We start from the raw sequence: 57,671 nt of genomic DNA, 5'->3' as shown, positions 1-57,671 counted from the left end.
CGACCGGTGGGGTCTGGGCCGGTGCCTCACGCAGGGCCCGCTCGACGCCGGCCAGGTCCATCGCCTCCACGTCACGAAGTCTCAGCAGCGCGCTGTGGTCGCGGATGACGGGGTCCTCGGTGCGTGCCTGCCGGGTCGTGCCGACGGCGATCGCCACGTGGCGAGCCGTCCGGCCCCGTGCGGCCTGGTGGGCCACCACCGCCCGTGCGGCGGCGTGGACGAGCGTCGCGGTCCGCAGGGAACCGGTCACCTCGCGCTCGACCATCACGTCGCCCGCGTCGGTCACCGGGTGATCCGGGGGAGTGATCGTGGCGGGCGGCCGGAGTCCGGCTTCACCGAGGCGGCGTACGACGGTCGCGGCGAGCCCGGCGCCTGCGGGGCGCGTGCCGATGCCCCGGGCCCCCGAGGTCACCGGAGCCGGGCCCGTGGCCTCCAGGACGCGCAGCAGGCCGAGGCCGTCGACCGCGGCGTGGTGGGCCGACAGCACCAGGTCGCGGCCCGCGACACCCGCGAGGAGGGGTGCCGGGTCGGCGGCGACGAGCGCAGCCCGCAGCAGGGCGGTCGATCCTGCGGCGCGGACCGCACCGGGGTCGGGCCATGACTGACGACCGGCCAGCGCAGTGAGGTGGTCGGCGACGGACCCCGCGTCGGGAGCCTCGGGAAGGGTGGCGGTGAGCAGGACCCGCCAGCCGATCCGGGGATCGGCGACCCAGCGCCCGCCGGACTCCTCGCTCACGGCTTGCGCGCGACGACCACGAGGCTGACGCCGGGCAGGCGGCGAACGGGAAGCACCCGCTCGAGCCCGACAGCAGCGCGCAGGCCGGCGTTGAGGATCGGGTTCACCGCTTCCATCTCGCTCTCGGGCGCGTTCTTGTTGCGGCGACGGGCCCGGACGACCGGTCGCAGCAGGACGTTCCAGGACCAGAGGTCCTCGATCACGAGTCCGGCGCCGCTCACGCGCTCGGCCAGCTCGTCGCGTTCGTAGCGGCGGACGTGGCCCAGGGCGACGTCGTGTCCACTCCACAACGCCATGCCGGCGGGAACGGCGACGAGCGCTCGGCCGCCGGGGCGCAGCACGCGTGCGGTCTCCCTGGCCACGGCCACGTCGTCGTCGATGTGCTCCCACGCGTCGGTCGACATCACCAGGTCGACGGACGCGTCGGCGACGGGCAGGTTGCGTCCGTCACCGCGGACGACGGGGATCCCGCGGGAGGCGGCGATCGCGACGCCGGTGGGGGAGAACTCCACTCCGACGGCCTGCCAGCCCATCTCGCGCAGCACGGCCGTGTTGCCACCCATCCCGCAGCCGACGTCGATGGCACGTCCGGCCGGCCAGTCGGCGACGGTACGACGGACCAGGGCCCGCCGGGCGGCGTACCACCAGTGTCGTCGTTCGAGTGCTGCCGACCGCTCGATCTCCTCCCCGTCCACGCGCCGAGCCTAGACGCTGCACGCCGGTGCGGGTGGGATCAGCGCAGGTCGGCGCCGAAGATCGCGGTCCCCGGGGTCAACGTCCCGCGGACCCGGGACCAGCCACCCCACAGCCGGTCGTTGTCGGCGGGCCACTCGGGCTCCAGGAGGGTGGTCAGGTGGAAGCCGTGGCCGGAGAGCAGGGCGACCCAGTCGCCGAGGGTGCGGTGGTGCTCGACGTACGACGTCGAGCCGGTCTCGTCGTCGACCTCGACGTAGGGCGTGCGGTCCCAGTAGGACTGGCTGGCCGTCAGCCCCGCCTCGGTCGGGTCGTCGGGGAACATCCACCGGGTCGGGTGGGTGATGGAGAACGCGAAGCGGCCGCCGGGGCGCAGCACGCGTGCTGTCTCGGCGACGGCCCGGTCGATCTCGGCAACGAACTGCAGCGCGCCGAAGGAGGAGAACACGACGTCGAAGGAGTTCTCGCCGAACGGCAGGTGCGTGGCCGTGCCCCGCACGCTCGGAACGGCGACGCCCGACATCTCGTCGATCCGCCGCGAGTGCTGCAGCTGGCGGTGGGAGAGGTCGAGCCCGAAGGCCCGGCCACCCTGGTGGCGGATCCAGCGTGAGCACTGCCCGGCGCCGGAGCCCACCTCGAGGACGTCCCGGTCGCGGAGATCACCGAGGATGCCGGCCTCGGCCTCGGTGAAACCCTCCGGTCCCCACAGGAATCCGACGTCGCCGAGGAACTCGCCGTGGGTCGCCTGGTACTCGTCGGCGTAGCGGTCCCAGTCGGCGCCGTTGGCGCTGCGCGACTCCAGCTCGGTGGCGTCGCGGCGGTGAGCCGTCACCGGGGGTTGTGGCCATTGCTGCCCGACGTCTGCTGAGCGGTCCTGCACGGGTGGAACGATAGCCCCGCCGGTTGGACTCACGTGCACCGCGGCGCGTACCCTTGAACGTCCGCGTCCCGCCGGGATGCTGGCGCGTGTCTGCAACGACTGACACCGACCCGACTACATCTGCCCACCCAAGGACTGTCCCTACACATGACGAGCACCCTCTCGACTCCCGTCTCGAGCCACTACGACGACAACGCGCCCGTGGTCGCGATCAACGACATCGGCTCCGAGGCGGACTTCCTGGCCGCCATCGACCTGACCATCAAGTACTTCAACGACGGCGACATCGTTGAAGGCACCATCGTGAAGGTCGACCGTGACGAGGTTCTCCTCGACATCGGCTACAAGACCGAGGGCGTCATCCCCTCGCGTGAGCTGTCGATCAAGCACGACGTCGACCCGTCCGAGGTCGTCTCGGTCGGCGACAAGGTCGAGGCCCTGGTCCTCCAGAAGGAGGACAAGGAAGGTCGCCTGATCCTGTCCAAGAAGCGCGCACAGTACGAGCGCGCCTGGGGCACGATCGAGGAGATCAAGGAAGCCGACGGCGTCGTTGAGGGCACCGTCATCGAGGTCGTCAAGGGCGGCCTCATCATCGACATCGGCCTGCGCGGCTTCCTGCCCGCCTCGCTGGTGGAGATGCGTCGCGTCCGCGACCTGCAGCCCTACGTGGGCCAGGTCCTCGAGGCGAAGATCATCGAGCTCGACAAGAACCGCAACAACGTGGTCCTGTCGCGCCGCGCCTGGCTCGAGCAGACCCAGTCCGAGGTTCGCCACGGCTTCCTCACCCAGCTCCAGAAGGGCCAGATCCGCAAGGGTGTCGTGTCCTCCATCGTCAACTTCGGTGCGTTCGTGGACCTCGGCGGCGTCGACGGTCTCGTCCACGTCTCGGAGCTGTCCTGGAAGCACATCGACCACCCGTCCGAGGTCGTCACGGTCGGCGACGAGGTCACCGTCGAGGTGCTCGACGTGGACATGGACCGCGAGCGTGTCTCCCTGTCGCTGAAGGCGACGCAGGAGGACCCGTGGCAGCACTTCGCCCGGACCCACCAGATCGGCCAGATCGTGCCCGGAAAGGTCACCAAGCTGGTGCCCTTCGGTTCGTTCGTCCGTGTCGAAGAGGGCATCGAGGGCCTGGTCCACATCTCCGAGCTGGCCGAGCGCCACGTGGAGATCCCGGAGCAGGTCGTCCAGGTCAACGACGACGTCATGGTCAAGATCATCGACATCGACCTCGAGCGTCGCCGGATCTCGCTCTCGCTCAAGCAGGCGAACGAGACGGCCACCGCGGCCGACGTCGAGGAGTTCGACCCGACCCTCTACGGCATGCCCGCCACCTACGACGAGGCCGGCAACTACATCTACCCCGAGGGCTTCGACCCGGAGACGGGCGAGTGGCTCGAGGGCTTCGACGACCAGCGCGCGACGTGGGAGGAGCAGTACGCCAAGGCGCACGCTCGCTGGGAGGCCCACACCAAGCAGCAGGCCGACGCCAAGCAGGCCGAGATCGAGGCCAGCGAGTCCAACTCGTACTCCTCCGCTCCGGCCGAGGACACTGACGGCGGCGGCTCGCTCGCTTCCGACGAGGCCCTGCAGGCGCTTCGCGAGAAGCTCACGGGCGGCGGCGCCTGAGGCGCAGCACCACCGAAGGCAACAACCGAAGGCCCCGACCAGCAGGTCGGGGCCTTCGGGCTTTTTCGCAGCGGCGGTGCGGGTCGTGGGGGAGCCGAGGCGGGCGGAGTCGTGGTGGAGGAATCGAGGCGGGGACCTCAGTCGAACCAGGCGGCGCGGCGTCGCGGCGCCAGTCCGTCGTGGCGGGCCCAGGAGACGAGGCCTGCGAGCAGTGCGATCAGGAGCAGGAGGACGAGTGCGGTGGTCATGGCAGAAATCATGCTCTCGTCGCGTTCCTGCCACCAGTGGCAGAAAAGCCGGTCTACGTTGATTTACTGCCATCGCGGTGGGACAGTGGCTGGGTGAGTCTCACCAACGTCGCCGTCATCGTCTTCGACGGCGTGGCACCCTTCGAGCTCGGCATCCTCTGCGAGGCCTTCGGCATCGACCGCACCGCTGATGGCGTGCCCGCGATCGACTTCGCCGTGTGCGCCGAGACCGACCGTCCGATCCAGACCTCGATGGGCTTCACCATGCAGGTCTCCCACGGCCTGGACCGGGTGGCCCAGGCCGACCTGGTCGGCATCCCGGCCATCAAGGAGGCCCAGGCGTCCGAGGCCGTCCTGCAGGCGATCCGCGAAGCCCACGACCGCGGAGCGCGGCTCATGTCGGTCTGCAGCGGCTCGTTCATCCTCGGTCAGGCAGGCCTGCTCGACGGGCGGGAGTGCACCACCCACTGGATGCACTCCGAGCGGCTCCAGCAGGAGTTCCCGAAGGCGAAGGTCATCCCCGAGGTGCTGTACGTCGACGCCGGCCAGGTGGTCACGGGCGCCGGCAGCGCGGCGGGGCTCGACGCCGCCCTCCACATCTGGCGGCAGGAGTACGGCGCCGCCGTGGCCAACACGGTCGCGCGTCGGGCCGTGGTGCCGCCGTACCGGGACGGGGGTCAGGCGCAGTACATCGCCCGGGCCGTGCCCGACTGCGACGCCGACACCCTCGGGCCGTTGCTCACGTGGATCTCCCACAACCTCGGCGAGGACCACGGTGTCGACGCGCTCGCCAAGCGGGCCCTGATGTCCCCGCGCACCTTCGCCCGCCGCTTTCGCGACGAGACCGGCACGACGCCGCACACCTGGATCACCCGGCAGCGGGTCTCGGCGGCCGAGGAGCTGCTCGAGCGCACCGACCAGCCCGTCGAGTGGATCGCCGGCGAGGTCGGCTTCGGCAATGCCGCGACCCTGCGCCACCACTTCGTGCGGGTGCGCGGGGTGAGCCCGCAGAACTACCGGCGTCAGTTCGCCTGCTGAGGCGCCGGTCGGCTCAGCGGACCCTCGCGGACGCGCGGCTGGTCTGGATCGTCGCGGTGTAGCCGGATCGACGGGCCGTGACGCGGACGCTGTAGACGTGTCCCTTGGCTGATCCGGGCAGGAGGTAGGTGCGTCCGGTGGCACCCTTGACGGCGCGACCGTCGCGCATCCACTGGTAGCCGAACGCCAGCCCCGAAGGCGTCCAGGTTCCTGCGGTGGCCGTCAACTTCTTCTTGGTCCGTGCGGTTCCGGAGACAGTCGGACGCGTGAGTCCGGTGATCGTTCCCGCGCGGACCACCGGTGTCGAGCCGGACACGGCGCTCGTCCTGGTGTATCCCGCCCGGACGGCGGTGACCCGAACAGTGATCCGTCGCCCGAGCTGGGCCGCGCCCGGCGTGAAGGTCGTCGCGGTTGCTCCGGAGATCGCCTTGGAGTCGGCGAGCCACTGGTAGGTGTACTGCCCGTCCGCGGGTGCCCAGGTTCCTCGCGACGCCTGGAGGCGGACGCCGACGCGTGCCGTCCCAGCGATCGTGGGTCGCGTCAGGGAGGTGAGGGACAACGGTGGGTTGACCGCCCATTCGAGGTCGACCCTGCGGACCTGGGAGGTGTTGTCGATGTAGACCATGCGCGCCGTCGAGTCGTCGTCGACGGCCACACCGACGCCTGGAGGGTGGATCTTGCCCCGGACCGGACCATAGGTCCGAGTGGTGCCGTTGTGGAGCGATGTCACGACGGCGTAGATCGGCCCGCCCTGGACCAGTGACCTGACGTGGACCATGAATCCGTTGCCGAGCAGCACCTCCAACGCGCTCTCAGGCGTCGCAAAAGGCGTCGGGTTGTCGAGATTGACGACGCGGGAACCACCGACGCACTCGATCCAGGCCCATCGGCCACGGACGTCGCCGATTCCTGCGTTCTCGCACCCTGCGGGCAGGCGAATGTTCTCGACGGCTCCCGTCACGAGGTCGGTTCCGGTGAGGACGCCGTTGCTGGCCGGGCGCCAGCTGATGTCCCCGTCGATGGCGCCGTACTCGCCCGTCAAGTGACTCACGGCGACCTGGCCGGTCTTCGACTCGACGATCTCAGCGGTGCCCGGTGCTCCACCGGTGAAGCGCTGGATGTACTTACCGCCGTGGCTCAGGATGGCGTATCTCGCGGCGAACTGCCGACTGCCGCCCGGCCACGTCACCTGGTGCTGCTTGAGCATGCCGGTGCCTAGGCCCGTGTCCACCAGGCTCACCTCGCCCCCGAAGCTGAACTCACGGTCTAGATCGTGCAGCTCCGACCCCGCGTCTGGATGGGTCTCGGACCACTCTCCGGAGCCGTCTGCGGGGGTCGTCCAGATCGTCGTCCCGTCCTGCCAGGAGACGGCCACGTTCCCCTTGGAGTAGCCGATGTCAAGTGCGCGAGCATGGACGTCGGGGAGGTCTTTGAACGGTACGACGGTGTCACCGTCGGCGATCGAGAGCCTGCCTCCGGGCGTGTCGTCGAACCGGAGCGCGATCTCCTGGGCGGCGAGCTGGGTGAAGCTGGCGACACCACGGGCAAGGGGAGCCAGCAGCTCACCAGTTGCGAGATCGACCGGACGGAGGTCGAGGTTCGAGAGTGCCGGAGCCGGTGCATCGTCGGGCAGGTACATCTGGGCGAGCCCGTCGCCGTGGGTCAGGAAACCCCTGTTCCGGTGGGTGGTCGGAACGTCGACCGACCAGGTCGGCTCGAGAGTTGTCCGATCCAGTGCACGGAAGAGCGTCGCGGCAATCCCGTTGGGGTAGGACGCCAGCGAGCCGATCAGTGCGGTCGGAGTCACCGCCCACAGCTTCGTGTGGTCGGGAAGCGGGATCTGCTCGCGAACCCCCGTGGTGATGTCGATCGCGTACGCGCCCTCGCTGTCGGTGACGTAGGCGGTCGTGGAGTCGCCGCCGACCCACGTGGCCGGAGAGGCGAAGTTCCCCGGCACCACCGTGGTGGTGCCATCGGCACGCAGGATGCTGACAGCGTTGTGGGCAGTGGTCGGGCCGGTGACGGACGTGACCAGGACCCAGTCGCCAGCGCTGTGGACCAAGCCCTTCCCGGTGATGTCGACCGTACGGAGGCTCGCACCCGTCAGGGCGGCGGTGACTTCCACCTGGCGTCGTGAGCCCTCGAGGCGTCGCATCCGGAAGAGTTGCGTCCCCTCCAGCTTGAAGAGCTGGGCGTCGTCGGTCTCCGGTGACCGGAAGCTGCGGATCACCGAGCCGTCGCTGCGCCGCACGACGAGGTATTGAGGATCGGGATCGTTCTCGTCGTAGTCCATTCCTCCCCGCAGGAGGAGCAGCGCCGGGGACGAGGCCACGATGTGCGCGTCCGCCCGGTCCTGCAACCGTTGGGGCAGCAGGACCCCTGCAGTGTCGGCATCGGTGGCGCTGCTGGCGTGTACCGGGGGCAGCGGGCTCGCTGGAGCGAGGGACAGAGCGCCGGCCAGGAGGGCCAGGATCGCAAGCGAGACGCTCGGACGACGAACGGGAAACACCGGGAGCTCCGAATCATGGGGGATCGAAGGGCCAAGGCTAGGCCGCCCTTCGTCGGTCCGCGCCATTTCGAGGAGGTGGTGAACCGAACGTCCAGGACTTCCGGGACCAAGGTCCCGGGTGGCGCCAACTCGCTGCGTGGGCTGACGATCGCTGACACCGTGAGCAGGTGCTCTCGCGTGTGAGGGGCGCGCTCGTCGCGCTCGTGCTCGGTCTGCCGCTCCTGGCGACCGTCGTCGTCGGCGCGCCTGTGCCTGCGCACGCTGCGGCTCCGAGCCTGGGCATCACCCCACGCACACCGGTCGTCGGCGACACAGTCCAGGTGACGACCGTGCTGCCCACCAGGGTGCGTCGTCCCGCCCAGCTCCAGCGGGCGACGGCCGGACGTTGGGTCACCGTCGCCCGGGGCACCAGCACCGCGTCGGGGCGGGTCTCGGTGCGGGTTCGTCTCACTGCGACCCGGACGTCGTTGCGGGTGCTCGTGCCGGCGTATCGCACGAGCGGCCGGCGGCTGCCCGCCCTGGTGTCGCGCACGTCCGCGGTCAGCGCCGCACGGGAGACCGTGACGCTCACGACGCGCATCGTCGGCGGCCGCGCCGAGGCGCGCATCCTCACCTCACACCTGCTCACCGGCCGGCCGGTCCAGCTCCAGCAGCGGACCGACGGAGCGTGGACCAGTCTCGCCACCGCGCGGATTGGCAGCTCTCGTCTCGTCGTGATCACCACGGCTCTCGCGGCGGCCCGTGGACGATCGCTGAGGGTCCTGCTCCCTGCGTACGCCGGGCGGTCGGCCGTCGTGTCCGCAGTGCAGGCGCCGCCGACGGTCGCGGTGGTTGCCGTCACCGAGGGCGAGCAGGTCCGGGTCGACGCGGTGACGACCGGCGTGGTGCAGCGGGTCCGCTTCCATGCCGACGGTGTCCTGATCGCCGAGGACACGACGGCACCGTGGAGCGCGAGCTGGACGCCGCGGGTGGGCCGGCACGACGTCGTCGCCCGAGCGATCGGACCGCTCGACAGCGTCCTCAGCGACGCGGCGGACGTCCGCACCACCGCCGCGCCCGTCACCGCGGACAGCGGTGTGGCCGAGGGCTATGCGATCGAGGTCGTGCAGAACGGGCTCGAGCTGCCGACGAGTGCGACCACGTTGTCCTCGGGCGCGGTCCTGGTCACCGAGAAGTCCGGCCTCGTGAAGGTGGTCGAGCCGGGGGAGTCGGGCTGGGCACTGCCCCGCGAGGTCCTCGACCTGCGTGCCGACGTCTTCGACGGCGGTGACGCCGGCCTGATCGGCATCGTGGCCGATCCCGACGTCGCGACCAACGGCCACGTCTACCTCAGCCTCGTCCGCGACGACGGCGAGGCAGGCGCCGAGGGGGCGGGAGTCCGCCGCACCCAGCAGGTCGTCCGCTACACGTGGGACGGCACCGCGCTCGACCCGACCAGCCGGCATGTGGTCCTGGGCGCGGTCACGGGCCCCGCCTGCTCGGCGGAGGAGAACATCCGCACCCCCGACTGCCTGCCGCTCGTCGGCGAGGCCCACACGATCGGTGACCTCGTGTTCGACGACGAGGGCAACCTGCTGATCGGCGTCGGTGACGGTGCGCTCCACTACACCTCCAACGGCCTGCCCGGCCGACTCGAGACCCTGCGTGCGCAGGACCCCGACGTGCTCGCCGGGAAGGTGCTCCGGGTCGACCCCGCGACGGGCCAGGGCGTTCCCGGCAACCCGGGGTACGACGGCGACGGCGCCAGCAATGCCTCGCGGGTCCTCGCGCTGGGCCTGCGCAACCCGTTCCGGTTCACGCTCCACGACGGCCACCTCGTCATCGGCGAGGTCGGTGAGGGGACTGTCGAAGAGGTCGACGTCGTCGAGCTGCACGACCTCGAGGAGCCTGCGAACTTCGGCTGGCCCTGTCGGGAGGGCGAGGAACCGACAGCGCTGGGCGACGTGGCGGACGAGGAGAGCCCGTGGCACGCGTGTGCTGCGGTCCGCTCGGACGGCGCGACCCTGGCGTCGTCGTACTCCTATGACCACACGGGGGCAGGTGGCTCGATCTCCGGAGGTGTCTTCCTGGACTCCGAGGCCTACCCGGCCGCGATGCGCGGACGCTACGTCTTCGGGGACTACGCGCAGGGCTTCATCAGGACCGCAGAGATCAGTCACGGCGGCGGGGTCTCCGACGTCGCGGTGCTCGCCGATGCCAGCGCCGCGGAGGGGCCGGTGAAGTTCTTCACCGGTCCGGACGGACTCGTCTGGACCGTCTCGATCACCACGGGCGCGCTGCGCCGGATCAGGTGGAGTGGTGCGGGACTCGCCGACCAGTGCCCGGTCGGCACCTTCCGTCGGACGTTCCACGACCTGGGGGGACCCGACTCGCCGTTCGACGAGGAGGTGCCGCCGGGGGAGTACAGCTGGTTGCTGCCGCACTCCGCCATCCAGCTGCCCGCGGCCACACCGGCGCCGCCCACGTGCGAGTCCGGCATCCAGCTGGTCAGCGAGGACCGCCGGTTCGGCGCAGCGTGGCGCGGACGCGTCGAGCTCGAGGCCGGCACCCACCGCTTCACCGTCGCCGGTAGCGAGTGGGTGCGCCTGTGGGTGGATGACGAGGTCGTCCACGACTTCTGGTCGAACGGTTTCTGGCAGCTGCCGCTGCGTCAACACGACGTCGTGCTCGGGGCCGGCCAGCACGTCGTACGAGCCGAGCTGATCCACGGCGACGGGTCGCTGGCGTCCGCCGACGTGTCCTGGACCCGGGTCGGCGGTCCGCCGTCGGTCGCGCTGACGGCACCCGCCAACGGGGCGGTGGCCGCGAACGGCGAGGTGCCGTGGCAGATCGAGGTCAGCGACCCCGACGGCGACAGTGCTGCAGCGCTGGCCGCCGCGACGCAGCTCGAGGTCGACTTCCTCCACTACACCGGCGCGACCTTCCATGCGCACCCGTCCACCAGGATCCCGGGACAGCTCGCCGGAACCCTGCCCGTGAGCGACGTGCACGCGCCGGGGTCAGGCGTGGTGCGACTGCGGGCCAGCGTGGTGGACGCCAGCGGCGCACGGTCGCTCAGCGCACCTGTCTACGTCTGCTTCGCCGGGGGATCCGTCGGTCCCTGTCAGACGTAGCTGGTGGTGCGGGCGAGGTCCGTGACGTACGACGGGTTGCCGTCCGCGGCCATCCGCCCGAGCAGCTCCTGGACCCGCTCGGTGGCGTGCATGGCGTCCTCGGCGACCCAGTCCAGCTCGGCCTGGGTGACACCGACCAGCTGGAGGAAATCCAGTCGGCCGTGCGCGGTCTCGACGCCCGCCACGTCGGTGTCGGGCACCACGAGGTAGCTCGTCAGCAGCGTGTCGCTCCCGACCCGCAGTGGCTGGTTGCTGCCGCTGACGAACTGGAGGGGTTCGAACCAGCGCTTGGTCGTGTAGGTGTAGCGCGCGAGGTTGCTGAGTGAGCTGACCGCCCAGCCGCAGTCGTCGGGGCCGTGGTCACGCAGCTTGATGGTCATCTCGTAGCCCCAGCCGCTGAACTCTCCGCCGAACGACTCCTCGTCGACGTACAGCCCCGACATCCCGTAGGTCACCACGTGCTGGTGGCCGCGGGGGTTCGGGAAGAGGCTGATGCCGTCGAGATGGTTCTGGCCGCCGAACATCGCCCGTGAGGGCAGGTCGGTGGCGTAGTGCCGCGGCGTGACGCCGGGGTAGGTCCGGTCGAAGGCGGCGTCGATCGCCTCCCAACCCGGAGCCCAGTCGTCCTGGGCGGCAGCCCGTGCGAGGTACTCCTCCTTGGTCATCACGCGCGGATCATTGCACGTCGGCGGCCCCCGAGTAGGTTGGGCCGGTGCCTCGGTCCTTCACCGCTGACCCCCACTCCCACGCCCGTCCGAACGAGGTCGTGGTCCGCCACGTCGCCCTCGACCTCAGCGTCGACTTCGCAGCCCGCCGGCTCGCTGGCAGCGCGAGCTTCGACCTCGAGCACCGCACGCCCGACGCGACCGAGCTGGTGCTGGACACCTGGCAGCTCGCCGTCAGCGCGGTCACCGACGCCGATGGTGCCGACCTGCCCTACACGCTCGGTGAGCACGATCCCGTGTTCGGCAGCGCGCTCACCGTCGAGGTGGGCGCGGCGTCCCGGGTCGTGGTGCACTACGCGACCAGCCCGGAGGCCCGCGCGGTCCAGTGGCTCGAGCCCGAGCAGACGGCGTCCGGCAAGCCCTTCCTGTTCACCCAGTCCCAGCCGATCCTCGCCCGCAGCTGGATCCCGTGCCAGGACAGTCCGGCCGTCCGCGTCACCTACGACGCGTTCCTCACCGTGCCGGTCGACCTGCTGGCGCTGATGAGCGCCGAGAACCCGACCGTGCGCAGCGCCGACGGGACCTACCGGTGCTCCATGCCGCAGCCCGTGCCGTCGTACCTCATCGCGCTCGCGGTCGGCGACCTGGAGTTCCGCGAGATCGGCAGCCGCAGCGGCGTCTATGCCGAACCGACGGTCGTCGAGGGAGCCGCCTGGGAGTTCGCGGACACCGAGCAGATGATCGAGGCGGCCGAGCGGCTCTACGGTCCCTATCGCTGGGGCCGCTACGACATCCTCGTGCTGCCGCCGAGCTTCCCGTACGGCGGCATGGAGAACCCCCGCCTGACCTTCGCGACGCCCACCGTCCTTGCCGGTGACCGCTCGCTGGTGACGCTGATCGCGCACGAGCTCGCGCACTCGTGGTCCGGGAACCTGGTGACGAACTCGACCTGGAACGACATCTGGCTCAACGAGGGATTCACGGTCTACTTCGAGACCCGCATCGACGAGGAGCTGTACGGCGCCGACTACACGAGCATGCTCCTCCGGCTCGGTCGGCAGGACCTGGCCCGAGCCGTCGTCGACGAGTCGCCGCGTGACACCTGGCTGGAGCTCGACCTCGGCGGGCGCGACCCCGACGAGGGGCCCTCGAAGATCCCGTACGAGAAGGGTTCGCTGTTCCTGCGCCTGATCGAGTCGAAGGTCGGCCGGGAGCGGATGGACGACTTCCTGCGCGACTACTTCGACCGCTTCGCCTTCGAGTCGATGGACACCGCCACCTTCCTCGATCACCTCACGAGCGTGCTGCTCGAGCCCGCGGGGGTCTCGGCCGACGAGCTGCAACTGGAGGCGTGGGTCCACGGTCCGGGCGTCCCCGACAACGCTCCGGAGTTCGACTCCGATGCCTTCGACCGGGTCGATGAGCAGGTCGCCTCGCTGGCGGCGGGCGGTGACCTCGCTGCACTGGAGACAGGGGAGTGGGTCAGTCAGCAGTGGGTGCACTTCGTCCGTGCGCTGCCGCTCGACGTCGGGCACGACCGCCTGGCTGCGGTGGACGCCCGGTTCGGCTTCAGCGCCAGCGGCAACATCGAGATCGCGACCGCCTGGCTCGAGCTGGCGGTGGCCTCCGGGCACGCCTTCGAGGACGCCGAGGTCGACGCCGCGCTGGCCGGCTTCCTCACCCGCCACGGCCGCGCGTTGTACGTGCGCCGGGTCTACGAGAAGCTGGCGGCGAGCGAACGCGGGCTGGTCCGTGCTCGTGAGATCTACACAACAGCGCGTTCGTCGTACCATTCGGTGACGCAATCAGTGGTGGACCGGATCGTAGGTGGAGCATGAACGAGGAAACCGAAGAGCTTCCTACCGTCGTCGTCACCTCGACCAGGACCCGATTGGTGCGCAGCGGCGCCGCTGTCGCGCTGCTGGTCCTGATCGGCGCCTGGGTGGGCGGCGTCCTCGCCCAGGGTGAGGACACCTCGGCCAGCCAGAAGGCCGACGACCCTGCCTCCGACACCTCCTCGCCCGCCGACGACGACCCGACTCCGGTCGAGGCGTCCGATCCGGAGTCCGACGAGGAGTCCGACGAGGAGTCCAGCGACACCCCGACCGACGGTGAGTCCGAGGTCCCGCTGCCCGGCACCATCGAGAACGTCGCCGACGTGACCCCGGAGCAGCCCGAGTCCACGCGCCAGCCCGACAGCACGCCGAAGCCGCCGGCCTCGACCCCGAAGCCGACGAAGACCCCGAAGCCGTCGCCCACGCCCAGCCAGCCGTCGCCCTCGCCGACGCAGCCCGGCTCGCAGTGCACGGACCTGATCTCCGGTATCAACTGCATCCTCGCGCCGATCACCACCCGTCCCTGACGTCGGCGTACGACGAGCTGGCGCTGGTCACGACCAGCGACGGCAAGGGTCATGGGACGCGTCAGGCGATGAGGCCGTAGCGGCCGGGCGCGAGCTCCACGAAGCGGGGCTCGCGCCATCCGGCTGGTGCCGGCGCGGTGGCGAGGTAGTGGTGCCCGGTGGGGGTGACGGTCTCGACCCGATGGCGCTCGTCGGCGTGGGACACCACGGACTGCTCCCATCCGGGCGCCTGCTTGGCATGGTTGCAGGCTTCGCAGAGGCCCTGACCGTTGTCGGCGCTGGTCGGTCCGTCCCTGTCGGCGGGAGTGATGTGGTCGCGATGTCGGACCGGCGCGTCGCAGTAGGCGCTGGCGCAGATGCCGTTGCCGCGCAGGGCGAGGAACTCGCCCAGGCTCTCGGGGAAGACGCGCTGTCGGCTGGTCATGGCAACCAGTCGGCCGAGTCGGTTGCGGTGGAGCTGGCGGAACCAGAGTGCAGCGCCGGTGTCGAGGGCTCGGGCAGCCAGCAGCCGAGCGGTCTCCGCTGGAAGGACGTCGCTGGGCGTGCCGGGGGCGGTGAGGTCGGCGGGGGCGTGCCCGCCCGCCAGGGTCTCCTCCGACATGGTGACGTTGACAGTCACCGGGACAGCCGGGGCGTCCTCTGGGGTGCCGGTGTCGGGGTTGCCGGTCGCGCGGGACAGGAGCAGGTCGGCCATGAGCTGGCCCAGTGAGCGTGGATCTCCGGCCGCACGGGCGGCGAGGGCCGCCTGGCGCAGGGAGGCATAGATCGACACCGCCTGGGCGACGGGCATCAGCCCGGTGAGGTAGGCCATCGTGTCCGGTGCGGGGCGGACGGTGACGTTGCGGTCGGCCTCGGCCTGCCGGGCACGTCGCGCGACAGCCGCAGGGTCGAGCTCGGCCACGAGTCGGCGGGTGCGGCCCACGATCTCGCGCGTGCCGGCGCCCATGAGGGCAGCGGGGTCGGCCGCGACCTCCTGGTCCACGAAGGCGCGAAGGGCGGCGCTCACGCAGCCGGTCTCGCGGGCGAGGAGGATCGTGCGGTGCTCGTTCAGCGATCCGTCCCGCAGGCGGTCAAGGCTGTGAGGCATCTCGGAGACCAGCACCTTGGCGAAGCCCAGCAGGATCTGCCCACGGTGCGGGGACTCCCGCCGGGCGAGGGCGATCTCCGCGGCGACACCGCGCCCCTGGCGGCGGGCCGGGACACCCTGCGCTGCCTGCTCGGCGCGCCGGGCCGCGTCGAAGGTCACGGAGGACTCGGCCTGGACCGCGCACGCCGCCGACTTCAGGTCCTCCAGCGCGGCGATGAGATCAACCAGCTCCGCCGCGTCGCTGCCGACGCACCGTGACGTGAGCTGGTCGCGCCAGCGGCGGACCTGCTCGGCGGTGACGGGGGAGGGCGACGGCATGGATTGATTCTAATAGCACATGTGTTCGACTGCAATGGAGGATGGGTGACGCTGTGGATGAAGGAGTCCTCGCGCCCTCGTCCTGCTCATCGTCCGCTGCCCCAGTTCCCGAGCGCGCGGATCGGCGCACTGCTCGGCTTCAGACGATCGTCGGTCCGGCCGTCAATCCGGTCGACGTACGTCGGAGGCATCACTACCGTTGGGGCTCTCGCCCCACCCCTGGGGCGGACGGGCCATCTGGCGCAGTCCCGATGGCGACCGTGATCCGTAAACAGTGGTACGACCACGTCGGCAGGGGTTGACCGGTGGTCGACCGGGCTCGGTCGACCACCGGAACCTGCGTAGGCAGCCGCGGCGCAAAGAGATACGCCGTTTCGACAGCGGCTGGTCACCTCTCGTCATCTGCGATCCTCGTTCGGAGGTGAGAATCGTTGCCGGTACGACGTCGGGGTGGTCGCGTAGGACGCGGAGAAGTTCTGCCGGAAGGTCACGACGCTCCGGAAACCGCAGGTCTCGGCGACACGGGCGATCGGCCAGGTGGTGGTCTCCAGCAGTCGACGCGCTTCGTCGAGGCGGCGAGCCAGGACCCAGCGGGCCGGCGTGGACCCGGTCACCTCCAGGAAGCGGCGGTTGAAGTTGCGTCGGCTCATGCGCGCGTGAGCGGCGAGGTCGTCGACCGACAGCGGCTCCTGAAGCTGGGACAGCGCCCAGTCGATGGTCGGACCGAGGTGGCCCACCCCGTCAGGCTCAGGCATCGGCCGGGCGACGTACTGGGCCTGGTCGCCCTCGCGGTGCGGCGCCACGACCAGTTGGCGAGCCACCGTGGCCGCCGCGTCCGAACCAAGGTGCGAGCGCACGATGTGCAAGCAGGCGTCGATGGCGGAGGCGGTGCCGGCGGAGGTCACGACGTCGCCGTGGTCGAGGTAGAGCGCGGCCGCGTTGACGTTCAAGCCGGGCTGCCGTAGCCGCAACTGGTCGACCATGGCCCAGTGGGTGACGACGTCCCGTCCGTCGGCAAGTCCGCTGTCAACGAGTGGAAACGCGCCCAGGCAGAGCCCCGCGACGACGCTGCCGCGGTCGCGTGCCGCACGAAGCCGGTCGATCAACGACCGGTCAGCAAGGGGGAGATCGGTCGGCCACGAAGGGATGACGATGAGATCGGCTTCCTCAATGACCTCGGGTCCGGCCACGTGCTCGATCCGCGGCCCCTCAGCTGTGTGGATGCCGCGCCCGTCCGCGGTCCACACCAGCGGGTCCCAGCCGGGGGCGAGACCCTGCCGGCCCACCTCGCCGAAGACGAGCAGTGGAGCGGCGAGGTGAAACATGGTGATGCCGTCGAAGGCATGAACGACGATGCGCACTTCTGGCCCGATCTCATCGAGAGATGTCTTTCACGCCACTCACGATAGCCCGCCGGCCGAGCCACGATTGATCTCGAGCACCCGATCGCATCCACCAGGAGAGACCATGACCACCCCGCGCCGCGCCCTGATCGTCATCGACGTCCAGCAGGAGTACTTCGACGGAATTCTGCAGATCCAGGCCCCTTCACGCGAACAGAGCCTGGCCAACATCGCGAAGGCCATCGAGGTCGCCACGTCTCAGGCTCTGCCCGTCGTCGTGGTGCAGCACCAGACCCCGAAGGGCGCTCCAGTCTTCGCCGAAGGAAGCCACAGCTGGTCGCTACGGCCTGAGGTCGAGGAACTGGCTCAGCCGACCTGGAAGCGGGTGGTGAAGCACAAAGCCAGCGTGTTCGCCGACACTGACGTGGCCTCCTGGCTCGCAGAGCAGCAGGTCGACACCATCACCATCGTGGGCTACATGACCAACAACTGCGACCTGGGGACCGTCTTCGGCGCCGAGGAACTCGGTCTGAGCGCCGAGATCCTCTCCGACGCCACCGGCGCAATCGACCTCGCCAACGAGGCCGGGAAAGTGTCAGCCGAAGAGCTCCACGCAACGCTGATGGTGCTCTTGCAGTCCAACCTCGCTGGTGTGGCGAGCACCGAGGACTGGATCGCTGCCGTTCACTCCGGCACTGCGTTGACGAAGAGCGACCTTGGCACCTCGGCCATGCAAGGCCGGGCAGCGTTCGCAGACTGAAGCACGAGACACGGATCGAGGCCACCCCGAAACCAAGCGACGGCCAGGGCTCAGGTCGGGGGCGGGTGCTCAGCGAGGCAGAAGAGATTGCCCTCGGGGTCGGCCATGGTCGTCCACTGCACGTGTGGGTGCTCGTCCAACACATGCCAGCGCGTGGTCGCGCCGAGCTTCTCGAGGCGAGCAACCTCGGTTCGTCGGTGCCCCCAGGGGACTGTCAGGTCGAGGTGCATCGTCTGATGGTCAGGCCGGGGACCGTTGAGTGGCTGGAAGAACATCGCCAGGCCACCCGGCTGGGCCGGCGGAAGGTAGAAGGAGTCGCCAGTCGACTGTTGGGTGGCCCCGGTGACAGCTGCCCAGAACCTCGCGAGAGCCTCGGGATCGGCAGCCTCACTGTTGACTGCTCCGAGTGTGATCTGGGGAGATGTCATGCCGTGAACCCTAGGCGTTGGTCCCAGCCGAGGGCGCCAGCCGGGGGGCGCCAGCCGGGGGCGCCAGCCGGTGGTAGCGGTCGACGAGTCCTGCGTCGGCGAGGCTCTTGGCGAGCCCTCAGCCTCCCAGCTCGCCTCGCAACACCTTTCCGGTGAGTGTCCGCGGCAGCTCTGCCAGGTGTGCGTACTCCTTCGGCCGCTTGGGTGGCGCGAGGTGCTCGCGCGCGAACGCGTCGAGGTCGGCACTGGAGGCGCTGCCGACCACCGCGGCGCAGACCCGCTGTCCCCAGTCGGGGTCGGGGACGGCGTACACGGCGACGTCCTCGACGCCGGGGCACTCGCCGAGGACCTGCTCGACCTCGGTGGGATAGACGTTGACGCCACCGGTGATGATCAGGTCGATGCGGCGGCCGTCGAGGAAGAGGTAGCCGTCCTCATCGATGCGCCCGGCGTCGCCGACGGAGAACGCCGCCCCCTCAGGGGTACGACGCCAGGCGGCTGCCGTCTTGTCGGGGTCGCCGTAGTAGGTGAACCGGGCGAAGTCCGGGACGGTGCACCACAGCGTGCCGTCGGCGTCAGTGCTCAGCGACCGGCCGAGACGGGCGCGGCCCACGGTGCCGGGGCGCTCGAGCCACTCCTCGGACCGGCACGCGGTGAACTGGCCCTCGGTCGCGCCGTAGAACTCCCAGGTGGATCCGGCGGGGAACAGCGAGATCAGGCGCCGCTTCACCTCGACAGGGCAGGGCGCGCCCGCGTGGGCGACCAGCCGGAAGCTGGAGAGGTCGGGGACGCCGACCTCGTCCCAGTGCGCGATGAGCCGCTGCAGGTGCGTCGGCACGCAGAACATCGTCGTCGGTCGCTCACGCTCGATCGCCTCGGTGACGGCGGCGGGATCGAACGGGCCGGGGATCACGAGCCGGCCACCGGCGAGCAAGGTCCCGAGCCCGAAACGCAGGGGAGCGGAGTGGTAGAGCGGGCTGAGCACGAGGTTCACGTCATCGGCGGTGAAGCCCCAGAGATCCCGCTCCTCGCCCCACAGGGCCTCGGCGTCGGCCGGTGCCAGGAGGCCCGACCACACGCCCTTGGGCACGCCCGTCGTCCCGCTCGTGCAGTGCATCGGTCGGCCGAGTGGCAGGCCGGGCTCGGGGAGACCGGCGCGCAGGGCGTCCAGCTCGGCCTCCGAGGTGATCTGCCGTGCGGGATCGAGGCCGGCGAGGATCCGGTCCCGCTCGGACTGCGTGAGCCGCGGGTCCAGGGGAATCGGGAACACGCCCGCCGTGAGGAGCCGCCACACCGCATCGACGTAGGCATGGGAACCCGGGACCAGCAGCGCGACCCGGTCGCCAGCAGTCAGTGCCCGGTGGTCCACGGGGGCCACAGTAGGGTCACCGCATGCGCGTCGGACTGACCGGGGGGATCGCCTCCGGCAAGAGCACCGTGTCCACTCTTCTCCGTGAGCTCGGGGCGGTCGTCATCGACGCCGACCAGCTCGCCCGGGAGGTCGTGGCGAAGGGAACCCCTGGCCTGGCAGCCGTCGTCGAGGCCTTCGGTCCCGAGCTGCTCACGCCCGAGGGGGACCTGGACCGGCCGAAGATGGGCGCGATCGTCTTCAACGACGAGGCGAAGCGACGCACCCTGGAGGGCATCGTGCACCCGCTCGTCTTCGAGAGGTACGCCGCCCTGGAGGCCTCCGCGCCCGCCGACGCGATCGTCGTCCACGACATCCCGTTGCTGGTCGAGTCGGGTCAGGCGGCCGGGTTCGACGCCGTCATCGTCGTGGACGCCCCCGAGGAGCTCCAGATCGAGCGGATGGTCCGTGACCGCGGCTGGACCGAGGAGGACGCCCGCTCCCGGATCGCCGCGCAGGCCACCCGCGAGCAGCGACGCGCCGTCGCCACCCACCTGGTCGAGAACACCGGAACGCGCGAAGACCTCCGCCAGCGGGTGACGGAGGTCTTCGAGGCGTTGAGCGCCGGCTGAGTCAGGCGGCCGAGCCGGACGCCAGGTCCGGGTCGCCCAGGCGGCGCAGCTTCTGCAGCGCCTCCCGCTCGAGCTGGCGCACCCGCTCGGCGGAGATGCCGTGCTTGACGCCGATGTCGGCGAGCTTGTGCTGACGACCGTCGGTCAGGCCGTAGCGCGACCGGATGATGTCGGCGGCACGCTCGTCGAGCTGGTCGACCAGGTCGTTGAGCCGGTTGCGCGCCTCGACGTCCAGGACCGTGAGGTCCGGTCCGGGCGAGGTCTCCTGGGCCATCAGGTCACCGAGGGAGGTGTCGCCGTCCTCGTCGATCGGGGTGTCCAGGCTGACGTGCTCGCGGCCCCACGCCATCAGGTCCAGCACCCGCTCGACGGCGAGGCCGAGCTCGTTGGCGATCTCCTCCGGGTCGGGGTCGCGGCCGAGCTGGCGCTCGAGGGTACGACGGGCGCCGCCGACCTGGTTGAGCTCCTCGACCACGTGCACGGGGAGGCGCACGACGCGGGCCTGCTGCGCGATGCCGCGGGTGATGGCCTGGCGGACCCACCAGGTGGCGTAGGTGGAGAACTTGTAGCCCTTCGCGTAGTCGAACTTCTCGACGGCGCGGATCAGGCCGGTGTTGCCCTCCTGGATCAGGTCCAGCATCGGCATCTGCGCGCGGCCGTACTTGCGCGCGATGGACACCACGAGACGGAGGTTGGCGTTGATGAACTCCGTGACGGCCTTGCGGCCCTCCTCGGCGATCCATTCGAGCTCGGCCTCGGTGGCGAACTTGGGGGCACCGCCCTTGCGGCGGCCCACGCGACCCTCGGCGAGGAGGCTCTCGGCGTACAGACCCGCTTCGATCGCCTTGGCGAGCTCGACCTCGCGGGCGGCGTCCAGCAGCGGGGTGCGGGCGATCTCGTCGAGGTAGAGCCCGACGCTGTCGCGTCCTTCGATCTCACGTCCCGTGTTGCGTCGGTTCGCAGTTGCCGTGGCCATCGCAATCCCCTCCTTCGCGTGCGGGGGCTCATCCGCACCTGTGGTCCCAACACGTCCCGGGTGTCCGGGATTCCCCCGGACGTGTGCTGGTCTTACCCGCAATGACGTTCGGCAGCCCCGGGAAGTTGCGAAGGAGAAGGAATCTCAGGTTCTTCTCAAGAACCGTTCACCAGTGGTTCTTGTTCGGCCAGCCCGAGCCGGTCCAGGATCCACGCGATCGTGAAGGCCCGGTCCTCCCAGGCGCGGTAGCGACCGGAGACGCCCCCGTGGCCCGCCGCCATCTCCGTGCGCAGCAGCACGTCCGCGTGCGGGGCGCGCTCACGCAGGCGCGCGACCCACTTGGCGGGCTCCACGTAGAGCACCCGGGTGTCGTTGAGGGACGTCTCGGCGAGGATCGGCGGGTAGGGGAGGTCGGCGACGTTCTCGTACGGCGCGTAGCCAGCGATCCGGGCATAGGCCACCGGGTCGTCGGTCGGGTTGCCCCACTCGTCGTACTCCGGGACGGTCAGCGGCAGGGTCGCGTCGAGCATCGTGGTGAGCGTGTCGACGAAGGGTACGCCGGCCACGAACCCGCCGAAGGACTCCGGAGCCTGGTTGGCGACGGCCCCGATGAGCAGGCCACCGGCGCTGGCGCCCTCGCCCACGATCCGCTCGGCCGTCGTCCAGCCGGTCGCAACGAGGTGCTGCGCGGCGGCGATGAAGTCGTCGAACGTGTGCTGCTTGTGCTCGAGCTTGCCGTCGTCGTACCAGTGGCGCCCCATCTCGCCGCCGCCCCGGATGTGGGCGATGGCGAAGGCGGCGCCGCGGTCGAGGACCGAGAGTCGGCTGACCGCGAAGTAGGGGTCGATCGAGGCCTCGTAGGCGCCGTAGCCGTAGAGGTGCACGGGCACCGGGTCGGTGCCGGCGGCGCCCCGGACGCCCTTGCGCACGACCAGCGAGATCGGGACCTGGACGCCGTCGACCGAGGTGGCCCACAGGCGGTGCTCCTCGTACTCGTCGGCGTCGTAGCCGCCGAGCACGGGGGCCTGCTTGCGCAGCACCAGCTCACCGGTGCGCAGGTCGTGGTCGTAGACGGCGGAGGGTCGGCTCAGGCTGGTCATTCCCACCCGGATCGTCGGCTGCTCCCACGCGGGGTTGCCGCCGGCACCGACGGTCGCGAGCTCGCCGGGGAACTCGACGAAACGGTCCCCGACCACCGGGGAGGCGGGGTCCTGCCCCAGGTCGAGGACCCGGACCTGGGTGCTGCCGTTGCTCCGCTGCGAGACCACGAGGTGATCGGCGAACGCGTCGACGTCCTCCAGGCGCACCGCGATGTCGTGGGGGAGCAGCGGGGTCCACCCGGCCACCGGCGTGGGCTCGGCCGGGGCCAGGCCCAGCTCGAACTCCGGCCCGTTGGCGTTGTGGAGGACGAGGAAGTGGTCCCGACCGCCGATCACCGCGTGCTCGAGGGAGTACTCGACGCCATCGGTCCGCTCGGCGAACCGGACCGGTGCAGCACCGGGGTCGGTCGCGTCGAGGACGTGGAACTCCGAGGTGGTCTTGGAGCTCGCGGCGATCATCACGAACCTGCGGCTGCGGGTGCGGCCGACGCCGACGAAGTAGCGCTCGTCGGGCTCGTGGAAGACCAGCTCGTCGTCGGCCTGGGCGGTGCCGAGGCGGTGGCGCCAGACCTTGTCGGGACGCCAGGCCTCGTCGACGGTCGTGTAGTAGAAGTGGTCGGACGCTCCGGCCCACGTCACGCCACCCAGCACGTCGGTGAGCACGTCGTCGAGCAGCTCGCGGGTGGCCAGGTCGAGGACCCGGACCGTGTAGCGCTCGTCGCCGACCACGTCGGTGGCGTAGGCGAGGAGAAGGTCGTCGGGGCTGATCGAGGAGCCACCGAGGGAGAAGAAGTCGTGACCCTCGGCGAGTGCGTCGAGATCGAGCAGCGTCTCCTCACCGGGCAGCGCCGGCTGGTCGGGGTCGGCGTCCGCGGCGGGCTGCGGGGGAGTCCAGTCGGCCGGGTCGCTCACCGGCACGCGGCAGCTGGCGCCGTACTGGCGTCCCTCGAAGGAGCGGCCGTAGTACCAGAAGCCGCGCACCCGGGTCGGCACCGACAGGTCCGTCTCGAGGGTGCGGGCCTTGATCTCGTCGAAGACGCGTCCGCGCAGTCCGGCGAGGTGCGCCGTGCGGGCCTGGGTCCAGTCGTTCTCGGCCTCGAGGTGGGCGATCACCTCGGGATCCTCCTTGGCCCGCAGCCACTCGTACTCGTCGGTGCGCTCCTGGCCGTGCAGCGTGGTGGTGACCGGGCGCGCCTCGGCGCGGGGCGGGACAGGTCGTTCGTCGGACATGCGGCGAACGCTACTGCTCCGCTGGTTGGTCCTCCTCAGCCGGGCGCCAGCGGTGGAGAGCGGGGTCCTCGGCGGGGAAGGAACGGACGGGACCCGGCGGCGTGTCGGCCGTCTCGAACCGGACCGTCACCACCCCACGACCCGACCCCCACACCCACCCACGGCCGTGCTCGTCGTGGACGACGTCCATGCCGGGAGCCCAGGACTCGCCGCGGGGGCGTGCTCCGGCTTCCACCGGCGGAGCCTCTGACTCCTCCTCGGCCGTCTCGCCCTCACCCGCCTCCTGGGCGAACAGGTCCTCCTGGACCCAGTCCGCGAGCCCGGAGACCCCCACGCCGAGCAGTCGAACCCCTCCGGAGGTGTCGAGGTCGGCGAGCAGCGTCCGCGCGAGCCGGGCGATGGTGGCGGCCTCCTCGGTCGGAGCGGGCAGCGTCGCGGATCGGCTCAGCGTGGTGAAGTCGTACATCCGGACCTTCAGCGACACCGTCCGACCCGACAGACCACTCGCCTTCATCCGCTTCGCGACCTCGCCGGCCTGTCGTACGACGATCGCCTCCATCTGGCGGCGGTCGTTCAGGTCGTGCTCGTAGGTCCCCTCGACGCTGACGGACTTGGTCTCCCGGTCGGGTACGACGGGCCGGTCGTCCTGGGCGCGGGCGAGGTGGAAGAGCGAGTGGCCCAAGGACTTGCCGACCTGGCTGACGAGCTCGTCCTCGCTGACCCGCTCCAGCTCCTCGATGGTGTGGATGCCGCCGCGTCGCAGCCGCTCGACCGTCGCGGGGCCGACCCCGGGGATCACCGAGACGTGCAGCGGCCGCAGCAGCGTCGACTCGGTCCCGGGTGGAATCACGACGAGGCCGTCGGGCTTGTCGAGGTCGCTGGCGATCTTGGCGAGGAACTTCGACGACGCCACGCCGACCGAGGCGGTCAGTCCGCCGGTGACCTCGTGCACGCGTCGGCGCAGGTCCTCGGCGAAGGCGGTCACGGTCTCGACCTCCAGATCGGGGAGACCGGCCTGCTCGAGGTCGACGAAGGCCTCGTCGAGGGAGAGCGGCTCGACCAGCGGCGAGCAGGAGCGCAGCAGCTCCATGACGGCGGTGCTGGCGCCCCGGTAGGCGTGGAAGCGTCCCGACAGGTAGGCCGCGTGCGGGCACCGGGCTCGGGCCTCGCGCGTCGACATGGCCGACCGGACGCCGAAGGCGCGCGCCTCGTACGACGCCGTGGAGACCACCCCCCGCCCGCCGGTCCCGCCGACGATCACGGGCTTGCCCCGCAGGGAGGGCTTGTCGCGTTGCTCGACGGCGGCGAAGAATGCGTCCAGGTCCAGATGGAGGATCGAGGACCGGTCGCGCACGGCGTCACGGTAGTCGCCCGGGGTGCGCTGATGGACACCCCCGCATCCACAGGCAGGCTCGCGCACGATCCGAGTGCACAGGCGAGCGGACCGTTGCTGGCGGGCCTCGACGGGATTCGCGAGCGTCGTCCCCATGACGACGCCCCCGTTCCCGACCCCCGCCCACACCGTCCGGAGCATCGAGGACTTCCTGGCCATCTCGCCCGTCCTGCTCGGGTTCTGGCCCGAGGAGTCGATCGTGATGATGACCTTCGGGGCCGATCGGCCCTTCCACGCCCGCATCGACCTCCCTCCGCTGGAGGTCCACGACGTCGAGCTGCTCGCCACGCTGGCGTCGGCACTGGCCGAGCCGGCCGGTCGGCACGGAGCTCGCGCCGTGGTCCTGCTCTACCACTCGGAGGACCGGGCCGCCGCGGAGTCGGCGCACGAGGCGCTCGCCCCGGCGCTGCGACGGGAGGGGGTCGCCGTGCTGCTCGCCCTCGTGGCCGACCGCGAGACCTATGCCGACCTGGAGGACCCCGACTCGGTCAGTCAGCCGTACGACGTCGAGGGCCACCCGTTCGTCCTCGACGCCATCGTCAGCGGGCGCCTCACTCACCGCTCCCGGTCCGAGCTGGTCGCCTCCCTGGACCCTGATCCGGTGCGGGTCGCCCGGATCGCCGGCGCCCTGGATGCGACCGGGTTGGCCGACGGCGGCGTACCCACCGGTGCCCGGGCGATCCGTGCCCACGGCGAGTGGGTCGAGGGCACCGTGCGGAAGGCGATCTTCAGTGGCGCCGCGCCCGACGACGCGACCCTGGCGCGGCTGCTGTGGGTGCTGCAGGCGCCACAGGTCCGCGACGCGGCGTGGTCGCTGATCAGTCGCGAGGCCGCTGGCGCGCACATCCGGCTCTGGAGAGCGGCGGTGCGCGGGGCTCCTGACGACCTGGTCGCGGAGGCCGCGGCGCTCCTGGGGTGGGCCGCCTGGCAGGAGGGTGACGGTGCCCTCGCCTGGGTGGCCGTCGAACGGTGCCTGGCAGCCGATCCGGAGCACGGGCTGGCGCACGATCTCGGACTCCTCCTCCAGCACGCAGTGCCGCCCGAGGAGTGGGAGGCGGGCTTCGACTGGACGTCGGGCCTGCCGCCGGAGGCGCGGGGTGCGTAGGGTCGGTGCATGGGTGATGACGTCGTCGCACAGGAGTTCACGCCTGCGGACCGGACCCGCTACCGCGAGAAGGTCCGCCGTTGTCTCGACGTGTTCGAGCGGATGCTGCGTGAGTCGGCCTTCGACACCGACGACCCGTGGACCGGCGTCGAGGTCGAGCTCAACCTGGTCGACGAGGCGGGCGACCCGGCACTGCGCAACGCCGAGGTCCTCGAGGCCATCGCCGACCCGGACTTCCAGACCGAGCTCGGTCAGTTCAACATCGAGCTCAACCTCCCGCCGGGCCCGCTCTCCGGTGGCGGGCTGAGCGTCTGCGAGGAACGCCTGCGCACCAGCCTCAACGCCGCCGAGGAGCGCGCGGCCGCGATCGGCGCGCACCAGGTGATGATCGGCATCCTGCCGACCCTGGCGCCCGAGCACCTCGAGTCGGACGCGATCAGTGGCAACCCGCGCTACCGGCTGCTCAGCGAGCAGATCCTCGGTGCCCGCGGCGAGGACATCATCATCGACATCCAGGGCGTCGAGCGGCTCCGGACCACGGTCGACACGATCATGCCGGAGGCTGCGTGCACGAGCACCCAGTTCCACGTCCAGGTGAGCCCGGAGAAGTTCGCGGCCTACTGGAACGCCTCCCAGGCGATCGCCGGGGTCCAGATCGCCGTCGGCGCGAATGCGCCGTACCTCCTGGGCAAGCAGCTCTGGGCCGAGACCCGGATCCCGTTGTTCGAGCAGGCCACCGACACCCGCAGCGAGGAGCTCAAGGTGCAGGGCGTGCGGCCGCGCGTCTGGTTCGGGGAGCGCTGGATCACCTCGGTGTTCGACCTCTTCGAGGAGAACGTCCGCTACTTCCCGGCACTCCTGCCCGTCATCGACGACGAGGATCCGCTGACCGTGCTCGAGGCGGGCGGGACGCCGAACCTCTCCGAGCTGCGGCTGCACAACGGCACGATCTACCGCTGGAACCGTCCGGTCTACGACGTCAGCGCGGGTCTTCCCCACCTGCGCGTCGAGAACCGGATCCTCGCGGCCGGACCGACCGCGATCGACACCGTGGCGAACGCCGCGTTCTACTTCGGGCTGGTCCGGGCCCTGGCGGAGAACGAGCGTCCGCTGTGGTCGCAGATGTCCTTCAGTGCTGCTGAGGAGAACTTCCACACCTGCGCGCGCAACGGCATCGACTCCGAGATCTACTGGCCCGGTGTCGGCCGGGTGAGTGCCACCGAGCTGGTCCTGCGGCGCCTGTTGCCGCTCGCCCACGAGGGCCTGGCCGCCTGGGGGGTCGGTGCGGACGAGGCACACCGCTACCTCGACGTCATCGAGCAGCGCTGCCTGCTCGGCACCAATGGCGCCGAGTGGTTCTCCCGGCAGATGCGCGAGCGTTCCGAGGAGGACCGGTACGACGCCCTCCGGGCCGTGCTCGGCGACTACCGCTCCCGCATGCACGAGAACCAGCCCGTCCACACCTGGTGAGCGGGGACCTCAGCTGGTCGCGGCACGGATCCGGGTCCAGCTGCGACCGACGCCCGAGCGGGGATCGCGCCACGACCGACGGGTGATCACCACCGCGTCGAGCCGCACGCCGAGCTCGCCTCCGGCGGACCCCGCGGCGGCCGCCCAGTCGAGGTCCTCGTCGTCGGGCGCGGTCGGGGGCCTGGTCAGCCACACCAGCGGGACGGTGTCGCGGGCGAGGTGCTCGCGGGCCATCGCCTCGATGATCTCGGTCCGCAACGCGTGGTCGAGTCGGTCGACAGGACTGAGCTCGAAGGACCGCACCCTCCCACCGGGCAGGCCGACGTGGAGGACCATCGGGTGCAGACGTCGCCGTTCGGCCCGGGCGTGGGCCACCACGGCGCCCCGCAGCACCCGCTCCAGCAGGTAGGGCACCGGCTCCTGGAGTCCCGGTCCGGTCGGCACGACCGTGAGCCTGCCCGATCTCGCCGTCGGGTGTGCCCGTCCTCCACAGGCAGCCGGTGGCGGACTACCAGTGGACCCCGCGGAAGAGCTGCGCGAGGAGCATCTGCTCGGTCTCGCGCCGGTTGGAGGCGGGCGCCTCCTCGGCGGCCGCAGCAGCCTGGGAGGTCGGGTTCTGACCCTTGGCGGCGGCCGAGTCGGGGAACACCTTGTAGGCGAGGTTGAGCACCCGGAAGGCGGTGCGCGGCGCGATCGTGTGCGCGAGCGCCCCGGCGGTGCCGAGGGTGGTGTTGATCTCGTGCGGCTTGTCGACCATCGCCCGCACCACGACGTCGGCGGCCTGGGCGGGGGAGATGGTGGGGAACTTGTCGTAGATCTTGGTCGGCGCGATCATCGGCGTCCGCACCAGCGGCATGTGCACGTTGGTGAAGGTGATGCCGTGGCCGACGACCTCGGAGGACACGACGTTGCTCCAGGCGTCGAGCGCGGCCTTCGAGGCGACGTAGGCGGAGAATCGCGGCGGGTTGGTCTGCACACCGATCGAGGAGATGTTCACGATGTGCCCCGAGCGCTGGCTGTGCAGCTGGGTCATCAGGCCCATCACCAGCCGGATCGCGCCGAAGTAATTGAGCTGCATGGTGCGCTCGAAGTCGTGGAAGCGGTCGTGCGACAGCTTCAGCGAACGCCGGATCGAGCGGCCGGCGTTGTTGACGACGTAGTCCACGCTCGGCAGCTCGGCGACCATCTGCTCGCAGAGGCGGTCGATGGCCTCCAGGTCGGAGAGGTCGCACGGGAAGACGTACGCCGTGCCCCCGCGCGACTCGATGACGGCCTTGGTCTCCTCGAGCTTCTCCTTGCCGCGGGCCACCAGCACCGGGATGCCGCCGGCCTGCGCGACCTTGAGCGCGACGACCTTGCCGATGCCGGAGGACGCACCGGTGATCACGACGGTCTTGCCGCTGAGCGCGGCGCGGGCCTTGCTGTCCCGGGCGAGGCTGTCGTCGAGGTTCTCCTCCCAGTACGACCACAGCGCCCGGGCGTAGGTCTCCAGTGGGGGCACGCTGAGGCCCGAGCCGGACAGCGCCTTCTCGGTGATCCGGGAGTCGAACACGGACGGGAAGGACGTGTGGGCGAGCACCTCGGCAGGGATGCCGAGTCGTCCGACGGTCTGGTCGAGCACCATCTGCGCAGGCGCGGACCGCACGACGGCGTTCATCAGGTTGATCGGGCGCAGGGCCCGGGGGATCAGGCCGAACGGACCGGCCGTCGTGATGGTGCGGTCCAGGGGCGTGGCGAACCGCGGGGCACCGGCGGCGGTGCAGAAGGCGTTGATCATCTCCACGACCGACTGCGGCTCGGGGTTGACCAGGTGGAACGCCTCGCCGTCGCGGTCGGGGAGGTGCGCGAGGTGGTCCATCGCCTTGGCGACGTAGTCGACCGGCACCAGGTTGGTGTCGCCGAGGTCGACGCCGACGAGCGGCAGCCACGACGGCAGGCTGTCGCGCAGCCGCTTGATCACGGGGAAGAAGTAGTAGGGACCGTCGAGCTTGTCCATCGCTCCGGTCTCGGAGTGTCCGACCACGATCGCGGGCCGGTAGACGCGCCACGGCACGCTGGCCTGGTCGCGGACGATCTTCTCGGACTCGTACTTCGTGCGGTGGTACGGCGAGGGGAGCGGCTGGCCCTCCTCGAACATCGTCTCGTCGAACCGGCCGTGGAAGTCACCGGCCGCCGCGACGGACGACACCTGGTGGAAGCAACCGACCGACAGGCTCTCCGCGAGGGTCAGCGCGTTGCGGGTCCCGTCGATGTTCATCGCGTCGTTGGTCGCGTCATCGGCGGTGATGTCGTAGATCGCCGCCAGGTGGAAGAAGTGCTCGACCGAACCGCCGTGCTCGGCGATCCACTCCTCGGGTACGCCGAGACCGGGTTGCCCCAGGTCGCCGACCACCGCACGGACCCGGTCCGAGCCCCACTGGCGGATCAGCGCCTCCATCCGCCACAGCGACGAGGACCGCACGAGGACGTGGATCGGGCCTTCACGGTTCTCGATGAGCTCGGGGACGAGATGACGCCCGATGAAACCTGTGGCGCCGGTCACGAAGTAGGACATGCGCGAAGGCTACGCCCACCGGGGCCTTCGTGGGGGGGCGTTGGCGGGGCGTTCCTAGGCCTGGTCCGAGCCGCCGAACATGATCTCGTCCCAGCTCGGCACGGACGCGCGTCCGCGCTTCTTCTGCACGGGGCGGCGGTGCTTGGCCTGCTCGGCCTCGCTCGCGCTGGCGGCGGGTGTCGACTCGCTCGCGGCGGGCTCCTCGACGGTGGCCCGGATCGGCTCGTCGACCACGGGAGCCGGCGTCGGCTCGACCGGCAGGTCGAGCTGCTGGTCGAAGGGTTCGTCGTAGGGCTCGTCGAGGGCGGCCGCCGGTGCCGCGGGGGCGGCAGGTGCCGAGCCCTCGAGGTCGCCGAGCGGCAGCTCGTCGGCGGGTACGGCGGCCAGGCGGCGCTCGCGCACCTGCTGGAGGTCGTCACGGGTGGTCGCGACCGGATCGGCGACGACGTCGCCGACGAGCCAGCGCGCTTCGTCGTTGTCGCAGAGCGCGTAGTTGCCGGGCGCGTCGTAGGTGAAGCGGGCGGTGCCGGTGCGCGCGGAACTCGTGAACTCCGCCGTCAGCACCCAGCGGCCGGTCTCGCGTCGGTAGGCGTCCCAGGTGACCTCGGAGGGGTCGTCGCCGGCACCCCGCAGGTGTGCGGCGACGGCATCCCCGAGGACCCTGCTCTGGGTGTGCGCGACGGCGGACTCGCTCGGCGCCCGGCGCAGCGACGCCTTGAGGGCGCGCTCGGCGACGTGCTCGCGCTCGGCGAGCACGGGCGCGACGTACGGCATGATCGCCTCGACCGTCGTGCCGGCGGCCTCGGCGACGGTCTCGGCGGACTCGCCCGCACGGATGCGGATCTGGATCTCGCGGGGACGAATGCTGCTGCTCATCTTGATCTCCAACTGGCCGAGACGGGTTGTCTCACCGCGCACCGCCGCGCGGAGGTCGGGCGTGATCTCGAGGGTGAACTCGCCGCCCTGGTCGTCCACCAGCAGCAGGCGGTCACGGTCCCGGGAGGTGCCCGCGAGGCTGAGCCGGATCTTGCCGACGGACACGGGCGGGATCGCCTGACCGGTCGTCGACTCCGCCTCGTTCATCACGAGGGCGAGCCTACGCCCGCGGCGTGCCCGGATCGGGTTGCCGCACCCGCGTGTGGCGATGTGTCGACATTTTTGGTCATGACCGACGTGGTCACGACCACCTCGCCCGACCTCGCACGTAGCGCCAGGTCCCGTTGTCGCGGCGGAACCGGCTCAACTCGTGCAGGCTCCCCTCGATGCCCGCGGCGACGTGGTGCGCACGGAACTCGACGGTGCCGCGCCGGTCGTCGGGCCCACCTGCCTCGGCGCCGAGGACCTCGAGGCCGGTCCAGCGCACCCCGTCGTCCAGGTCGATTCTCTCGGGCCGGGTCGCGGGATGCCACGTCCGGAGGAGGTACGACGTCTCGCCCGCCACGAACGCGGCGTACCTCGACCTCATCAGGCCCACGGCCGTGTCGGGTTCGGCGGTGCCACAGTGGAAGCGCCCGCAGCAGGCGTCGTAGCGACGTTCCGTGCCACAGGGACAGGGAGCGGCGGGCTTCACGCGCCGAGGACCCGGTCGAGGTAGGGGTTGGTGAGCACGCGATCGGGATCGAGCCGGTTCCGCAGGGCGACGAAGTCGTCGAAGCGCGGGTACAGGGGAGCCAGGTCGGCCGCACCGAGCGTGTGCACCTTGCCCCAGTGCGGGCGTCCGCCGTGGGCGCGCATGATCGGCTCCAGCAGCGCGAAGTAGGCCGTGTGGTCGGCCCGGCGGTGGGTGTGGAACGCGAGGTAGAACGAGTCGCGCCCGTAGGAGGTCGACAGCGCGACGTCGTCGGCGGGCGCGACCCGGATCTCGACGGGGAAGGACACCGTCAGGCCGGACCGCTCGAAGGCGGCCCGGCACTCGCGCAGCGCGGTCAGCCCCGCCTCGCGCGGCACGGCGTACTCCATCTCGCGGAACACGACGCGTCGCTCGGTCGTGAAGACCCGGTGCGCGACGTCGGTGTAGGAGCGGGCTCCCAGCAGGCGCGACGCGAAACGGTTGGCGGCCGGGATCGCCCGCGGGGCGAGGTTCAGGGCCGCGGTCTGGGTGCCGAAGACGGTGTTGGAGAGCAGGTCGTCGTCCAGCCAGGCCCGCCACCGGGGAAGCGGCTCGACGCCGGCCAGGTCGGTGCCCAGGCGCGTGTTGCGCTTGGTGAGCACCCGGTCGGTGTGCGGGAACCAGTACATGTCGACGTGGTCGTGGGCGGCCGTGAGGTCGTCGAACGCGGCGAACGCGTCGTCCCAGCTCATCGGCTGCTCCACGGCACGGATCAGGAACAGGGGCTCGACGGCGAAGGTCAGCGTGACGATCACCCCCAGGGCGCCCAGCCCGGCGCGACCGAGCGAGAGGACGTCCGGGTTCTCGGTCGCGGACACGCTCAGCACCTCGCCCGTCCCGGTGACCAGCTCGAAGCCGACGACCTGGGCGGCGAGCCCGGCCGCCCGCCCGCCGGTCCCGTGCGTGCCGGTCGACACCGCGCCGGCGAGGGTCTGCTCGGCGATGTCACCCATGTTGTGCAGGCTCAGCCCGAGCCGTTCGAGCTCGACGTTGAAGACCTTGAGCTGCGTTCCGGCGAGGGCCGTGACCGTCATCGCGTCCCGGTCGACGGCCACGATGCCCCGCATCCGGTCGGGCAGGAGCTGGACGTGCTCGGGCCGTGCGATCGCGGTGAAGCTGTGGCCGGTGCCGGCCGCCTTCACGGTGCGTCCGGCCGCCCGGGCGCCGGAGACGATCCCGACGACCTCCTCACGGGTCGCGGGAGTGACCTGTTCGAGGCCTGACGCGGACTCCAGTCCCGACCAGTTACGCCACGTGCTCATGGGAGGGCACGGTAGTCGGGGAGTCCGCGGCACGGACCAGCAGCGCGCCGGTCAGCGCGAGGATCCCGCCGGCGAGGCAGACGAGGTACGCCGGGGAGGCGCCGGCCTCGTCGACGACGACGCCCGCGACCGCGGCGCCGGGGGCGAGCCCGAGCGCGAGACCGGTCTGGATGAACGCCATGCCCTCGGTCAGCCGCGAGGTGGGCAGGACCTGCTCGGCCAGCGACATCGTGGCGATCAGGGTCGGGGAGATCGCGATGCCGCCGATGAGCAGCACCACCGCGAGGACCGGGAGGGACGGCACGAAGGCGAGCGGAGCCATCGCCAGCGCCATCCCGAGGGCGCCGATCCGCAGCCGGGCCAGCGGGCCGCGCCGCCACGAGATGGCACCCGACACGACGCCGGCCGCCAGGCTGCCGAGGGCCCAGATCGCCAGCATGACGCCGGCGAGCGACTTGTGCCCCTCCTCGTCGGCGAAGGCGACGGTGACCACCTCGGCCGAGCCGAACAGGATGCCCATCGCCGCGCCGACCATCGTGAGCGGCACGATCGCGGACCAGGGGATGGGCGGCCGGGAAGTGTGCTCGACCTCGCGCGGGTGAGCCGGAGGCTCGGTGCCGCGCTGCACGGCGAACGCCCAGGTGCCGAGCAGTCCCGCCACGAGCGCGGCGAGCAGGCCGGCGTTCGGGTCGACCGCGGTCGCCAGCAGGGTGACCGCGACCGGTCCGGCGATGAAAACGGCCTCGTCGGCCACGGCCTCGAAGGAGAACGCCGTGTGCAGCCGCTCGGGCTGGTCGGACAGGACGTGGGACCACCGGGCCCGGACGCAGGTGCCGACCGACGGCAGCGCAGCGCCGGCGAGGGCCGCGAGGACGTACGTCGACCAGGTCGGCCAGTCCCAGCGCAGGGAGCCCATGGCCAGTGCCAGTCCGATGCCCCAGGCGGTGATCACGACCGGGAGGACCCGCGCCTGGCCGAGGCGGTCGATCAGCCGGCCCTGGGGGATCGCAAGGGCCGCATTGGCGACCAGGGCGACCGCCGAGACCGAGCCGGCGAAGGCGTACGAACCCGTCTCGTGCTCGGCGAGCAGCACGATGCCGAGGCCCACCATGGAGATCGGCAGGCGCGCGACGAGGCCGGTCAGGCTGAACAGTGCGGTGGCCGGCGTGAAGATCTGGCGATAGGTCTGCAACATGGCGATGTCATGGTGCTCCCTACGATGGACGTGTGCCGAATCCCGATCCCTATGACGCCGTCGTCCTCGTCTCCTTCGGAGGCCCCGAGAAGCCCGAGGACGTCGTCCCCTTCCTCGAGAACGTCACCCGGGGGCGCGGCATCCCGCGTGAGCGCCTCGAGGAGGTCGGTCAGCACTACTTCGGATTCGGCGGGAAGTCGCCGATCAACGACCAGAACAAGGCGCTCATCGCCGCGCTCGAGGAGGACCTGGCCGCCCACGGCCTGGACCTGCCCGTCTACTGGGGCAACCGCAACTGGGAGCCCTACCTCCCCGACACGGTTGCCCGGATGGCTGCCGACGGGGTCACACGGGCGCTCTGCCTGGTCACGTCGGCGTACTCCTCGTGGTCCAGTTGTCGCCAGTACCGCGACAACCTCGCCGGCGCACTCGACGCGCTCCCGGAGGGGGCCACCGCGCCACGGCTGGACAAGGTCCGGGCCTACTACAACCACCCGGGCTTCGTCACCGCGACGGCCGACGGCGTCCTCGACGCGCTGAGCGGCCTCCCGGACGACGTCCGCGACGGCGCGCGCCTGGTCTTCGTCACGCACTCGATCCCGACCTCCATGAGCGAGGCCAGTGGGCCCGAGGGAGGCGCGTACGTCGCCCAGCACCTCGACGTCGCCCAGGTGGTAGCCGACGCGGTCGCCGAGGCGACCGGGGTGGCGCGCAGCCACGAGCTCGTCTACTGCTCGCGCTCCGGCTCGCCGCAGACGCCGTGGCTCGAGCCCGACGTCAACGACCGCCTCGAGGAGCTGGTCGGTGAGGTGCCGGCCGTGGTGCTGATCCCGGTCGGGTTCGTCTCGGACCACATGGAGGTCGTCTACGACCTCGACACCGAGGCGCTCGCCACGGCCGAGCGGCTGGGCCTCCCGGCCCGTCGCGCGGCGTCCGCCGGGACCCACCCGGCGTTCGTCACCGCACTGCGCGAGCTCGTCCTCGAGCGTGCTGCCACGGAGCGGGGCGAGGACGTCGTCCGCCCCGCGCTCGGCATCCGGGGGCCCTCGCACGACCAGTGCCCCCTGGGCTGCTGCGGCAGCGGTCGCCCCGCGTCCACGCCCGTGCGCGGATGAGCGCGGGGGCCGACGTCACGCCGGCCGAGCTGCTCGACCTGGCTCACACGGCAGCTCTCGAGGCGGCAGAACTCGTGCGCGAGCACGCCCGGGGCACGGTCCGGGTCGCCGCGACGAAGTCCAGTGACATCGACGTGGTCACGGTGGCGGACCGGGCGAGCGAGGAGCTGATCCGGCGCCACATCCTGCGGGCCAGGCCCCACGACGCGTTCCTGGGCGAGGAGGGTGACGACGTCGCCGGCACCTCGGGTGTCCGGTGGATCGTCGACCCCATCGACGGGACCGTGAACTTCCTCTACGGCCTGCCCGCCTTCGCGGTGTCCATCGCAGCCGAGGTGGACGGTGAGGTGGTCGCCGGCGTCGTGGTCGACGTCGCCCGCGGGATCGTCCATGCCGGGCGGCTCGGCGGTCCCGCCACGCGCGACGGCGAGGTGCTCTCCGTGCGCGACCCGGCCCCGCTCGCCCAGCGACTGGTCGCCACCGGCTTCAGCTACCTCCGCGACGTACGCGTCGTGCAGGGCGCCGCGGTCGCCCGCCTGCTGCCCGAGGTCCGCGACATCCGACGCTCCGGCTCGTGCGCGCTCGACCTGTGTGCGGTGGCCTCCGGGAGCCTCGACGGGTACGTCGAGGAAGGCGTCAACCTGTGGGACCACGCCGCCGCCGGGCTGATCGCCCGACTCGCCGGCGCGCGCCTGGAGGTGAGGACCGGCGCAGGCGGCCGGGACCTGGTCGTCTGTGGCCCGGATCACGGCTTCGACGAGCTGCTGTCCGCAGTCCGGTCAGCCGGTTTCCTCCGGGAATAGGAACCACCCGGAGAAGGTTGTGGCGACTCGCATCAACCCGGTTGTCGTGACCCGGCACCGATGGTGCACAATCTGCCGCGCCGCTCCGCACACAACCATGGCAGCGGGCCGGCCACCTGAGGGGAGTGAGACACGTCATGGCTACTGACTACGACGCACCGCGCAAGAACGAGGACGAGCAGTCCGAGGAGAGCATCGAAGAGCTCAAGGCGCGACGTCACGACAAGAATTCCGGCAAGGTCGACGAGGACGAGACGGAGGCCGCCGAGGCCTTCGAGCTCCCCGGCGCCGACCTGTCGCACGAGGAGCTGGCCGTCGAGGTCAAGCCCAAGCAGGACGACGAGTTCACCTGCATGAGCTGCTTCCTGGTGCACCACCGCAGCCAGCTGGCCGACGCGAAGAAGATGATCTGCTTCGACTGCGCGTGAGGTTCAGTGGTGCTCGGCACGCACCCGGCGGCGATCTCGCCAGCCGGCGCGCACCGAGCGCCGCTGTGCCTCACCCAGGCCGGACTCAGGCCTGACTCAGCCCTGACCCAGCCCTGACTCAGGCCGTCGCGTCCTTGCGGAGCGGCGGCGGCAGCTCACCGGTGGACTTGAGGTAGTAGCCGGCCGCCCGACGCTGGGCCAGCATCTTGGCCAGCGCGACGAAGGTGCCGCTGGCGGCGGCCCAGGCCACGGCCTCCCAGACGTCGACATCGGGGTCGGCGGGGTTGGTCGGCGGCTGCTTCCCGGTTGCGGCCTTCCAACTGCCGTCGAGGGCCTTCTTCGCGACCGCCGCTGCGCCGAGCGCCGCCACGAGGGAGAACGCGGACCAGACCTTGGAGCTGTCCTTTGCCATGGCAACGAGCCTACTGCCCGGTGTTCGACCTCGCAGCGTCGAGTGCGCTGGCGAGCGCCCGGGGGTGCCGCGAGCTGACCAGCCAGTACGGCGCCGGGTCGCTCGGGTCGGTGATCTCCACCCGGACCGATCGGTGGAGGTAGGGACGCAGCACGAGGTAGGCGCGGGCGTCCGCGTCCCGGCCGGACACACGGCGGGTCTCGTCGGCGTCGAGCGCGTCGACGGCGCCGATGTGATGCATCTCGATGCGCGCGCGTCCCGCACGGAACCAGCCGTCGGCCACGACGAGCCGTGCGTCGCCGTAGGAGCGGAGGAAGAGCGCGAGCGCGCTGAGCAGGACACCGGTGACCACCCAGGCCAGCCACGGCGCGGCATCGGCGAGCGCCACCACCATCGCCAGCCAGAACGTGGCGATGAACATCGTGCCCTGGGCCCACCAGCGCAGCGGGACCCGCAGGCGCTCGTGGTAGGCGGTCGGGGCGCTTTGGGTCACGCGGAGGATGATCCCATCCGCCCCGCAGCGGCCTGTCGTTAGGGTCTCCCCGTGCCCGACGACCTCGTGATCGCAGTCCAGCAGCTCGACGAGGGACTGCCCCTCCCCGCCTACGCCCACCCCGGAGACGCCGGCGCCGACCTGGTGTCCACCGTCGACGTGACCCTGGGGCCGGGGGAGCGGGCGCTCGTGCCCACCGGGATCGCCATCGCGCTGCCGGACGGGTTCGTCGCGCTGGTGCACCCCCGCTCCGGCCTCGCCGCGCGCCACGGACTGTCGATCGTGAACACTCCGGGGACCGTCGACTCGGGCTACCGGGGCGAGATCAAGGTGCTGCTGATCAACCACGACCCGACCGAGGAGATCGTGCTGAAGCGGGGGGACCGGATCGCCCAGCTGGTCATCCAGCGCTTCGAGCGGGCCCGGTTCACGGCCGTCGAGGCCCTTCCCGACACCGTTCGTGGCAGCGGCGGCTACGGTTCTACTGGAGGGTTCGCCTGATCCCTGGAGTTCTGGTCGCCCGCGAGGGCGGGCCCGAGGAGGAGATGACGTGAGGTTGCGGCGCAAGGCAGCTGACGAGGCTGCCGCGAACCAGGCTGCCGGTGACGGCGCTGAAGGCGCCGAGATCGAGCCGAGCGATGCCGGCCCCTTCGACGCGGACGAGCTGCCCGAGGACGGCGTGGCCCGCCTCGACCTGGGCTCCCTCCTGGTCGCCCCTCTCGCTGATCGCGAGCTGCGGGTGCAGGTCGACGAGAAGTCGGGAGAGGTACGGGCTGTGCTGCTCGCGACCGATGCCGGTGCCTTGGAGCTGCGCGCGTTCGCGGCTCCCCGCAACGGTGACCTCTGGAGCGACATCCGTCCCCAGATCGCGGCCGACGCCGCCCGGCGGGGTGGCACCGCGACCGAGCGCGAGGGTCGTTTCGGCACCGAGCTGGTGTGCGAGGTCGGCATGACCCGCGCCGACGGGGTCGCGGGCACCCAGACCTCGCGGGTGATCGGCATCAACGGTCCCCGCTGGCTCCTGCGCGCGACGTTCCTCGGCGAGCCGGCCCGTGACCCCGAGGCTGCTGGTGAGTGGGAGAGCGCGATCGCGCAGGTCGCCGTACGTCGCGGCGCGCACGCGATGCCCGTCGGTGAGCAGCTTCCGCTGACGTTGCCCGAGGGCGCGCAGCCGAAGGCCGTACCAGCGACCTGAGCTGATCATGGGGACCAAGAGCCGCCTCCGGCGGACCATCAGCAAGTGGGCCAATCCCGACGAGGCCGACGCTCGTGACCTCCGCAAGACGTTCACGAGCGAGGGTGTCGTCTGCATCGGGGACGCCCCGAACCGCGAGCCGGTCCGCCTGCGCGGCAGCCTGCGGACGGTCACGTTGCGTCCCCGCGGCGGCGTCCCGGCCCTGGAGGCCGAGCTGTACGACGGCACCGGCACCGTCACCATCATCTGGCTCGGACGTCGCCGGATCGCCGGGATCGGTCCCGGGCGGGCCATCGAGGTGAGCGGCCGCGTCGGTGACCAGGGCGGCACCCGCATCCTCTACAACCCGCGCTACGAGCTGCTGTGAACCCGGAGACCACTCCGGAGCAGAAGCCGGACCACGTCGGTGTCGACACGGTCGAGGCCCTCGTGCGCGCCCAGCTGGCGCGCGCCCTCGGCGGCAGGCGCGGGATGGCCGAGGCGGCGGTGCCCGGCATCGTCTTCACGGTGCTGTGGCTCTCGACCAAGGAACTGCAGTGGGCGCTGATCGCCAGCCTCGTGGTCGCCGGCGCTGCGTTGCTGATGCGGATCGTGCAGCGTTCCAGCACGCAGTTCGTCCTCAACGCGATCTTCGGCATCGGCATCGGCTGGGTGTTCGTCCGCTGGGCGGAGAGCTCCGGCGGCTCCGAGTCCGACCAGGCGCTGGCGTTCTTCCTGCCCGGGATCCTGATCAGCCTTGCCTACACCGTCGTGCTGGGTGCGAGCTGCCTGGCCGGCTGGCCGATGCTCGGCTTCATGCTCGGCAGCGTCACCGGTGATGCGACGGCCTGGCACGAGGACAAGCAGGTCGTGCGTCTCTGCGGTCGGCTGACGTGGGTGATGCTCCTGCCGGGCGCCGTCGGCGTCCTGTTGCAGGGACCGGTCTGGATCGCGGGACACCGTGACCTCATCGACCCGGACCACGCGGTGATCGCGATCCTGGTGCTGCGCACCGGCCTCGGCTGGGTGCTGCGGATCGGTTCCTGGTCCGCGATGATCTGGCTGCTCGCGCGCAACGCGACGCCCCTGCAGGCCCCTGTCGAGAACGAGCCGACGCCTGCGCCCGAGCGGGGCGAAGGCGTCCTCTGAGGCCTGCTACTTGGCAGGCTTGGGGGGCTTCACCGGGTGCGAGGCCGGCGCCAGGAGACGCTCGAGCTCGTCCTCGGCCTCGGTCGGCACCACGAACAGGAGCTCGTCGCCCGACTCGACCGGTTGCTCCGGAGTGGGCACGTAGACCTGGTTGTCACGCAGGATCGTGACCAGCGCACAGTTCTCCGGCAGCGGGATCAGGCCGGAGGCCTTGCCGACGTACGGCGAATCAGCGGGGAGCGTCATCTCCACGAGGTTGGCGTTGCCCTGGCGGAAGGTGAAGAGCCGGACCAGGTCGCCGACGGTGACGGCCTCCTCGACCAGGGCGGACATGATCCGCGGCGTCGACACGTTGACGTCGACCCCCCAGGCCTCGGTGAAGAGCCACTCGTTGTTCGGGTGGTTGACCCGACCGACGGTGCGCGGGACCCCGAACTCGGTCTTGGCCAGCAGTGAGGTGACCAGGTTGACCTTGTCGTCACCCGTTGCCGCGATGACGACGTCGCACTTGTCGAGGCGGGCCTCCTCCAGCGAGGAGAGCTCGCAGGAGTCGGCGAGCAGCCACTCCGCATCCGGCACCCGCTCGGGGTGGATGGAGGAGGGGGACTTGTCGATCAGGAGCACTTCGTGCCCGTTCTCGATCAGCTCGCTGGCGATCGAGCGCCCCACGGCGCCGGCTCCTGCAATCGCAACTCGCACTGTTCGGGTCTCCTCGGGTTCGGGCGGTTCAGTCGGAGTGCTCGGGGCCGCGCCCGAGCACTTCGTAGGCCTGGTTGGCGCTCTCCTCGCGGATCACGAGGTGAAGCATGTCGCCCTCCTGGATCACGCTGTCACGGTCGGGCAGCACGCCCTCACCGAGCCGGTCGATCCAGGCGACACGGCAGCGCGCCTGCTCCTGGAGCTGGCCGACGCGGGCGCCGACCCAGATCTCGGGCACGGGGAGGTGGTCGACCCGGATCGTCCCCGAGGGATCACGGAAGTCGGGCTCGGCGCCGGCCGGGAGGATGCGCCGCAGGACCTGGTCGGCGGTCCACTTCACCGTGGCGACCGTGGTGATGCCGAGCCGCTGGTAGACCTCGGCGCGGCCGGGGTCGTAGATCCGGGCGACGACCTGCTGGATGCCGAAGGTCTCGCGGGCGACACGCGCGGCGATGATGTTCGAGTTGTCACCGCTGGACACGGCCGCGAAGGCGTCGGCCCGGCGGATGCCCGCCTTCTCCAGGACCTCCTGGTCGAAACCGAGGCCGGCGATCTTGTCGCCGTTGAAGCCCGGTCCGAGGCGCCGGAAGGCGTCGGGTTCGGTGTCGATGATCGACACGGTGTGGTTGCGGTCCTCGAGACTGCGCGCCAGCGTCGATCCGACGCGGCCGCAGCCCATGATCACGACATGCACGGTGTGAACGCTATAGCACCGCACATACGAGCCGGAGGCGCGCGATGCCCTACCGTTGTCGCTCGTGGGTGTCGGTGACGTCTCGAAGCGAATTCTGCTCGGGCGCAAGCTTCGCAGCGCACAACTGGGGGAGACGCTGCTCCCCAAGCGGATCGCCCTACCCGTCTTCGCGAGCGATGCGCTCTCCTCCGTCGCCTACGCGCCCGACGAGGTGTTCATCATGCTGGCGATCGCCGGTGCCAGTCAGTACATCTGGTCGTGGAAGATCGCGCTCGCCGTCGCCATCGTGATGGCCGCCGTGATCGCGTCGTACCGGCAGACCGTGCAGGCCTATCCGTCGGGGGGCGGGGACTACGAGGTCGCGACCGTCAACCTCGGTGTCACGGCGGGGATGACGGTCGGCAGCGCGCTGCTCGTTGATTACGTCCTGACGGTCGCGGTGTCGATCTCCTCGGGCGCGCAGTACGCCGCGGCCGCGATACCAGGGTTCCAGGGGCACGAGGCGACGGTGGCCGTCGTGATGGTGGCGTTGCTGACCGCGGTGAACCTCCGGGGGATCCGCGAGTCGGGGACCCTCTTCGCGATCCCGACGTACCTGTTCATGTTCGCGATCCTCGGCATGTGCGCCTACGGCCTCTTCGAGCTGGCGGCCGGCACGCTGCCGATGGCCGAGAGCGCTGATCTCGAGATCACGCCGAAGGAGGGCTGGGACGAGCCGCTCACCACCTTCGGTCTGCTGATCCTGCTCGCTCGGGCGTTCTCGTCCGGATGTGCGGCCCTCACCGGTGTCGAGGCGATCTCCAACGGGGTGCCCGCGTTCAAGCGGCCCAAGAGCCGCAACGCCGCCACGACCCTGCTGCTGCTCGGCGTGATCGCGATCACGATGATGATCAGCGTCATCGTGCTCGCCAAGCAGATGGGCCTGCGCTACGTCGATCCGCACGAGCTCGATCGGCTCACCCGCGACGGCGAGCCGCTTCCCGCGGGCTTCGACCAGCACACGGTCATCGCCCAGATCGCGCGGGCGATCTTCCAGGACTTCAGCCCGGGCTTCTACTTCGTCGTGACGGTCACCGGCATCATCCTGGTGCTCGCCGCGAACACCGCGTTCAACGGTTTTCCCGTGCTCGGCTCGATCCTCGCCAAGGACCGGCTGGCGCCGCGCGCCCTCGGCTCGCGCGGCGACCGGCTCGCCTACAGCAACGGCATCGTCTTCCTGGCCGCGATGGCCATCATCCTGATCTGGGCGTTCGATGCCGAGACGACCAAGCTCATCCAGCTCTACATCGTCGGCGTCTTCGTGTCCTTCAACCTGAGCCAGCTCGGGATGATCCGGCACTGGACCCGGCACCTCGCGACCGAGCGCGACCCGGCGGAACGACGCAGGATGGTGCGCTCGCGCCTGATCAACGCGATCGGGCTGTCGTTCACCGCTGTGGTGCTGGTCGTCGTGCTGCTCACCAAGTTCCTCGCGGGCGCCTGGATCACGATCCTGGCGATGGGCTTCTTCTTCGCCGTGATGAAGGGCATCAAGAAGCACTACGACGGTGTCGAGCGCGAGCTCGCCGCGGACGAGGAGGACAAGGCGCTCCCGACCCGGGTCCACGCGATCGTCCTGGTCTCCAAGCTCCACAAGCCCACGCTGCGGGCGCTCGCGTTCGCGAAGGCGACCCGACCGAACGCGCTGGAGGGTGTCTACGTCTCCATCGACGACAAGGAGACGTCCCGCCTCCTGGAGGAGTGGGACGACCGCAACACCGGCGTCCCGCTCAAGGTCCTCCACTCGCCGTACCGCGAGATCATCAAGCCGATCGTGGAGTACACCTCCGCCATTCGCCGCGCCAACCCGCGCGGGGTCGTCGCCGTCTACATCCCGGAGTACGTCGTCGGTCGCTGGTGGGAGCAGCTGCTGCACAACCAGACCGCGCTGCGCCTCAAGGGTCGCCTGCTGTTCGCGCCCGGCGTCATGGTCATCTCGGTGCCCTACCAGCTGCGCTCCTCCGAGATCGCCCTCGAGCGTGAGGAGCGCGAGGAGCAGCGGGTGCGCCCGGGCGACCTGCGGCGCGGTCGCGTCAGCGAGCGTCGGGATCGGCAGTCGCCGAAGTGAGCCGCCAGGCAGGCCGGCGTCCGCGCCCCCGCAAGGTCCGCGGTGAATCGGCCGTCGGGCGACGCCTCGAGGTCGAGATCGGCCCGGTCGCGCACGGCGGACACTTCGTGGCGCGCACCGAGGAGCGCGTGGTCTTCGTCCGGCACGCACTGCCGGGGGAGCGGGTGGTCGTGGAGATCACCGATGGCACTGATGGTGACAAGTTCTGGCGCGGCGACGCGATCGAGGTCCTCAGCGCCTCGCCCGACCGGGTCGAGCCGCCCTGCCGGTACGCCGGCCCGGGTCTCTGCGGCGGCTGCGACTTCCAGCACGTCGACCTCGCCGCCCAGCGGGGCCTGAAGGCGGCCGTCGTCCAGGAGCAGCTGCGTCGGATGGCCGGACTCGACATCGAGGTCGTCGTCGAGCAGGTGCCCGGTGACGACCAGGGCCTGGGCTGGCGCACCCGCCAGCGCTACGTCCACCTCCCCGACGGTCAGCGCGGCATGCGCAAGCACCGGTCCCACGACGTCGTCCCCGTCGACACGTGCCTTCTGGAAGCGGCCGACGGGCCGTCGTACGAGGTCCACGGGCAGCGGTTCGAGGTCGCCGACGGCGGCTTCTGGCAGGTCCACCCCGGCGCGCCGACGGCCCTCGTCGACGCCGTCCTCGGTGCGCTCGCGCCGCAGCCGGGGGAGTCGGTGCTGGACCTGTACGCCGGCGTCGGCCTGTTCAGCCGCTTCCTCGCGGATGCCGTCGGTGTGGACGGCAGGGTGGCGGCCGTGGAAGGCGACCGAGCGGCCTCGGTGCTCTCGGAGCGGAACGTCCCGGGCATCACTGCCTGTGCGGGCGACGTCGCCACCGTGCTGGCCGGCGAGCTGCTGGTGAGCTGGAGCCACGCCGACCTCGTCGTCCTCGATCCGCCCCGCGCCGGCGCGAAGCGCGCTGTCGTGGAGCAGGTGGTCGCACGCGGTCCCCGCGCGGTGGCCTACGTCGCCTGTGATCCGGCCGCTCTGGCCAGGGACCTGGCGATCTTCGCCGAGCACGGCTACGCGCTGAGCTCACTGCGTGCCTTCGACCTGTTCCCGATGACGCACCACGTGGAGTGCGTCGCCCTGCTGGAGAGAACCGGTTCTGACCTGCGGTGACGGGCCGCTGCTGTCGGACCCCGGTCTCTCGCGCTCGCTGGCGCTTCGCGAGGGAGCGGAGCCCAATCTCAGGGTCCGTGTACCGAACGAACGGCGCCGCGGATGACCGTGGTGCTCGAGCTGCCGGTCCTGCCGTCCCCGGTGGACGAGTTGTGGCGGACCGGCTGCCGCGACGGCGCTGCCTGGGCCTGATCGTCACTACCGGGATCTCGCACTGCTCTGCGGGATCGTTCCGGACCCGTTCGAGTTGGTCGAGCAACTCACCGCAAGGACCGGCAACGACTGCGCCAGGCGAGCAGGCTTCTCGACGACTCCCATCCGGCCTGGGTGCTGGTGCCTGACGCGATCAGGAGCGCGGGGCACATCGACTACGGCGTCCTGCACGGCGGAGGTTAGGGTCACCATCCTTGTCCTCAACCCGACTTGAGGTTCTAACGTCACAGGCATGAGCATGGAGTCGATCGCCTGGAACCAGATGTACCGGAGCATGCACGGTCCGGACGAGAAGCGGGTGTTCAGTGGCGCGACCGCCCGGAGGATCCTGAGCTTCGCTCGCCCGCACCGCCGCAAGCTGATCGGGTTCGTCGTCCTCAGCATCGTGACGTCTGCGCTCGCGGTGGCCACGCCGGTCCTGGCCGGTCGTGTCGTCAACGCCATCGTCGCGGGTGACCAGGAGAGCGTGATCGTCTGGCTGGCCTCCGCCATCGCTGTGCTCGCCGTCCTCGACGCCGCACTGGGGCTCTGGTCGCGCTGGCTCTCGGCCGGGATCGGTGAGGGCCTGATCCTCAACCTGCGGACGGCGGTCTTCGACCACGTGCAGCGGATGCCCATCGCGTTCTTCAGCCGCACCCGCACCGGCGCCCTCGTCAGCCGCCTCAACAACGACGTCATCGGTGCGCAGCGCGCGTTCAGCACGACCCTCTCCGGGGTGGTCGGCAACCTGGTGACGCTCACCCTGACCCTCGTCGTGATGCTCGGCATCTCGTGGCAGGTCACGCTCCTGGCACTCGTGCTGCTCCCCGTCTTCGTCATCCCCGCCCGCCGGATGGGGAGGCGGCTGGCCGGCATCCAGCGCGAGGCGGCCGATCACAACGCCGCGATGGGCAACCAGATGACCGAGCGGTTCTCTGCTCCCGGCGCCACCCTCGTCAAGCTCTTCGGGCGCCCCGAGCAGGAGTCCGCGGAGTTCGCGGCCCGCGCCAGCCGGGTCGCCCAGATCGGTGTTCGCACCGCCATGGTGCAGACGACCTTCGTCACCGCGCTGACGCTCGTCTCGGCCATCGCCATCGCTGTCGTGTACGGCGTCGGCGGGCTCGCTGCACTCCGGGGGAGTCTCGACGCCGGTGACGTCGTGGCCCTCTCCCTGCTGTTGACCAGGCTCTACGCCCCGCTGACCGCACTCGCCAGCGCCCGGGTCGACGTGATGAGCGCCCTGGTCAGCTTCGAGCGGGTCTTCGAGGTGCTCGACCTGGAGCCGCTGATCACCGACCGGCCCGGCGCGGGAGGCCTGCCCGATGGCCCCGTGGCCGTGGAGCTCGACGACGTGCGCTTCTCCTACCCCTCTGCCGACAAGGTGTCGCTGGCATCGCTCGAGGCGGTCGCCGTCCTCGACACCCGAGGGGGCGAGGAGGTCCTGCACGGCGTGTCCCTGCGCGCGGAGCCGGGGCAGGTGGTCGCGCTGGTCGGCTCCTCCGGCGCGGGCAAGTCCACGGTCGCCCAGCTGATCTCGCGGTTGTACGACGTCGACTCCGGTGCCGTGCGTCTCGGCGGCGTCGACGTACGCGATCTCACCGCGGACGCCATCCGCGGCGCCATCGGCATGGTCACCCAGGACGGTCACCTGTTCCACGACACGATCCGCGGCAACCTCCTGCTGGCCCGACCGGAGGCAAGCGTCGAGGAGGTGTGGGACGCCCTGCGGCGGGCCCGCCTGGACGATCTCGTCGCGGCACTGCCCGACGGTCTCGACACGGTGGTGGGGGAGCGGGGCTACCGACTGTCCGGCGGCGAGCGGCAGCGACTCACGATCGCCCGGCTCCTGCTGAAGCAGCCGCGCGTCGTGATCCTGGACGAGGCGACGGCCTCCCTGGACTCCACGTCGGAGGCCGCCGTCCAGGCTGCCCTGGCCGAGGCGCTCGCCGGGCGGACCGCGCTCGTGATCGCACACCGGCTCTCGACGATCCGTGCCGCCGACCAGATCGCGGTGGTCGAAGCCGGGCAGATCGTCGAGCGGGGCACCCACGCCCAGCTGGTGGTCGCGGGAGGACGGTACGAGGAGCTGTACCGGACGCAGTTCGCCGACGACACGAGCGGGGGCACGAGCGGGGACACGAGCGGGGCCACGACGGACGACACCGGCGTGGAACGTGGCAATCTTCCTTCAGGTCGTGTATCTTGATGTCAAGAGATATCGGGATCCCGATGTCCCTGCGAACTTAGGTCAGCCTCACTATCCGTCGCGCGGGTCACGGCGGCAGGATGAGAGGTCTACGACACCGAGTAAGTCGATGAGGACGGAGACGCGGATGGCGAGCAAGAACAGCTTCGGGGCCAAGAGCACCCTGGACGTTGAGGGGAAGGCCTACGAGATCTTCCGCCTGGACGCCCTCGAGGGAGAGGGTCTGGACGTCGACAGCCTCCCGTTCTCCCTCAAGGTGCTGTTGGAGAACCTCCTGCGCACCGAGGACGGCGCGAACATCACGGCCGAGGACATCAAGGCCCTCGCCGGCTGGGACGAGACCGCCCAGCCCGACAAGGAGATCCAGTTCACGCCTGCGCGCGTGATCATGCAGGACTTCACCGGCGTGCCCTGTGTCGTCGACCTCGCCACGATGCGTGAGGCGATGGCCGACCTGGGCGGCGACGCCACCAAGATCAACCCGCTCGCGCCCGCCGAGATGGTCATCGACCACTCCGTCATGGCCGACGTCTTCGGCACGCCCGAGGCGTTCCAGAGGAACGTCGAGATCGAGTACGAGCGCAACCGCGAGCGCTACCAGTTCCTTCGCTGGGGCCAGGGCGCCTTCGATGACTTCAAGGTCGTCCCGCCGGGCACCGGCATCGTCCACCAGGTCAACATCGAGCACCTGGCGCGCACGGTCTTCACCCGCGAGGTCGACGGCGAGCTGCTCGCCTACCCCGACACCTGCGTCGGCACCGACTCGCACACCACCATGGTCAACGGCATCGGCGTCGTCGGCTGGGGCGTCGGTGGCATCGAGGCCGAGGCCGCGATGCTCGGCCAGCCCGTCTCCATGCTGATCCCGCGCGTCGTGGGCTTCAAGCTCAACGGCTCGCTGCCCGAGGGCTCCACCGCCACCGACCTCGTGCTCACCATCACCGAGATGGTCCGCAAGCACGGTGTGGTCGGCAAGTTCGTCGAGTTCTACGGCCCGGGCGTCGCGGCACTGCCGCTGGCCAACCGCGCCACGATCGGCAACATGTCGCCGGAGTTCGGCTCCACGATCGCGGTCTTCCCGATCGACAGCGAGACCACCACCTACCTCCGCCTGACCGGTCGCTCCGAGGAGCAGATCGCGCTCGTCGAGAAGTACGCCAAGGAGCAGGGCCTCTGGCTCGACCCCGACGCCGAGCCGCGCTACTCCGAGAAGCTCGAGCTCGACCTGGCCAGTGTCGTTCCCTCGATCGCCGGCCCGAAGCGCCCGCAGGACCGCGTCCTCGTGTCGAACGCCAAGTCGTCGTGGCGCGAGTCGGTCCTCGACTACGTCGCCAACGGGGACGCGGACGAGGCGAGCAAGGAGTCCTTCCCGGCCTCCGACGCTCCGGCCACCACGGCCGGTCGACCCTCGACGCCTGTCGAGGTCACCCTCGAGGACGGCACGAGCTTCACGCTGGACCACGGTGCCGTGACGATCGCCTCGATCACGTCCTGCACCAACACGTCCAACCCGTCGGTCATGATCGGCGCCGCGCTGCTGGCCAAGAAGGCGGTCGAGAAGGGGCTGACCCGCAAGCCGTGGGTCAAGACCACCCTCGCGCCCGGCTCGCAGGTCGTCAGCGACTACTACGACAAGGCCGGCCTCACGCCGTACCTCGACAAGCTCGGCTTCAACCTGGTCGGCTACGGCTGCGTCACCTGCATCGGCAACTCGGGCCCGCTCATCCCCGAGGTGTCGGCTGCCGTCAACGAGCACGACCTCGCCGTCGTCTCGGTGCTCTCGGGCAACCGGAACTTCGAGGGTCGGATCAGCCCCGACATCAAGATGAACTACCTCGCCTCCCCGCCGCTGGTCGTCGCCTACGCGCTGGCCGGCTCGATGGACGTCGACCTGTTCAACGACTCCCTGGGTGAGGACACCGACGGCAACCCGGTCTACCTCAAGGACATCTGGCCCTCGCCGGCCGAGGTCGAGGAGACCATCGCCAGTGCGATCAACTCCAAGATGTTCACCGACTCCTACGCCGACGTCTTCAAGGGCGACGAGCGCTGGCGTTCGCTGCCGACGCCCGAGGGCAACACGTTCGAGTGGGACCCCAACTCGACCTACGTGCGCAAGCCCCCGTACTTCGACGGCATGCCCCACGAGCCCGCACCGGTCACCGACATCAGCGGCGCCCGTGTCCTGCTGAAGCTGGCCGACTCGGTCACCACCGACCACATCTCCCCGGCTGGTGCGATCAAGGGTGACTCGCCTGCAGGCAAGTACCTCACCGAGAACGGCGTCGCCTCGCGCGACTTCAACTCCTACGGCTCGCGCCGTGGCAACCACGAGGTCATGATCCGCGGCACGTTCGCCAACATCCGCCTGCGCAACCAGATCGCGCCCGGCACCGAGGGTGGCTTCACCCGCGACTTCACCGTCGCCGACGGTCCTGTCACCACCGTGTACGACGCCTCGGTCCACTACCAGGAGGCCGGCATCCCGCTGGTCGTCCTGGCCGGCAAGGAGTACGGCTCCGGCTCGTCGCGCGACTGGGCGGCCAAGGGCACCTCGCTGCTGGGCGTCAAGGCCGTCATCGCCGAGAGCTATGAGCGGATCCACCGCTCCAACCTGATCGGCATGGGCGTCATCCCGCTGCAGTTCCCTGCGGGGGAGACGGCCGCATCGCTCGGCCTGAGTGGTGAGGAGACGTTCGCGTTCTCTGGCATCACCGAGCTCAACGACGGCACCACGCCGAGCACGGTCAAGGTCACCACCGACACGGGTGTGGAGTTCGACGCAGTCGTCCGCATCGACACCCCCGGTGAGGCCAACTACTACCGCAACGGCGGGATCATGCAGTACGTCCTGCGCAGCCTGCTGCGCGGCTGACCCAGCCACACGGCCAGTCCGCTGGTCGACCGACGGCCCGTCCCTCCTCGAGGGGCGGGCCGTCGGCGTACCCGGGCGGCACCGAAATCCGTCGCGACCCGTGCCAGCGGCCCGTACCGTTCGGCCATGCGAACGATCCCGGACGACTTCGACCCGACGGTGGTCGCCGCGATCGACGAGCGGCTGTCACGGGTCGCGGTCGAGAACAGCGCCCTCGTGCCGTGGGCGATCGAGAGCGGCAGCCGCGCCTGGGGCGCGGCGTGCCGCCGATGAACCTCGACGACCTGCTCGCCTCGACACCGGTCCCCGACGACGTCCGCGAGGAGGTGTCCGTGCTGCGTGACCTCAAGTCCCGCACGCGCGAGCTCGGGAGCGCACCGGTTCCACGAGCTGTCGCGGCCTGGGTCGAGGAGACCTTCGACGCGGAGGACGGGCGCTTCCAGGCGCCGAACCAGGAGCTCCGGGACCGGGCGACCGACGGATTCCTGGCGATGTTGGACCGGTGGGCTCCGGCCCACGACGCCTGACCTCGACCGCGTTCGCCCTTCAGTTGGCCGCGAAGTGCGCTGTCGTCTCCGCCGAAGTGCGTGGGTTTCTCCTCCGAGGAGTCCGTCGTGCGTGCATCTGGATGGAGAACATCCCGCACGTCGGAGGAGAAATCAGCGCACTTCGGCGGAGAAGTGCACGCACTTCGCGGCGCTGGCTACCGTGGTCCCATGCTCGTCGCCTTCAGCATCAGTCCCTCGTCCGCCGATGACACCGGTGGGGTGTCCGAGGCCGTTGCTGCCGCGGTCCGGGTGGTCCGGGAATCCGGCCTGCCCAACGAGACCAACGCGATGTTCACCAACATCGAGGGTGAGTGGGACGAGGTCATGGCCGTGGTGAAGAAGGCGGTCGAGGTCGTCGCAGCCGTGTCCCCGCGGGTCGGGCTGGTGCTCAAGGCCGACATCCGGGCCGGCTTCACCGGTGAGCTGACCGCCAAGGTCGAGCGGGTCGAGCAGGCGCTCGAGCAGTGAGTCAGCCTCCTGTCGAGCCACCCCTCCCGCCGCCGTACGAGCCGCCGTCACAGCAGCCGACGTGGGCTGCGCCGCCGCCCTCGGGACCGCCGCCGTCGTACGCGCCTCCCCAGTTCGGCCCGCCCGGGTACCCGCCCGCGTTCCCACCGCCCCCTCGCAAGCGCCGGGTGCTCCCGGTGGTGCTCGCGAGCCTGGCCGCGGTGCTCGTGCTCGCGACTGCCGTGGTCGTGCCGCTCGTGCTGACCCGGGACGACGACGAGACCGGCGGAGGTGATGGGGGATCGGTCGACACGACCGATCTCGACGCCGTCGAGTCCTTCGACGGGCTCTCCAACGACCACCTGACGCTCGGCGACACCTTCGACTACCCGCAGTCGCCGCCGGTCGGTGGGCAGCACGCGCCGGTGTGGCTCGAGTGCGGTGTGTACGACGAGCCGGTGCCGGAGGTGCACGTCGTGCACGACCTGGAACACGGCACCACCTGGCTGACCTACCGCCCTGACGACCTCGACGCCGCAGGGATCGAGCAGCTCGCCGATCTGCTCCCGGACAACGGCATCCTGTCGCCGTACCCGGACCAGGAGGCGCCTGTCGTGATCACGGTCTGGGGACGCCAGCTGGCGCTGACCGGTGCGGACGACCCCCGGATCCCGCTCTTCATCGCCGAGTTCGGCGCGGGGGAGACGGCTCCGGAGCCCTACGCCTCCTGTCATGGCGGCGCCGATCCCGACGATCTGCCCACGCCCGGCGGTCCCGTCATCTGAGAAGTTCCTCCCAGGGTGATCGGCGCTGCCGATCACTCCGTCGGATCCACCCCTCCAGCCATTCCGCATCGTGGGATGGCTGTCCACATTTCAGGATTCGGGCGCATTCGCGCACGTCGACTCAATATGTTTTAACAACATCGAAATAGTCGACTTTCCGTCCTCGGGTGACGGACCGGAAGGGGAATCCCCATGGGTGGCTACACCACCGTGGCGCTGTTGGTGACGTTCGGGCTGTTCGCCGGCATCTGGGTGCTGGCGCGTCTGCGGGTCAACTTCAGCGTGCTCACCATCGGTGCGCTGGCGCTGGGCGTGGGCGTCGGGATCGTCTTCGAGGGACACCTGGACTACGTCGAGCCGGTGGGGAAGATCTACCTCAACCTGCTGCTCGCCATCGTCGCGCCGCTGATCATCGTCTCCATCCTGTCCAGCATCACCTCGTTGGGCACGACCGCCCAGCTCAAGACGATCGGAGCGCGCTCGGTCGGCTGGTTGCTCGCGCTCAATGCGCTCGCCGTGCTGCTGACCCTCGGCCTGGCGCTGGAGCTCGGCGTCGGACAGGGCGCCGGCATCACTGTGGGAGAGCGCGACACCTCGGCGCTGGAGAACATCAAGAAGCCGTTCACCGAGGTCGTCATCGACTTCTTCCCGACGAACATCGTCAGCGACATCGCCGAGACGAACGTCATCCCGATCATCTTGTTCAGCGTCCTGATCGCCGTGTCCTACTCGCTCATCGCGGACCGAGCGCCGGCCAGCGTGGCCCCGTTCAAGGGGATCGTCGACGCGTCACGCGAGATCATCTACAAGGCCGTTGGGTTCGTCATCGCCCTCACGCCGTACGCCGTGCTGTCGTTGACCTCGGTGGCTGTCGGTCGCGCCGCCGGTCAGTGGTCCCAGATGGTCTCGCTGCTCGGAGTGCTCGGCCTGGCCTGGTTGGCGTGCTTCGTGCACGCGTTCCTGATCAACGGCATCCTGCTGCGGGTCTACGCCGACGTGAACCCGGTGCGGTTCTTCCGCAAGATCCTTCCGGCGCAGGTCACCGCTCTCACGACCCAGAGCAGCGCCGGCACCCTGCCGGTCACCACGCGACTGCTGCGTGAGCGCATCGGCGTGCCTTCGGACATCGCAGGTTTCACCGCCCCGCTCGGCACCACGATCGGCATGCCGGGATGTGCGGGTGTGTGGCCGGTGCTGATCGCCGTCTTCGGCGTCAACGCCCTCGGCCTGCAGTGGGGCATCCAGGACTACGCGATCCTCGTGCTGCTCGGCGTGCTTGTCTCCGTCGGCACCGCCGGGGTCCCCGGCACCGCCACGATCACCGCGACCACGGTCCTCACCGCCGCCGGTCTGCCGCTGGAGCTGGTCGCGATCACGCTCCCGGTGAGCATGGTCGCCGACATGGCGCGCACCCTCGACAACGTCACCTCCGCGGCCGTTGCCGCCACGATCGTGGCCCGCCAGGAAGGCCGTCTCGACGACGCGGTCTTCGACTCCGACGAGGACGTGGTCCCCGATGACGACACCGTCGTCGCGGAGGCCGAGGAGCTGCTCGCCAGCCAGGTCCCCATCGGTGCGTGCGCACTGCCGTCCTCCCGTTCCCGTACCCCCCAAGCCGTCCTGTCCGACTCACGAGGAGTGAACCCATGACCCCCCGCCGCAACCGCCGGTTGCTCGCCCTTCTCCCCGCCGCCCTGATGGGCGCCCTGCTCGCGGCGTCCTTCGGGCCGGCGCCCGCTGCCCACGCCGACGGCTGGGTCGACGGGGCCGATGAGTTCCCGTGCCTCGACGACGTGACCTGCCTCTGGATCGAGAACTGCGAGCTGGACGAGAACCAGAACCCGATCTATCCCAACCGCAACGGCTCGACGTCGTACCCGGCCGGGAGCTACAGCTACGCGGGCGACAAGCCCACCCCCACGCCCACTCCGACGCCGACCCCCAACCCCGGTGGCGGATCGGGTGGCGGCAACGGTGGCTCGGGCTCGTCAGGCTCGGGTTCCTCCGGCTCGGGCTCGTCCGGCTCCGGCACCAGCGGTTCCGGTTCCAGCGGCACCGGCGCGTTGGCGCCGTCGGCCGGAGCCACCGAGCAGGTCGCCGCCGGAGCGCCGAGTGCGCTCGGCGCCCCGCGTCTCGTCGTCGACGGCGACACGGTGACCGTGTCGTGGGTGGCGTCGCCCAACGCCGAGATCGAGCAGGTCACCGGCTACCTGATCAGGTTCACCGGACAGGCGGCGATCGAGACGGACTCCACCACCTTCGAGCACGTCTTCAAGGGCGTCGAGCCGGGCAGCTACCGGGCCGCGGTCTGGGCGAAGAACGCTGCCGGTGAGTCGGCTGGTTCGCCGCCGTCGGAGCCGGTCGTCGTCGGTGCCGACCCCGCCACCGTCAAGGGCACCGTCACCGTCACCGGCGACGTGGCCCCCGGAGCGACGATCACCGTCACCGGCACCGGTTTCGCCCCGCGCATCGAGGGATACGCCGTCGAGCTCCATTCGGACCCGGTGCCCCTCGGCGCGGTCGACACCGACGACAAGGGCGGCTTCACCGCCGACGTCGTCGTCCCGGCCAACGTCCCGGCAGGCGACCACGAGGTCGTCGTCCTGTTCGACGGCACCGAGGTGTCGAGCAGCCCCGTCACCGTCGGCGGGGGTACGACGCCCGAGGCTGCCGCCGCGGACGTCGCCCGCACCGGCGGGGGATCGACCCCCGTGCCCGACCACGCCGGCCTGCTGATCCTCGCTGTCCTCGCCGCGGGCGGTGCGCTCTCCCTGGCCTGGCACGTGCTGCGCGGCCGTCGTCGCCCGCGCGAGCGCGTGGCCGGCCACAGGGTGGTGCCACATGTGTCATGAGTGATGCGTCCGGGAGCACCCGGACGAAGAACTGGACTGCCGCCCGCTCTGGCAAGTGATGCGGCAGTCCAGCAACCAGACGTGATCGATGACGACACATCAGGCCTGCCCATCGTGGCAGCAGAAAGCGAACCCGACAATGAACCACCGCACCCTCCTGCGCCGCGGCGCGACGGCAGGCACAGCCTTCGCGCTCGCCCTCTCGCCACTCCTGGGGATCTCCTCCCCGGCGCGTGCCGAGGACCCGGCGCCCACGACGTACCCGACCCCGACCCACGGCGCGACCGTCGACTGGTTCGACGACAAGTACCCCGACCTCGAGCCGGGCAGCGTCTTCGAGACCGTCACCTTCGAGCGCTTCGAGTACCTCCTGAAGAAGAACACCGGCAAGTGGGCGTTCCTCATCGGCGGGCCCGAGGACGCCTCCCTCCAGGAGGCGATCGGGCACATCGACGACGTCGCACGGGCCGAGGGCATCGAGAAGATCTACAACTTCGACCCCAACCTCGACGGTGAGGACCTGAGCGTCTTCGACCTGACCGGCTACGACCTCTACAGCGCGGACAACGCGGGCAAGGACCAGTTCCTCGACCTCGGCGAACGCCTCGTCACCAGCTACCTCGGCAAGGACGCGGAGACCCCGTTCACCCTCGCCAACGACGTCGCCAAGCCGGACCAGCGGGTCGCCGACACCCACCCCTACTTCTTCGTCTACGACGCCGCGGGTGGCGACACCGCCCGCATCGTCGACGCACTGGTGACTCCGCCGTCCGACCTCGACTCGCCGTCCGCCGTGGCGGCGTACAAGGCCGACGTGAAGCGGGTCCTCGACTCGACCGACGTCGGCGTCGACTCGCAGTGGGACTTCCTCAGCGCCGAGCACAACCGCCGTCACCACGAGCGGTACGTCAAGAACACCGACCCGGCGGTCGAGACGCTCAACCGCAAGCGCTTCGGCGGCGACATCTTCGAGGCCGGCCGCGACCTCAGCGGTGGCGACGAGGACGACTTCCGCATCGAGAGCATCACCCACCCCGAGCTGCTGAACATCCTCGACACCGAGGGTGACTTCGTCCTGCTGTTCGGCGGCACGTGGTGCCACAACACCGCGGCGATCATCCAGCAGACGCACGAGTACGCGCGCCGCCACGGCATCAAGAAGGTCTACAACTTCGACTTCTCGCTCGACTCGACCGGCAACGGCGGGTCCCTCGACAAGCACATCCGCGACAACGCCTTCCGCACCGTCAGCGGTGTCGCGCGCCAGACGCGGCCCTCGCACCTCTACGGCCAGATCCTCGAGAAGCTCTCGAACGCGTCGACGCAGTACAAGGTCCTCGCGTCCGAGGCCGGCACGCAGAGCCTGAGCCCGGTGCGCTACTACGACAACGGCACCGTCCCCGACCCCGCCGTCCCGGCCACGGGGGAGAAGCTGGCCCGCAAGATCCAGGTCGGCCACGTCCTGTCGTACAACAAGGGCCGCACGGTGGAGGGTCAGCCCGCTCCCGTCATCGACCAGGCCATCCGCAAGGACTGGACCAACCCGGCCGACAGCGTGTTCACGGGCAACACCGAGTACATGACCGAGGTGTGGTTCACCCAGGGGCACGACCTCGCCTTCGACGCCGCGGACGCCGACAACCTGCGCGGCAGTGTCAACGTCACGGCCGAGACCGGCCAGAACGCGCTGCGCAACCAGCGCAACTTCGCCAAGGAGGCGCTGCACGACATCCGCGACGTGATCGCCGACGTCGCCGACGGCTATGACAGCGACGTCACCGTGACCGGTGCTCCGGCGTCGGTGTCCGTCGAGGCACCGGGCAACCTGACTGCCCAGATCACGGTGGCCAGCGACTACACGGGCTTCTACTCCGACCGGACGGTCAACGCCACCCTGGCGCCGCTCACGGGCAACCGCACACTCGGCGGCTCGGTCCAGGTCTTCCTCGACTCGACCAAGCTCGGTGAGGTGGACGTCGACGCCGACCGCGTCGTCGACATCGACCTCCCGATCGGTGCGGTCACCGCCGGCCAGCACACGCTGCGCTACGTGTACGGCGGCGGCGCGCAGGACCTGGTGTCCGGTTCCGAGCTCGAGCAGGACCTGGAGGTCGTCGCCAAGACCTCCACGACCACGCTCGGCGCGGCGCCCTCGCTCACCTACGGCGCGGGCGGCACGATCACGGCGACGGTCACCACCGGCGCCACCGGCACCGTGAGTCTCGCCGGGATCCCGGGCGGCGCGCTCAGTGCGCCGCTCGTCGACGGAGTGGCCACCTTCCAGGTGCCCTCCTCGGTGCCCGCCGGGACGCACCCGCTGACGGCGACGTACGCCGGCAACGGCACCTACGCGGCCTCCACCTCGGCGTCGGTCGATCTCGTCGTCGCCAAGGCGCTGACGATCAGCCAGGCGTCGTCGGTCACCACGACCTACGGCAAGTCCGGTGTGCTGAAGGTCAAGGTCATCAGCCCCGGCACCGCGGTGAGCGGTCCGGTGACCCTGACCGGAGTGGGTGCGACGCAGACGAAGCAGCTGGTCAACGGAGCCGTGAGCTTCACCGTCCCGCGCACGCTGCTGGTCAAGAAGTACTCCGCCAAGCTGGCCTTCGCCGGTGACGCGAACTTCAACGGCTCCCAGGCGCAGGTGTCCTACACGGTGGCCAAGGTGGCACCGTCGAAGGTGGCCGTCGCGGTGACCAAGGTTCCGACCAGCAAGGCGACGGGTTCGCTCAAGTCCGTCGTCAACGTCCCCTCCGGCCTCAAGGTCGCCACGGGCAAGATCACCGTGGTGCTCCAGAAGTCCGGATCGAGCAAGACGATCGTCAAGACGCTGAGCAGCAAGGGCGCGACGCTGGTCCTCCCGAAGCTGGCCAAGGGAACGTGGCGGGTCACCGTCAAGTACTCCGGTGACGCCAACTACAAGCCGGCAACGGCCGCCGTGGTGAACCTGAAGGTCACCCGGTAGCGATTCGTACGACGGCTGTGGCCGGTCCCCGCATGGGGGCCGGCCACAGCCCGTTACGGTGGCTCCCGTGCACCGCTTCGCCTCGATCCTCCTCGTGGACACCCGCGGCTGGATCCTGCTCCAGGAACGCGACGAACACCCGGTGATCGACCCGGAGTGCTGGGGCTTCGTCGGCGGGCACGTGGACGAGGACGAGGCGGTCGTCGACGCGGCCTACCGCGAGCTCGCGGAGGAGACCGGGATCCAGCTCCAGCGGGGCGACCTTCACCTGTGGCAGCAGTACTCCGTCTTCCACGAGGCCTACGGCACCGACGACGAAGTGCGCGTGTACGTCGCCCGGACCACCGCCACCGACGACGACATCACCGTCGGCGAGGGCCGGCAGATCGTGTTCGTCGATCCGTCGCGGGCCCACACCCTGCCGCTCACGACCGCAGCGGCGCAGATCCTCCCCGACTTCCTGAACTCGCCCTTCTACCAGGAGCTGCTGCCATGACGTTCGCTGCCATTCCCGTGCCCGGACACGGAGCCGAGGACGTGGTCGTCGCGACGTCGGGGCCTCACGAGGGGAGCGTCTTCACGGGCACCGACGACGGATCGATCATCCGGGTCTCCCACGACGGCCGCAAGGTCGACCGGGTCGCGAGCACCGGGGGGCGTCCGCTCGGCATCGAGTTCGCCCCCGACGGGCGGCTCCTGGTCTGCGACGCGCGCCGCGGGCTGCTCTGGGTGGATCCGGTCGCCGGCCACATCGACGTGATCACCGAGGACGTCGCCGGTCTGCCGATGAAGTTCTGCAACAACGGCGCGATCGCCTCCGACGGCACGCTGTGGTGGTCGGACAGCTCGACGAAGTTCGGGATCGAGAAGTGGAAGGACGACTTCGTCCGCAACACCCGGACCGGTCGCCTGCTGCGGCG

Annotated in this window: 51 protein-coding genes (2 of these 51 running past the window's edge); 29 read left to right on the top strand and 22 right to left on the bottom strand. The window is 70.5% G+C overall.

Going from position 1 to position 57,671, the window contains the following annotated elements; translation table 11 throughout:
- The 3 genes in view from ASE01_RS13690 to ASE01_RS13680 are tightly spaced (at most 38 nt apart) and all read right to left on the bottom strand, a layout consistent with a single transcriptional unit that may run on beyond the window.
- Window positions 1-736 carry the 5' portion of a hypothetical protein gene (locus tag ASE01_RS13690; RefSeq protein ID WP_056752758.1) on the bottom strand. The gene continues 290 nt to the left of window position 1, outside the view, so only the first 736 of its 1,026 coding nucleotides appear in the window; the start codon lies at window positions 734-736; its stop codon lies off the left edge, out of view.
- Window positions 733-1,431 (bottom strand): class I SAM-dependent methyltransferase, encoded by a 699-nt coding sequence (locus ASE01_RS13685; RefSeq protein ID WP_056752754.1) that lies wholly within the window; start codon window positions 1,429-1,431, stop codon window positions 733-735. Before ASE01_RS13685 ends, ASE01_RS13690 begins: the two co-directional genes overlap by 4 nt.
- Window positions 1,432-1,469: 38 nt before the next feature.
- Complete coding sequence (locus ASE01_RS13680; protein ID WP_056752749.1) at window positions 1,470-2,261, bottom strand: class I SAM-dependent methyltransferase; 792 nt, start codon at window positions 2,259-2,261, stop codon at window positions 1,470-1,472.
- A 195-nt stretch (window positions 2,262-2,456) separates the two neighbouring features.
- Between ASE01_RS13680 and rpsA the strand changes: the two genes are divergently transcribed.
- Both rpsA and ASE01_RS13670 read left to right on the top strand, forming a co-directional pair.
- A complete protein-coding gene (gene rpsA / locus ASE01_RS13675) occupies window positions 2,457-3,938 on the top strand; it encodes a 30S ribosomal protein S1 (RefSeq protein WP_056752746.1) in 1,482 nt (493 codons plus the stop codon).
- A 341-nt stretch (window positions 3,939-4,279) separates the two neighbouring features.
- Window positions 4,280-5,224, top strand: a complete 945-nt coding sequence (locus ASE01_RS13670; protein WP_056752744.1) for a helix-turn-helix domain-containing protein — start codon at window positions 4,280-4,282, stop codon at window positions 5,222-5,224.
- 13 nt (window positions 5,225-5,237) lie between these two features.
- Here the strand turns inward: ASE01_RS13670 and ASE01_RS13665 are convergent, their stop codons facing one another.
- A complete protein-coding gene (locus ASE01_RS13665; RefSeq protein WP_157537347.1) occupies window positions 5,238-7,556 on the bottom strand; it encodes a hypothetical protein in 2,319 nt (772 codons plus the stop codon).
- 344 nt (window positions 7,557-7,900) lie between these two features.
- Here ASE01_RS13665 and ASE01_RS13660 point away from each other — a divergent pair, with 344 nt between their 5' ends.
- The gene (locus ASE01_RS13660; protein ID WP_082606051.1) at window positions 7,901-10,846 is read left to right on the top strand and encodes a PQQ-dependent sugar dehydrogenase; all 2,946 of its coding nucleotides are present in this window, start codon (window positions 7,901-7,903) and stop codon (window positions 10,844-10,846) included.
- Here ASE01_RS13660 and ASE01_RS13655 read toward each other — a convergent pair.
- Window positions 10,837-11,511 (bottom strand): suppressor of fused domain protein, encoded by a 675-nt coding sequence (locus ASE01_RS13655; protein WP_056754694.1) that lies wholly within the window; start codon window positions 11,509-11,511, stop codon window positions 10,837-10,839. The two genes, ASE01_RS13660 and ASE01_RS13655, sit on opposite strands and share 10 nt — an antisense overlap.
- Window positions 11,512-11,558: 47 nt before the next feature.
- On the opposite strand from ASE01_RS13655, the gene ASE01_RS13650 reads away from it, so the two are divergent.
- Together ASE01_RS13650 and ASE01_RS13645 are read left to right on the top strand one after the other, a co-directional pair.
- Complete coding sequence (locus tag ASE01_RS13650) at window positions 11,559-13,349, top strand: M1 family metallopeptidase (protein ID WP_056752737.1); 1,791 nt, start codon at window positions 11,559-11,561, stop codon at window positions 13,347-13,349.
- The gene (locus tag ASE01_RS13645) at window positions 13,346-13,873 is read left to right on the top strand and encodes a hypothetical protein (RefSeq protein ID WP_157537345.1); all 528 of its coding nucleotides are present in this window, start codon (window positions 13,346-13,348) and stop codon (window positions 13,871-13,873) included. Before ASE01_RS13650 ends, ASE01_RS13645 begins: the two co-directional genes overlap by 4 nt.
- Before the next feature lie 61 nt (window positions 13,874-13,934).
- On the opposite strand, the gene ASE01_RS13640 is transcribed toward ASE01_RS13645, so the two are convergent.
- Together ASE01_RS13640 and ASE01_RS13635 are read right to left on the bottom strand one after the other, a co-directional pair.
- Entirely contained in the window at window positions 13,935-15,278 is a 1,344-nt protein-coding gene (locus ASE01_RS13640) for an HNH endonuclease (protein WP_056752732.1), read from the bottom strand.
- Window positions 15,279-15,676: 398 nt separating this feature from the next.
- Complete coding sequence (locus ASE01_RS13635) at window positions 15,677-16,639, bottom strand: GlxA family transcriptional regulator (protein ID WP_056752728.1); 963 nt, start codon at window positions 16,637-16,639, stop codon at window positions 15,677-15,679.
- A gap of 106 nt (window positions 16,640-16,745) precedes the next feature.
- On the opposite strand from ASE01_RS13635, the gene ASE01_RS13630 reads away from it, so the two are divergent.
- Window positions 16,746-17,381, top strand: coding sequence for an isochorismatase family protein (locus ASE01_RS13630; RefSeq protein WP_056752725.1), 636 nt, complete (start codon window positions 16,746-16,748; stop codon window positions 17,379-17,381).
- A gap of 50 nt (window positions 17,382-17,431) precedes the next feature.
- On the opposite strand, the gene ASE01_RS25575 is transcribed toward ASE01_RS13630, so the two are convergent.
- Together ASE01_RS25575 and ASE01_RS13620 are read right to left on the bottom strand one after the other, a co-directional pair.
- Window positions 17,432-17,809, bottom strand: a complete 378-nt coding sequence (locus ASE01_RS25575; protein WP_056752722.1) for a VOC family protein — start codon at window positions 17,807-17,809, stop codon at window positions 17,432-17,434.
- A gap of 118 nt (window positions 17,810-17,927) precedes the next feature.
- Window positions 17,928-19,178, bottom strand: coding sequence for a class I adenylate-forming enzyme family protein (locus ASE01_RS13620; protein WP_235535996.1), 1,251 nt, complete (start codon window positions 19,176-19,178; stop codon window positions 17,928-17,930).
- Between the two features lie 23 nt (window positions 19,179-19,201).
- Here ASE01_RS13620 and coaE point away from each other — a divergent pair, with 23 nt between their 5' ends.
- Window positions 19,202-19,789: a dephospho-CoA kinase gene (gene coaE / locus ASE01_RS13615; RefSeq protein WP_056752716.1), complete on the top strand. Its 588-nt coding sequence runs from the start codon at window positions 19,202-19,204 to the stop codon at window positions 19,787-19,789.
- Window position 19,790: 1 nt separating this feature from the next.
- On the opposite strand, the gene ASE01_RS13610 is transcribed toward coaE, so the two are convergent.
- The 3 genes from ASE01_RS13610 to ASE01_RS13600 all read right to left on the bottom strand — a co-directional run bounded on the left by ASE01_RS13610 (window position 19,791) and on the right by ASE01_RS13600 (window position 24,449).
- Window positions 19,791-20,765: an RNA polymerase sigma factor RpoD/SigA gene (locus ASE01_RS13610; RefSeq protein WP_056752713.1), complete on the bottom strand. Its 975-nt coding sequence runs from the start codon at window positions 20,763-20,765 to the stop codon at window positions 19,791-19,793.
- A 155-nt stretch (window positions 20,766-20,920) separates the two neighbouring features.
- A complete protein-coding gene (locus tag ASE01_RS13605; protein WP_056752710.1) occupies window positions 20,921-23,095 on the bottom strand; it encodes a S9 family peptidase in 2,175 nt (724 codons plus the stop codon).
- A 10-nt stretch (window positions 23,096-23,105) separates the two neighbouring features.
- Complete coding sequence (locus ASE01_RS13600; RefSeq protein WP_056754691.1) at window positions 23,106-24,449, bottom strand: DNA polymerase IV; 1,344 nt, start codon at window positions 24,447-24,449, stop codon at window positions 23,106-23,108.
- Between the two features lie 133 nt (window positions 24,450-24,582).
- On the opposite strand from ASE01_RS13600, the gene ASE01_RS13595 reads away from it, so the two are divergent.
- Both ASE01_RS13595 and ASE01_RS13590 read left to right on the top strand, forming a co-directional pair.
- On the top strand, window positions 24,583-25,593 hold the full coding sequence (locus ASE01_RS13595; protein ID WP_056752706.1) for a DUF4192 domain-containing protein: 1,011 nt from the start codon (window positions 24,583-24,585) through the stop codon (window positions 25,591-25,593).
- A 9-nt stretch (window positions 25,594-25,602) separates the two neighbouring features.
- Window positions 25,603-27,063, top strand: a complete 1,461-nt coding sequence (locus tag ASE01_RS13590; RefSeq protein WP_056752703.1) for a glutamate-cysteine ligase family protein — start codon at window positions 25,603-25,605, stop codon at window positions 27,061-27,063.
- A 9-nt stretch (window positions 27,064-27,072) separates the two neighbouring features.
- Here the strand turns inward: ASE01_RS13590 and ASE01_RS13585 are convergent, their stop codons facing one another.
- The 6 genes from ASE01_RS13585 to ASE01_RS13560 form a co-directional block, all read right to left on the bottom strand.
- A complete protein-coding gene (locus ASE01_RS13585) occupies window positions 27,073-27,507 on the bottom strand; it encodes a hypothetical protein (RefSeq protein WP_157537343.1) in 435 nt (144 codons plus the stop codon).
- Window positions 27,508-27,571: 64 nt separating this feature from the next.
- Window positions 27,572-29,617, bottom strand: coding sequence for an SDR family oxidoreductase (locus tag ASE01_RS13580; RefSeq protein ID WP_056752697.1), 2,046 nt, complete (start codon window positions 29,615-29,617; stop codon window positions 27,572-27,574).
- 54 nt (window positions 29,618-29,671) lie between these two features.
- Window positions 29,672-30,700, bottom strand: coding sequence for a septation protein SepH (gene sepH, locus ASE01_RS13575; RefSeq protein ID WP_056752694.1), 1,029 nt, complete (start codon window positions 30,698-30,700; stop codon window positions 29,672-29,674).
- Window positions 30,701-30,794: 94 nt separating this feature from the next.
- Window positions 30,795-31,187 carry a YchJ family protein gene (locus ASE01_RS13570; RefSeq protein ID WP_056752691.1) on the bottom strand — a complete coding sequence of 131 codons (393 nt, stop codon included), beginning with the start codon at window positions 31,185-31,187 and terminating at the stop codon, window positions 30,795-30,797.
- Window positions 31,184-32,488: a D-arabinono-1,4-lactone oxidase gene (locus ASE01_RS13565; RefSeq protein WP_056752688.1), complete on the bottom strand. Its 1,305-nt coding sequence runs from the start codon at window positions 32,486-32,488 to the stop codon at window positions 31,184-31,186. Before ASE01_RS13565 ends, ASE01_RS13570 begins: the two co-directional genes overlap by 4 nt.
- Entirely contained in the window at window positions 32,472-33,683 is a 1,212-nt protein-coding gene (locus ASE01_RS13560; protein ID WP_056752683.1) for an MFS transporter, read from the bottom strand. Before ASE01_RS13560 ends, ASE01_RS13565 begins: the two co-directional genes overlap by 17 nt.
- Window positions 33,684-33,715: 32 nt before the next feature.
- Here ASE01_RS13560 and ASE01_RS13555 point away from each other — a divergent pair, with 32 nt between their 5' ends.
- The 3 genes from ASE01_RS13555 to ASE01_RS13545 all read left to right on the top strand — a co-directional run bounded on the left by ASE01_RS13555 (window position 33,716) and on the right by ASE01_RS13545 (window position 36,029).
- Window positions 33,716-34,798 (top strand): ferrochelatase, encoded by a 1,083-nt coding sequence (locus tag ASE01_RS13555; protein WP_056752679.1) that lies wholly within the window; start codon window positions 33,716-33,718, stop codon window positions 34,796-34,798.
- Window positions 34,795-35,601, top strand: a complete 807-nt coding sequence (locus ASE01_RS13550) for an inositol monophosphatase family protein (protein ID WP_056754688.1) — start codon at window positions 34,795-34,797, stop codon at window positions 35,599-35,601. Before ASE01_RS13555 ends, ASE01_RS13550 begins: the two co-directional genes overlap by 4 nt.
- Window positions 35,602-35,738: 137 nt before the next feature.
- Window positions 35,739-36,029, top strand: coding sequence for a DUF4193 domain-containing protein (locus ASE01_RS13545; protein WP_056752675.1), 291 nt, complete (start codon window positions 35,739-35,741; stop codon window positions 36,027-36,029).
- A 118-nt stretch (window positions 36,030-36,147) separates the two neighbouring features.
- Here ASE01_RS13545 and ASE01_RS13540 read toward each other — a convergent pair whose 3' ends face one another.
- Window positions 36,148-36,441 (bottom strand): DUF4235 domain-containing protein, encoded by a 294-nt coding sequence (locus ASE01_RS13540; protein WP_056752672.1) that lies wholly within the window; start codon window positions 36,439-36,441, stop codon window positions 36,148-36,150.
- 10 nt (window positions 36,442-36,451) lie between these two features.
- Entirely contained in the window at window positions 36,452-36,934 is a 483-nt protein-coding gene (locus tag ASE01_RS13535) for a DUF3093 domain-containing protein (protein WP_056752669.1), read from the bottom strand.
- 51 nt (window positions 36,935-36,985) lie between these two features.
- Between ASE01_RS13535 and dut the strand changes: the two genes are divergently transcribed.
- From dut to ASE01_RS13515, 4 genes are read left to right on the top strand one after another with little or no spacing between them, the layout of a single operon-like run.
- A complete protein-coding gene (gene dut / locus ASE01_RS13530; RefSeq protein WP_056752664.1) occupies window positions 36,986-37,435 on the top strand; it encodes a dUTP diphosphatase in 450 nt (149 codons plus the stop codon).
- 49 nt (window positions 37,436-37,484) lie between these two features.
- Window positions 37,485-38,129 (top strand): DUF3710 domain-containing protein, encoded by a 645-nt coding sequence (locus tag ASE01_RS13525; RefSeq protein ID WP_056752661.1) that lies wholly within the window; start codon window positions 37,485-37,487, stop codon window positions 38,127-38,129.
- Window positions 38,130-38,136: 7 nt separating this feature from the next.
- Window positions 38,137-38,496, top strand: a complete 360-nt coding sequence (locus ASE01_RS13520) for an OB-fold nucleic acid binding domain-containing protein (protein WP_056752658.1) — start codon at window positions 38,137-38,139, stop codon at window positions 38,494-38,496.
- Window positions 38,493-39,257, top strand: coding sequence for a DUF3159 domain-containing protein (locus ASE01_RS13515; protein WP_056752655.1), 765 nt, complete (start codon window positions 38,493-38,495; stop codon window positions 39,255-39,257). The genes ASE01_RS13520 and ASE01_RS13515 overlap by 4 nt, the downstream gene beginning before the upstream one ends.
- Before the next feature lie 6 nt (window positions 39,258-39,263).
- Here ASE01_RS13515 and ASE01_RS13510 read toward each other — a convergent pair whose 3' ends face one another.
- Window positions 39,264-39,956: a potassium channel family protein gene (locus ASE01_RS13510; protein WP_056752653.1), complete on the bottom strand. Its 693-nt coding sequence runs from the start codon at window positions 39,954-39,956 to the stop codon at window positions 39,264-39,266.
- 28 nt (window positions 39,957-39,984) lie between these two features.
- Window positions 39,985-40,650, bottom strand: coding sequence for a potassium channel family protein (locus ASE01_RS13505; RefSeq protein ID WP_056752650.1), 666 nt, complete (start codon window positions 40,648-40,650; stop codon window positions 39,985-39,987).
- Between the two features lie 64 nt (window positions 40,651-40,714).
- Here ASE01_RS13505 and ASE01_RS13500 point away from each other — a divergent pair, with 64 nt between their 5' ends.
- The 13 genes from ASE01_RS13500 to ASE01_RS13445 all read left to right on the top strand — a co-directional run.
- Complete coding sequence (locus ASE01_RS13500) at window positions 40,715-42,757, top strand: APC family permease (protein ID WP_056752646.1); 2,043 nt, start codon at window positions 40,715-40,717, stop codon at window positions 42,755-42,757.
- Entirely contained in the window at window positions 42,754-43,881 is a 1,128-nt protein-coding gene (locus ASE01_RS13495; RefSeq protein WP_056752642.1) for a class I SAM-dependent RNA methyltransferase, read from the top strand. The genes ASE01_RS13500 and ASE01_RS13495 overlap by 4 nt, the downstream gene beginning before the upstream one ends.
- Window positions 43,882-44,326: 445 nt before the next feature.
- Window positions 44,327-46,279: an ABC transporter ATP-binding protein gene (locus ASE01_RS13490; RefSeq protein WP_056752637.1), complete on the top strand. Its 1,953-nt coding sequence runs from the start codon at window positions 44,327-44,329 to the stop codon at window positions 46,277-46,279.
- 127 nt (window positions 46,280-46,406) lie between these two features.
- Window positions 46,407-49,154: an aconitate hydratase AcnA gene (gene acnA, locus ASE01_RS13485; protein WP_056752634.1), complete on the top strand. Its 2,748-nt coding sequence runs from the start codon at window positions 46,407-46,409 to the stop codon at window positions 49,152-49,154.
- 126 nt (window positions 49,155-49,280) lie between these two features.
- Window positions 49,281-49,427 carry a hypothetical protein gene (locus tag ASE01_RS24425; protein WP_157537341.1) on the top strand — a complete coding sequence of 49 codons (147 nt, stop codon included), beginning with the start codon at window positions 49,281-49,283 and terminating at the stop codon, window positions 49,425-49,427.
- Complete coding sequence (locus ASE01_RS13480) at window positions 49,424-49,681, top strand: hypothetical protein (RefSeq protein WP_157537339.1); 258 nt, start codon at window positions 49,424-49,426, stop codon at window positions 49,679-49,681. The genes ASE01_RS24425 and ASE01_RS13480 overlap by 4 nt, the downstream gene beginning before the upstream one ends.
- Window positions 49,682-49,870: 189 nt before the next feature.
- On the top strand, window positions 49,871-50,170 hold the full coding sequence (locus ASE01_RS13475) for an MTH1187 family thiamine-binding protein (RefSeq protein WP_056752626.1): 300 nt from the start codon (window positions 49,871-49,873) through the stop codon (window positions 50,168-50,170).
- Window positions 50,167-50,934 carry a DUF3105 domain-containing protein gene (locus ASE01_RS13470; protein ID WP_157537338.1) on the top strand — a complete coding sequence of 256 codons (768 nt, stop codon included), beginning with the start codon at window positions 50,167-50,169 and terminating at the stop codon, window positions 50,932-50,934. The genes ASE01_RS13475 and ASE01_RS13470 overlap by 4 nt, the downstream gene beginning before the upstream one ends.
- Window positions 50,935-51,126: 192 nt before the next feature.
- Window positions 51,127-52,584 (top strand): dicarboxylate/amino acid:cation symporter, encoded by a 1,458-nt coding sequence (locus ASE01_RS13465; RefSeq protein WP_056752616.1) that lies wholly within the window; start codon window positions 51,127-51,129, stop codon window positions 52,582-52,584.
- Complete coding sequence (locus tag ASE01_RS24420) at window positions 52,581-53,786, top strand: hypothetical protein (RefSeq protein WP_056752612.1); 1,206 nt, start codon at window positions 52,581-52,583, stop codon at window positions 53,784-53,786. Before ASE01_RS13465 ends, ASE01_RS24420 begins: the two co-directional genes overlap by 4 nt.
- Window positions 53,787-53,925: 139 nt before the next feature.
- The gene (locus ASE01_RS13455; protein WP_056752609.1) at window positions 53,926-56,751 is read left to right on the top strand and encodes an Ig-like domain-containing protein; all 2,826 of its coding nucleotides are present in this window, start codon (window positions 53,926-53,928) and stop codon (window positions 56,749-56,751) included.
- A 67-nt stretch (window positions 56,752-56,818) separates the two neighbouring features.
- Window positions 56,819-57,247, top strand: coding sequence for an NUDIX domain-containing protein (locus ASE01_RS13450; RefSeq protein WP_056752606.1), 429 nt, complete (start codon window positions 56,819-56,821; stop codon window positions 57,245-57,247).
- Window positions 57,244-57,671: the 5' portion of an SMP-30/gluconolactonase/LRE family protein gene (locus ASE01_RS13445; RefSeq protein ID WP_056752602.1), read on the top strand. It continues 508 nt past the right edge of the window; the window shows 428 of its 936 coding nt (coding positions 1-428); it begins with the start codon at window positions 57,244-57,246; its stop codon lies off the right edge, out of view. The genes ASE01_RS13450 and ASE01_RS13445 overlap by 4 nt, the downstream gene beginning before the upstream one ends.

The organism is Nocardioides sp. Root190 (assembly GCF_001428565.1).
In the GTDB taxonomy this organism is placed as follows: Bacteria; Actinomycetota; Actinomycetes; order Propionibacteriales; family Nocardioidaceae; genus Nocardioides.
This window is presented reverse-complemented; position numbering and strand designations above follow the sequence as displayed.

Excerpts from the sequence above, each read along its gene's own strand:
- rpsA (WP_056752746.1), top strand. The coding sequence starts at position 2,457 with ATGACGAGCACCCTCTCGACTCCCGTCTCGAGCCACTACGACGACAAC.
- ASE01_RS13655 (WP_056754694.1), bottom strand. The coding sequence starts at position 11,511 with ATGACCAAGGAGGAGTACCTCGCACGGGCTGCCGCCCAGGACGACTGG.
- ASE01_RS13645 (WP_157537345.1), top strand. The coding sequence starts at position 13,346 with ATGAACGAGGAAACCGAAGAGCTTCCTACCGTCGTCGTCACCTCGACC.
- ASE01_RS13640 (WP_056752732.1), bottom strand. The coding sequence starts at position 15,278 with ATGCCGTCGCCCTCCCCCGTCACCGCCGAGCAGGTCCGCCGCTGGCGC.
- ASE01_RS13630 (WP_056752725.1), top strand. The coding sequence starts at position 16,746 with ATGACCACCCCGCGCCGCGCCCTGATCGTCATCGACGTCCAGCAGGAG.
- ASE01_RS25575 (WP_056752722.1), bottom strand. The coding sequence starts at position 17,809 with ATGACATCTCCCCAGATCACACTCGGAGCAGTCAACAGTGAGGCTGCC.
- coaE (WP_056752716.1), top strand. The coding sequence starts at position 19,202 with ATGCGCGTCGGACTGACCGGGGGGATCGCCTCCGGCAAGAGCACCGTG.
- ASE01_RS13610 (WP_056752713.1), bottom strand. The coding sequence starts at position 20,765 with ATGGCCACGGCAACTGCGAACCGACGCAACACGGGACGTGAGATCGAA.
- ASE01_RS13605 (WP_056752710.1), bottom strand. The coding sequence starts at position 23,095 with ATGTCCGACGAACGACCTGTCCCGCCCCGCGCCGAGGCGCGCCCGGTC.
- ASE01_RS13595 (WP_056752706.1), top strand. The coding sequence starts at position 24,583 with ATGACGACGCCCCCGTTCCCGACCCCCGCCCACACCGTCCGGAGCATC.
- ASE01_RS13590 (WP_056752703.1), top strand. The coding sequence starts at position 25,603 with ATGGGTGATGACGTCGTCGCACAGGAGTTCACGCCTGCGGACCGGACC.
- ASE01_RS13580 (WP_056752697.1), bottom strand. The coding sequence starts at position 29,617 with ATGTCCTACTTCGTGACCGGCGCCACAGGTTTCATCGGGCGTCATCTC.
- sepH (WP_056752694.1), bottom strand. The coding sequence starts at position 30,700 with ATGAACGAGGCGGAGTCGACGACCGGTCAGGCGATCCCGCCCGTGTCC.
- ASE01_RS13565 (WP_056752688.1), bottom strand. The coding sequence starts at position 32,488 with ATGAGCACGTGGCGTAACTGGTCGGGACTGGAGTCCGCGTCAGGCCTC.
- ASE01_RS13560 (WP_056752683.1), bottom strand. The coding sequence starts at position 33,683 with ATGTTGCAGACCTATCGCCAGATCTTCACGCCGGCCACCGCACTGTTC.
- ASE01_RS13550 (WP_056754688.1), top strand. The coding sequence starts at position 34,795 with ATGAGCGCGGGGGCCGACGTCACGCCGGCCGAGCTGCTCGACCTGGCT.
- ASE01_RS13545 (WP_056752675.1), top strand. The coding sequence starts at position 35,739 with ATGGCTACTGACTACGACGCACCGCGCAAGAACGAGGACGAGCAGTCC.
- ASE01_RS13540 (WP_056752672.1), bottom strand. The coding sequence starts at position 36,441 with ATGGCAAAGGACAGCTCCAAGGTCTGGTCCGCGTTCTCCCTCGTGGCG.
- ASE01_RS13520 (WP_056752658.1), top strand. The coding sequence starts at position 38,137 with ATGGGGACCAAGAGCCGCCTCCGGCGGACCATCAGCAAGTGGGCCAAT.
- ASE01_RS13490 (WP_056752637.1), top strand. The coding sequence starts at position 44,327 with ATGAGCATGGAGTCGATCGCCTGGAACCAGATGTACCGGAGCATGCAC.
- acnA (WP_056752634.1), top strand. The coding sequence starts at position 46,407 with ATGGCGAGCAAGAACAGCTTCGGGGCCAAGAGCACCCTGGACGTTGAG.
- ASE01_RS24425 (WP_157537341.1), top strand. The coding sequence starts at position 49,281 with ATGCGAACGATCCCGGACGACTTCGACCCGACGGTGGTCGCCGCGATC.
- ASE01_RS13480 (WP_157537339.1), top strand. The coding sequence starts at position 49,424 with ATGAACCTCGACGACCTGCTCGCCTCGACACCGGTCCCCGACGACGTC.
- ASE01_RS13475 (WP_056752626.1), top strand. The coding sequence starts at position 49,871 with ATGCTCGTCGCCTTCAGCATCAGTCCCTCGTCCGCCGATGACACCGGT.
- ASE01_RS13465 (WP_056752616.1), top strand. The coding sequence starts at position 51,127 with ATGGGTGGCTACACCACCGTGGCGCTGTTGGTGACGTTCGGGCTGTTC.
- ASE01_RS24420 (WP_056752612.1), top strand. The coding sequence starts at position 52,581 with ATGACCCCCCGCCGCAACCGCCGGTTGCTCGCCCTTCTCCCCGCCGCC.
- ASE01_RS13455 (WP_056752609.1), top strand. The coding sequence starts at position 53,926 with ATGAACCACCGCACCCTCCTGCGCCGCGGCGCGACGGCAGGCACAGCC.